This window comes from Sphingobium terrigena, assembly GCF_003591655.1.
GTDB classification, from domain to species: Bacteria; Pseudomonadota; Alphaproteobacteria; order Sphingomonadales; family Sphingomonadaceae; genus Sphingobium; species Sphingobium terrigena.
The window spans coordinates 1-56,394 of the sequence record NZ_QVRA01000013.1 but is presented as its reverse complement, the minus strand read 5'-3'; the positions used below and the strand labels follow the sequence as shown (position 1 = coordinate 56,394).

At 64.1% G+C, this 56,394-nt stretch carries 54 protein-coding genes and 2 pseudogenes (1 of these 56 only partly in view); 28 read left to right on the top strand and 28 right to left on the bottom strand.

The features are described 5' to 3' along the window. Positions 1-1,570, bottom strand: partial view of a molybdopterin oxidoreductase family protein gene (locus D0Z70_RS14825; protein ID WP_119747778.1) — the 5' portion only. The gene continues 47 nt to the left of window position 1, outside the view; the window shows 1,570 of its 1,617 coding nt (coding positions 1-1,570); it begins with the start codon at positions 1,568-1,570; its stop codon lies beyond the left edge, outside the window. 107 nt (positions 1,571-1,677) lie between these two features. On the opposite strand from D0Z70_RS14825, the gene modA reads away from it, so the two are divergent. Continuing rightward, a complete protein-coding gene (gene modA, locus D0Z70_RS14820) occupies positions 1,678-2,445 on the top strand; it encodes a molybdate ABC transporter substrate-binding protein (RefSeq protein WP_119747776.1) in 768 nt (255 codons plus the stop codon). A 2-nt stretch (positions 2,446-2,447) separates the two neighbouring features. Here the strand turns inward: modA and D0Z70_RS14815 are convergent, their stop codons facing one another. The 7 genes from D0Z70_RS14815 to thiS form a co-directional block, all read right to left on the bottom strand. After that, positions 2,448-3,728: a capsule biosynthesis protein gene (locus D0Z70_RS14815; RefSeq protein WP_119747774.1), complete on the bottom strand. Its 1,281-nt coding sequence runs from the start codon at positions 3,726-3,728 to the stop codon at positions 2,448-2,450. Further along, on the bottom strand, positions 3,721-5,235 hold the full coding sequence (locus D0Z70_RS14810) for a capsular polysaccharide export protein, LipB/KpsS family (protein ID WP_119747772.1): 1,515 nt from the start codon (positions 5,233-5,235) through the stop codon (positions 3,721-3,723). The genes D0Z70_RS14815 and D0Z70_RS14810 overlap by 8 nt, the downstream gene beginning before the upstream one ends. Positions 5,236-5,272: 37 nt before the next feature. Beyond that, on the bottom strand, positions 5,273-6,568 hold the full coding sequence (locus tag D0Z70_RS14805) for a glycosyltransferase family 4 protein (RefSeq protein ID WP_119747770.1): 1,296 nt from the start codon (positions 6,566-6,568) through the stop codon (positions 5,273-5,275). A gap of 54 nt (positions 6,569-6,622) precedes the next feature. Further along, positions 6,623-7,063, bottom strand: coding sequence for an HIT family protein (locus tag D0Z70_RS14800; protein WP_119747768.1), 441 nt, complete (start codon positions 7,061-7,063; stop codon positions 6,623-6,625). A 7-nt stretch (positions 7,064-7,070) separates the two neighbouring features. Beyond that, the gene (locus D0Z70_RS14795) at positions 7,071-7,730 is read right to left on the bottom strand and encodes a CoA transferase subunit B (RefSeq protein ID WP_239018936.1); all 660 of its coding nucleotides are present in this window, start codon (positions 7,728-7,730) and stop codon (positions 7,071-7,073) included. Then, entirely contained in the window at positions 7,730-8,440 is a 711-nt protein-coding gene (locus D0Z70_RS14790) for a CoA transferase subunit A (RefSeq protein WP_119747766.1), read from the bottom strand. Before D0Z70_RS14790 ends, D0Z70_RS14795 begins: the two co-directional genes overlap by 1 nt. A 176-nt stretch (positions 8,441-8,616) precedes the next feature. After that, on the bottom strand, positions 8,617-9,618 hold the full coding sequence (gene thiS / locus D0Z70_RS14785; RefSeq protein ID WP_119747764.1) for a sulfur carrier protein ThiS: 1,002 nt from the start codon (positions 9,616-9,618) through the stop codon (positions 8,617-8,619). Positions 9,619-9,742: 124 nt separating this feature from the next. Here thiS and aroQ point away from each other — a divergent pair, with 124 nt between their 5' ends. The 5 genes from aroQ to D0Z70_RS14760 all read left to right on the top strand — a co-directional run bounded on the left by aroQ (position 9,743) and on the right by D0Z70_RS14760 (position 13,294). Further along, a complete protein-coding gene (gene aroQ / locus D0Z70_RS14780) occupies positions 9,743-10,183 on the top strand; it encodes a type II 3-dehydroquinate dehydratase (protein ID WP_119747762.1) in 441 nt (146 codons plus the stop codon). Between the two features lie 107 nt (positions 10,184-10,290). After that, positions 10,291-10,767, top strand: coding sequence for an acetyl-CoA carboxylase biotin carboxyl carrier protein (gene accB / locus D0Z70_RS14775; protein ID WP_119747760.1), 477 nt, complete (start codon positions 10,291-10,293; stop codon positions 10,765-10,767). A 13-nt stretch (positions 10,768-10,780) separates the two neighbouring features. Beyond that, positions 10,781-12,133, top strand: coding sequence for an acetyl-CoA carboxylase biotin carboxylase subunit (gene accC, locus D0Z70_RS14770; RefSeq protein ID WP_119747758.1), 1,353 nt, complete (start codon positions 10,781-10,783; stop codon positions 12,131-12,133). Further along, entirely contained in the window at positions 12,130-12,474 is a 345-nt protein-coding gene (arsC, locus tag D0Z70_RS14765) for an arsenate reductase (glutaredoxin) (protein WP_119747756.1), read from the top strand. The genes accC and arsC overlap by 4 nt, the downstream gene beginning before the upstream one ends. A 70-nt stretch (positions 12,475-12,544) precedes the next feature. Beyond that, positions 12,545-13,294: a ParA family protein gene (locus D0Z70_RS14760; protein WP_119747754.1), complete on the top strand. Its 750-nt coding sequence runs from the start codon at positions 12,545-12,547 to the stop codon at positions 13,292-13,294. Here the strand turns inward: D0Z70_RS14760 and D0Z70_RS14755 are convergent. Beyond that, positions 13,291-15,591, bottom strand: a complete 2,301-nt coding sequence (locus D0Z70_RS14755) for an EAL domain-containing protein (RefSeq protein WP_182913977.1) — start codon at positions 15,589-15,591, stop codon at positions 13,291-13,293. The genes D0Z70_RS14760 and D0Z70_RS14755 overlap by 4 nt on opposite strands. A gap of 128 nt (positions 15,592-15,719) precedes the next feature. After that, positions 15,720-17,495, bottom strand: a complete 1,776-nt coding sequence (locus D0Z70_RS14750) for a fatty acyl-AMP ligase (RefSeq protein WP_119747750.1) — start codon at positions 17,493-17,495, stop codon at positions 15,720-15,722. 148 nt (positions 17,496-17,643) lie between these two features. Between D0Z70_RS14750 and D0Z70_RS14745 the strand changes: the two genes are divergently transcribed. The 4 genes and pseudogenes from D0Z70_RS14745 to D0Z70_RS25785 form a co-directional block, all read left to right on the top strand. Further along, the gene (locus D0Z70_RS14745) at positions 17,644-18,168 is read left to right on the top strand and encodes a regulatory protein RecX (RefSeq protein WP_119747748.1); all 525 of its coding nucleotides are present in this window, start codon (positions 17,644-17,646) and stop codon (positions 18,166-18,168) included. Positions 18,169-18,215: 47 nt separating this feature from the next. Continuing rightward, the gene (locus tag D0Z70_RS14740) at positions 18,216-18,746 is read left to right on the top strand and encodes a DUF192 domain-containing protein (RefSeq protein WP_119747746.1); all 531 of its coding nucleotides are present in this window, start codon (positions 18,216-18,218) and stop codon (positions 18,744-18,746) included. A gap of 51 nt (positions 18,747-18,797) precedes the next feature. Continuing rightward, complete coding sequence (locus D0Z70_RS14735; protein WP_119747744.1) at positions 18,798-19,196, top strand: NADH:ubiquinone oxidoreductase subunit NDUFA12; 399 nt, start codon at positions 18,798-18,800, stop codon at positions 19,194-19,196. After that, positions 19,175-19,600, top strand: a pseudogene (locus tag D0Z70_RS25785) (DUF2155 domain-containing protein); the annotation flags it as partial. The gene D0Z70_RS14735 and the pseudogene D0Z70_RS25785, both read left to right, overlap by 22 nt. A gap of 35 nt (positions 19,601-19,635) precedes the next feature. Here the strand turns inward: D0Z70_RS25785 and aat are convergent. After that, positions 19,636-20,385 carry a leucyl/phenylalanyl-tRNA--protein transferase gene (aat, locus tag D0Z70_RS25395; protein ID WP_119747742.1) on the bottom strand — a complete coding sequence of 250 codons (750 nt, stop codon included), beginning with the start codon at positions 20,383-20,385 and terminating at the stop codon, positions 19,636-19,638. A gap of 103 nt (positions 20,386-20,488) precedes the next feature. Here aat and D0Z70_RS14720 point away from each other — a divergent pair, with 103 nt between their 5' ends. Beyond that, positions 20,489-21,586, top strand: a complete 1,098-nt coding sequence (locus tag D0Z70_RS14720) for a potassium channel family protein (protein ID WP_119747740.1) — start codon at positions 20,489-20,491, stop codon at positions 21,584-21,586. Between the two features lie 47 nt (positions 21,587-21,633). Continuing rightward, positions 21,634-22,863, top strand: a complete 1,230-nt coding sequence (locus tag D0Z70_RS14715; protein WP_119747738.1) for a dipeptidase — start codon at positions 21,634-21,636, stop codon at positions 22,861-22,863. Between the two features lie 65 nt (positions 22,864-22,928). Here the strand turns inward: D0Z70_RS14715 and D0Z70_RS14710 are convergent, their stop codons facing one another. From D0Z70_RS14710 to cysD, 3 genes and pseudogenes are all read right to left on the bottom strand, one after another. Next, a complete protein-coding gene (locus D0Z70_RS14710; protein WP_119747736.1) occupies positions 22,929-23,723 on the bottom strand; it encodes a 3'(2'),5'-bisphosphate nucleotidase CysQ in 795 nt (264 codons plus the stop codon). Further along, entirely contained in the window at positions 23,720-25,633 is a 1,914-nt protein-coding gene (cysN, locus tag D0Z70_RS14705; RefSeq protein ID WP_119747734.1) for a sulfate adenylyltransferase subunit CysN, read from the bottom strand. The genes D0Z70_RS14710 and cysN overlap by 4 nt, the downstream gene beginning before the upstream one ends. Positions 25,634-25,755: 122 nt before the next feature. Next, positions 25,756-26,688: pseudogene (gene cysD / locus D0Z70_RS14700) on the bottom strand (sulfate adenylyltransferase subunit CysD); the annotation flags it as partial. A 66-nt stretch (positions 26,689-26,754) separates the two neighbouring features. Here cysD and D0Z70_RS14695 point away from each other — a divergent pair. Then, positions 26,755-27,843, top strand: a complete 1,089-nt coding sequence (locus D0Z70_RS14695) for a helix-turn-helix transcriptional regulator (RefSeq protein ID WP_119747730.1) — start codon at positions 26,755-26,757, stop codon at positions 27,841-27,843. 31 nt (positions 27,844-27,874) lie between these two features. Here D0Z70_RS14695 and D0Z70_RS14690 read toward each other — a convergent pair whose 3' ends face one another. Both D0Z70_RS14690 and D0Z70_RS14685 read right to left on the bottom strand, forming a co-directional pair. Next, positions 27,875-28,906 (bottom strand): S66 peptidase family protein, encoded by a 1,032-nt coding sequence (locus tag D0Z70_RS14690; protein WP_119747728.1) that lies wholly within the window; start codon positions 28,904-28,906, stop codon positions 27,875-27,877. Between the two features lie 2 nt (positions 28,907-28,908). Next, the gene (locus D0Z70_RS14685) at positions 28,909-29,352 is read right to left on the bottom strand and encodes a cupin domain-containing protein (RefSeq protein ID WP_119747726.1); all 444 of its coding nucleotides are present in this window, start codon (positions 29,350-29,352) and stop codon (positions 28,909-28,911) included. A gap of 53 nt (positions 29,353-29,405) precedes the next feature. On the opposite strand from D0Z70_RS14685, the gene dapE reads away from it, so the two are divergent. Further along, entirely contained in the window at positions 29,406-30,545 is a 1,140-nt protein-coding gene (gene dapE, locus D0Z70_RS14680) for a succinyl-diaminopimelate desuccinylase (RefSeq protein WP_119747724.1), read from the top strand. A gap of 7 nt (positions 30,546-30,552) precedes the next feature. On the opposite strand, the gene D0Z70_RS14675 is transcribed toward dapE, so the two are convergent. The 4 genes from D0Z70_RS14675 to D0Z70_RS14660 all read right to left on the bottom strand — a co-directional run bounded on the left by D0Z70_RS14675 (position 30,553) and on the right by D0Z70_RS14660 (position 34,798). Next, positions 30,553-32,238: a putative bifunctional diguanylate cyclase/phosphodiesterase gene (locus D0Z70_RS14675; RefSeq protein ID WP_119747722.1), complete on the bottom strand. Its 1,686-nt coding sequence runs from the start codon at positions 32,236-32,238 to the stop codon at positions 30,553-30,555. Positions 32,239-32,338: 100 nt separating this feature from the next. Beyond that, a complete protein-coding gene (locus D0Z70_RS14670) occupies positions 32,339-32,872 on the bottom strand; it encodes a Smr/MutS family protein (protein WP_119747720.1) in 534 nt (177 codons plus the stop codon). An 11-nt stretch (positions 32,873-32,883) separates the two neighbouring features. Continuing rightward, a complete protein-coding gene (mltA, locus tag D0Z70_RS14665; RefSeq protein WP_119747718.1) occupies positions 32,884-34,137 on the bottom strand; it encodes a murein transglycosylase A in 1,254 nt (417 codons plus the stop codon). A 7-nt stretch (positions 34,138-34,144) separates the two neighbouring features. Then, complete coding sequence (locus D0Z70_RS14660; protein ID WP_119747716.1) at positions 34,145-34,798, bottom strand: Tim44/TimA family putative adaptor protein; 654 nt, start codon at positions 34,796-34,798, stop codon at positions 34,145-34,147. 182 nt (positions 34,799-34,980) lie between these two features. On the opposite strand from D0Z70_RS14660, the gene secB reads away from it, so the two are divergent. The 5 genes from secB to D0Z70_RS14635 all read left to right on the top strand — a co-directional run bounded on the left by secB (position 34,981) and on the right by D0Z70_RS14635 (position 40,496). Beyond that, positions 34,981-35,487, top strand: coding sequence for a protein-export chaperone SecB (gene secB / locus D0Z70_RS14655; RefSeq protein WP_119747714.1), 507 nt, complete (start codon positions 34,981-34,983; stop codon positions 35,485-35,487). Between the two features lie 154 nt (positions 35,488-35,641). Further along, positions 35,642-37,228 carry a murein biosynthesis integral membrane protein MurJ gene (gene murJ / locus D0Z70_RS14650; RefSeq protein WP_119747712.1) on the top strand — a complete coding sequence of 529 codons (1,587 nt, stop codon included), beginning with the start codon at positions 35,642-35,644 and terminating at the stop codon, positions 37,226-37,228. Positions 37,229-37,235: 7 nt separating this feature from the next. Next, positions 37,236-38,240 (top strand): tryptophan--tRNA ligase, encoded by a 1,005-nt coding sequence (gene trpS / locus D0Z70_RS14645; RefSeq protein WP_119747710.1) that lies wholly within the window; start codon positions 37,236-37,238, stop codon positions 38,238-38,240. A 154-nt stretch (positions 38,241-38,394) separates the two neighbouring features. Beyond that, on the top strand, positions 38,395-39,057 hold the full coding sequence (locus D0Z70_RS14640) for a DUF4136 domain-containing protein (RefSeq protein WP_119747708.1): 663 nt from the start codon (positions 38,395-38,397) through the stop codon (positions 39,055-39,057). A 209-nt stretch (positions 39,058-39,266) separates the two neighbouring features. Further along, positions 39,267-40,496: a dicarboxylate/amino acid:cation symporter gene (locus D0Z70_RS14635; RefSeq protein ID WP_119747706.1), complete on the top strand. Its 1,230-nt coding sequence runs from the start codon at positions 39,267-39,269 to the stop codon at positions 40,494-40,496. A gap of 214 nt (positions 40,497-40,710) precedes the next feature. Here D0Z70_RS14635 and D0Z70_RS14630 read toward each other — a convergent pair whose 3' ends face one another. From D0Z70_RS14630 to mutM, 4 genes are all read right to left on the bottom strand, one after another. Further along, on the bottom strand, positions 40,711-41,292 hold the full coding sequence (locus tag D0Z70_RS14630) for a peptidylprolyl isomerase (RefSeq protein WP_119747704.1): 582 nt from the start codon (positions 41,290-41,292) through the stop codon (positions 40,711-40,713). A 44-nt stretch (positions 41,293-41,336) separates the two neighbouring features. Beyond that, positions 41,337-42,737: a chromosomal replication initiator protein DnaA gene (gene dnaA, locus D0Z70_RS14625; protein WP_119747702.1), complete on the bottom strand. Its 1,401-nt coding sequence runs from the start codon at positions 42,735-42,737 to the stop codon at positions 41,337-41,339. Positions 42,738-43,169: 432 nt separating this feature from the next. Continuing rightward, positions 43,170-43,433, bottom strand: a complete 264-nt coding sequence (rpsT, locus tag D0Z70_RS14620; protein WP_006955720.1) for a 30S ribosomal protein S20 — start codon at positions 43,431-43,433, stop codon at positions 43,170-43,172. A 118-nt stretch (positions 43,434-43,551) separates the two neighbouring features. Continuing rightward, positions 43,552-44,364, bottom strand: a complete 813-nt coding sequence (gene mutM / locus D0Z70_RS14615; RefSeq protein WP_119747700.1) for a bifunctional DNA-formamidopyrimidine glycosylase/DNA-(apurinic or apyrimidinic site) lyase — start codon at positions 44,362-44,364, stop codon at positions 43,552-43,554. Between the two features lie 82 nt (positions 44,365-44,446). Between mutM and D0Z70_RS14610 the strand changes: the two genes are divergently transcribed. The 7 genes from D0Z70_RS14610 (at position 44,447) to D0Z70_RS14580 (ending at position 50,039) form a co-directional block, all read left to right on the top strand. Further along, positions 44,447-45,178, top strand: a complete 732-nt coding sequence (locus D0Z70_RS14610; RefSeq protein WP_119747698.1) for a class I SAM-dependent methyltransferase — start codon at positions 44,447-44,449, stop codon at positions 45,176-45,178. A 7-nt stretch (positions 45,179-45,185) separates the two neighbouring features. Continuing rightward, complete coding sequence (gene ubiB, locus D0Z70_RS14605) at positions 45,186-46,727, top strand: 2-polyprenylphenol 6-hydroxylase (protein WP_119747696.1); 1,542 nt, start codon at positions 45,186-45,188, stop codon at positions 46,725-46,727. 76 nt (positions 46,728-46,803) lie between these two features. Continuing rightward, positions 46,804-48,081, top strand: a complete 1,278-nt coding sequence (locus D0Z70_RS14600; RefSeq protein ID WP_119747694.1) for a bifunctional phosphopantothenoylcysteine decarboxylase/phosphopantothenate synthase — start codon at positions 46,804-46,806, stop codon at positions 48,079-48,081. Continuing rightward, positions 48,056-48,511, top strand: a complete 456-nt coding sequence (dut, locus tag D0Z70_RS14595) for a dUTP diphosphatase (RefSeq protein WP_119747692.1) — start codon at positions 48,056-48,058, stop codon at positions 48,509-48,511. The genes D0Z70_RS14600 and dut overlap by 26 nt, the downstream gene beginning before the upstream one ends. 6 nt (positions 48,512-48,517) lie before the next feature. Then, a complete protein-coding gene (locus D0Z70_RS14590; protein ID WP_119747690.1) occupies positions 48,518-48,922 on the top strand; it encodes a hypothetical protein in 405 nt (134 codons plus the stop codon). After that, a complete protein-coding gene (locus D0Z70_RS14585; protein ID WP_119747688.1) occupies positions 48,919-49,686 on the top strand; it encodes a HesA/MoeB/ThiF family protein in 768 nt (255 codons plus the stop codon). Before D0Z70_RS14590 ends, D0Z70_RS14585 begins: the two co-directional genes overlap by 4 nt. Then, the gene (locus tag D0Z70_RS14580) at positions 49,674-50,039 is read left to right on the top strand and encodes a DsrE family protein (protein WP_119747687.1); all 366 of its coding nucleotides are present in this window, start codon (positions 49,674-49,676) and stop codon (positions 50,037-50,039) included. The genes D0Z70_RS14585 and D0Z70_RS14580 overlap by 13 nt, the downstream gene beginning before the upstream one ends. 3 nt (positions 50,040-50,042) lie before the next feature. Here the strand turns inward: D0Z70_RS14580 and D0Z70_RS14575 are convergent, their stop codons facing one another. The 3 genes from D0Z70_RS14575 to D0Z70_RS14565 are packed head-to-tail and all read right to left on the bottom strand — an operon-like array spanning position 50,043 to position 52,706. Beyond that, a complete protein-coding gene (locus D0Z70_RS14575; RefSeq protein WP_119747685.1) occupies positions 50,043-51,119 on the bottom strand; it encodes a M48 family metallopeptidase in 1,077 nt (358 codons plus the stop codon). Positions 51,120-51,124: 5 nt separating this feature from the next. Continuing rightward, on the bottom strand, positions 51,125-52,210 hold the full coding sequence (locus D0Z70_RS14570) for a YjgN family protein (protein ID WP_119747683.1): 1,086 nt from the start codon (positions 52,208-52,210) through the stop codon (positions 51,125-51,127). Between the two features lie 58 nt (positions 52,211-52,268). After that, positions 52,269-52,706: an ExbD/TolR family protein gene (locus tag D0Z70_RS14565; protein ID WP_119747681.1), complete on the bottom strand. Its 438-nt coding sequence runs from the start codon at positions 52,704-52,706 to the stop codon at positions 52,269-52,271. A 166-nt stretch (positions 52,707-52,872) separates the two neighbouring features. Between D0Z70_RS14565 and thrS the strand changes: the two genes are divergently transcribed. Both thrS and infC read left to right on the top strand, forming a co-directional pair. Then, on the top strand, positions 52,873-54,861 hold the full coding sequence (gene thrS / locus D0Z70_RS14560) for a threonine--tRNA ligase (protein WP_119747679.1): 1,989 nt from the start codon (positions 52,873-52,875) through the stop codon (positions 54,859-54,861). 129 nt (positions 54,862-54,990) lie between these two features. Continuing rightward, on the top strand, positions 54,991-55,524 hold the full coding sequence (gene infC / locus D0Z70_RS14555; protein ID WP_006955743.1) for a translation initiation factor IF-3: 534 nt from the start codon (positions 54,991-54,993) through the stop codon (positions 55,522-55,524). A gap of 160 nt (positions 55,525-55,684) precedes the next feature. Here infC and D0Z70_RS24945 read toward each other — a convergent pair. After that, positions 55,685-56,394 (bottom strand): hypothetical protein (locus tag D0Z70_RS24945; RefSeq protein WP_182913975.1); only part of this gene is annotated, 710 nt, incomplete at its 5' end.

Genomic DNA, 56,394 nt, shown 5'->3' with positions numbered 1-56,394 from the left:
CGAACGGCACCTCGCCCCAGCGCCACGGCGTCAGCTCGTCATAGGCCGGGTTGGAAATCGGCGCGTGCCGCCGCAGGTTGAGCAAGCGCTCGCCCGCATTGCCATAGGCGGTCAGCCGCGCATGTTCGCGGTAAATGTCGGCGGGTCGCTCATAATGGAAGGCATCGCTCCAGCCCATCGCCTGCGCCACTTTGGTCAGCATCCACCAGTCCGGCCGCGCCTCTCCGGCCAAGGGAAACAGCCGCCGCTGGCGACTGACCAGCCGGTCCATGCCGGTCAGCGTCCCGTCCTTTTCGACCCAGGCGGCAGAGGGCAGCAGGACCGACCAGCCATCGCCCTGCTCCGCCAGCCTGTCCGTCGACCGGATCGCCAGCGGGACCAGGCCTCGCGCCTCGCCCAACCACGCCTCAGCCGCCGGGTCCACGCCGATACTCCACAGCGCCTTGACCTGCCCGTCGCGCATCGCCTGCAGCAGCGCCTCCCCCTCCAGCCCCGGCCCGTCCGCCAGCAACCGCGCGCCCCAGAAGCGGGCGATGCTGGCGCGGGCTTCAGCCGCGAAATCGCGATGGGCGGCCAGACTGTCCGCCACACAACCGGTTTCGCGCGCGCCCATGCCATTGGCCGCGCCAGTCATGGCAAAGGGCGTCGCGCCGGGTCGACCGATCCGTCCGCTGGCGAGATGGAGGTTGATGACCGCAGCGGCCAGATCGGGCCTATCGTCACCACCAAACAGCGTGACGACCCGATCGGTCGCCGCCCATTCCTCGTAAAAGGCCCGGATCGCCGTCGGCGTCAGCCCGGTCGCGCGGGCGATCGACCAGATATCATGCCCCGGTCGCAACCCGTCCCAGAAGCCGTCCGGCACCACGACGCGCCGCGCCAGAAAATCCGCGTCATACCGCCCTTTGTCATGACCATGCAACAGTGCGCCAGCCAGCAAGGACGCAGCACTGCCGGGATTCACGTTCAAACGCAGATCCGCCTCGATCGCACCCCCCTTGCCTGCCAGCAGGACCAGCCGCACACCCGCCTGCCGCGCCGCCTGCACCCGTTCCAGCAAGACCGGATGCGCCATGATGCCATCGCCCACCAGCAGGATCATCGCCGCGCGATCAATATCCTCGTAAGCGGCGGGCATCACATCTTCGCCAAACGCCCTCCGTTGCGCGGCACCGGTCCCGTCGCGCCATGGCGTATGGATATGGGCCGACCCGAAAAAGCCCTTCATCAGCTTGTTGGCGGCATAATAATCCTCGGTCAGCAGGCCGCCACCGACATGCAGCGCGATGCTGCCCGGACCATGGCGGGTCAGGGTGGCCGTCAGCCGCCGCGCGACCTGCGCGATCGCCCGATCCCAGCCAACGGGCCGCCCATCGACCAGCGGCTGGAGCAACCGCCCTTCGAGCGTCATCGCGGCATCGCCCAGCGCCTGCCCCCGATCGCACAGCAGCCCGCCATTGGCCGGGTGCAGCCTGTCGCCCTCTATGATGACGCGACGATCAGTGTCAGTGATCGCGCGGATACCGCAGCCGACGCCGCACTGGCCGCACTGGCTTCTGACGATCGCCATGTCAGCGCGGGTTCCTGATCATGCGACCTCCTCTAGCCGATTGATCCGCGCGACAAAAGCATGGTGCGACGCTTGCATCGCCAATAGGCCGGAGGCAGACAGACGGCATGATCCAACGCTTGCTTTGCGCCATCGCGCTGCTCCTGCTTCTGATCCCCATGGCACAGGCCGCACCGGGTGATCGCGGCCCGCTGGTGCTGGCAGCAGCCAGTATGCAGGAAGCGATGACCGCCGCGGCCGACGCCTGGACCAGGCAAGGCCATGCCCGCCCCGTCCTGTCCTTCGCCGGTTCCTCGGCCCTGGCGCGGCAAATCCGGGCGGGGGCGCCCGCTGACCTGTTCCTGTCCGCGGACGAGGACTGGATGCGCGATGTCGAGCAGGCCGGTTTCGTCCTGCGCGGCACCCGCACCAATATGGTCGGCAACCGGCTGGTGCTGGTGACGCCAAAGGCCAGGCCAGTGCGCCTGCGGATCGGCCGCGCCATGCCGATCGCGCGGGCGCTGGGCAACGGGCGGCTGGCCATGGCCGATCCTGACAGCGTTCCTGCGGGCAAATATGGCAAGGCGGCGCTCACCAGCCTCGGCGTATGGCCCAGCGTCTCTGGCAAAATCGCACGCGGCGACAATGTCCGCGCGGCGCTTGCGCTGGTGGAACGGGGCGAGGTGCCGCTGGGGATCATCTATGCCACCGACGCGCGGGTCGCCAGCGGCGTTGCGATCGTCGGCGCTTTCCCGGCGCGCAGCCATCCGCCGATCCGCTACCCGATCGCGCGCCTGACCAGCAGCAGCCACAAGGACGCCGAAGCGTTCCGCCGCTTTCTGCTCTCGCCATCGGGCAAGGTCATCTTCACCCGCTACGGCTTTACTGCCCCTTGAGGTCAGGGCGCGGTGTTCGATGCGATGAAATCGCTGACCTTGGGCGTGACCAGTTTCAGATGTTGGCGGGCTATTTGCGCCGCCGGCGCTAGTCGATCCGCCGCATTGTCGACCAGCATCTGCAAGCCTTCATCGCTCAACAGGCCACCGCGAATGAGGCAGCGATCGGCCAATACCTGGCGGAACGCAGAATAGAGCGCCATGTCGGGCGGGGCGGGATCAGACCAAAAATCGTCCAGACCCTTCACGCTGACCATGCCGGGCACCTTGTACACTGCATGACCAAGGACCACGACCGGCTTGCCGCTGTTAAGCGCCAGCGTGCCGACCGTGCTGTTGACAGTGACAACGCCAACCGCCTTTTGCACGACTTCGGCGATGTCCCAGTCCGACAGATAATGAATGCGATCCGCCACGCCATAATCGGTCGCCAGCCGCCGGATCAGCCGATCCCAGGCGACCAGGCCGGAATCGAGCGGATGTTGCTTGATGACCAGCAGCACGTCGGCGGGGGCATGATGGGCAAAGCTTTTGATGACGAAACGCAACGCCGCGCGCATGTCCCCAAAGGGCGAGTGGATGCGCAGCTGATAATCGGAATTGAGCTGCAACGGCAGGGTGAAATAGCGCTTCCCTTCCACCTTGGCCCAGGCTTGCGCAGACTGCTGCATATCGCGGCGACGCATCATCAGTTTGCGCGCCCAGGACAGCGATTCCATCAGGAAACTGTGCGGCCTATGGGTGCGGTAAAAGGGGAACAGGGGCCGCAACACGGCCGCGGCAAGGCCGGTGCGCATGGTATTGCGGGCGCGGGTGCTGAAATTGGACGGGATCGTCGGCTGATTCTCGTCGAGCGCGGGCAGGCCCAGCGCCTGGTCGCGATACCATTGCGGGTCGAGTGGCAGGGTGGAATTGCCGTTCACGCCATCGGCCTGAAGTGTCAGGAAATCGGGGCGGATATAGCCTTCCTCCACCACATGGACGCGCAGGTCGCGCAAGCGCGCCATGCCATGCGCGCGCGCATGATAGGGACGGCAATCACCATAGAGGATCAGGTCAGTGACGCCATGGGTAACGATGAAATCGTCAAAGAAGAGCGGCCAGTTGCGGAAGGTGCCGCGATAATCAGTCGCATCTTCGGGCCAGTCGACCTTGTCGCCGCCATTGATGTTGATTCGCAGCGCAGCATGACCCCGCGCCCGCAAAGCCTCGGCCAGCATCGCAAAATAGGGACCATGCGGCCCTTGCAGGAACAGAAACGTCTTTGATGGGCCGTCAGCCATGTAGAAACTCAGCGAACAAGGTCATAAATCGGCGAAACTTCCCCTGTAGCGCCCGCAACGCGATGAGCCAGGTCATCGGCGGCGTCGATCCATCCGCCATGCGGTCCACCATGATTTCCGGACCGCACGGCAACTGCGTTACCGGATCGAGATAGCGAGGATAGAGAATGAGCGCCGCCGCGACAAGCTGATCCACGCTGAGTTGACGCCCGCGCCGTGCGCTGGGCTTGGCCAGATCGCGTGTCAGCCCCCAGCCCGCGTAGAAGGGCATACCGTGGACCGTAACGGAACGGCCGCGCATCAGCGCCTCGAAACCGGTCAGGGAAGAAAGGACATGCAATTCATCAATTGCCTGCACCAGCTCCATCAAGGGCGCGCCGGTGTCGATCGCGTCGGCATGGGCCAGGACGGTCGCGTCAGGCAAATGCCCCTTGCGATGCCCCGCCTGCACGTCGGGATGGGGGCGATAGATAATCCACGCATCCGGTTCGGCCCGGCGCACCCGCATCAGAAAATCGAGATTGCCATCGACCCCAGCCCCGCCCAGCCGCACCGACAGATCGTCATCGACCTGGCCGATCGCCAATACCGTGCGCTTGCCCACCGGCAGGTCGATCATCCGCCCCGCTTCCGGCCCATATTTGGTCACACCGGTCGCGCAGACTTTTTCCCGCAAGCGACGGGCGCGATCGACCAGCGCAGGCGGAAAGTCGTGCGTCGCCAACAGCGTTTCCAGATCATTGGACGCGCGCGCATTATAATAAATGCCGGTGCGATCGACCACGACCGATCCGGGCGGGTGCAGCCCCGCCCCCAGTCCGCGCGATCGCAAAAAGCCGTCCTCCACCCGCGCCAGCGCGACGCCCTGATCCATCGCATCCTGCGGCAATGTGACGGGAACACGCGATGGCCAGACCGCCAGCGCGCCCTTTTCCCGCCGGGCGCGACGCAAGCCCCGGTCGGCGGACAGGAAGGGCGGAGAAGCCATGCCATCCCACAGGAAATGGCGGATCGCGTCGCGCTTCCAGAAGGCCATGCCGCTGGCCGCCACGATCCCGCGATTGCCATCGATATGCCGTCGCCAGTCGGCCAGCTGCGTCACCGCCTGCATCGCATCGACCGGCTGGCCGGTGAAACAGTCGCGGTATCGGGCGGCTGCGATTCGCGCCTTGAGGGAAACGCGCAACTGCGCCGGGTCGATGACCGCATCATCAGGACCGATCACCGGGACGCCAAGCAGGCCTGCGATCAGCGCGATCTCATCATCAGCCTGCGCGCGTATCGACTCCGCTTGCGTAACCAGCGCCCAGGGATCGCGCTCAACGCCCACTCCATCAGATAACGCGCCCCAGAATGTGCCGCCGACCCGCGCCGCTATGATCGCGTCCAGTACATCGTCACCGACCGGCACAGCAGCGTCACCCGCGTCGCGCATCAGGCTGACGGCTGCGAGCGAGGGGGCAATGCCGGGAAAGGGCGGGGACCGCAGGAAGGGCGTGGACATCATGATCGCGGCAAAGTCATGGGCTTACGCCAGTGCAAGGTCAAGAAACAGACGCTGTCACATCTTCAAGCAAGTCGGTCACAATGTCGAAATAGTCGCGCCAGGTCGGCGCGCGCCAGACCGACAGCCGGGCGATCTGCGCCGCACGATTAGGCGAATCCGGCTGACTATAGCTGCGAATCGTCTTCATCCAGCCCAGCCCGTCGAGCGGATCGAGATAATCGGGGGCATCGCCGCCCACTTCGCGATGGGCCATGATGTCGCTGCATATCACCGGGACGCCTGCGGCCAGCGCTTCAATCACCGGCATCCCGAACCCTTCGGCAAAGGAAGGCATCAGCATCGCACGCGCATTGGCGACCAGTGCCTGCATCCGCGTGTCAGACACTTCACCCGCCTCGATCACATGGCCGCTCAGCGCTTCGGCGCGATCGAGCAGGTCGACGACATTCTCATTTTCCCAACCGCGCCGGCCAATCAGCACCAGCACCGGCGCGGCATCGCCCAATTGCTCGACCAGCCTTCGCCAGATGGTCAGCAGCAGCAGGTGATTCTTGCGCGGTTCGATGGTCGAAATATAGACGAAATAGGGCCGGTCGGGCAGCACTTCGCCCCGGCCGCCAAATATGTCGGGGGCGTCTGCGCCGAAATGCGCGACGCGGACGGCGCGCCCCGCCAGCCCGCTCGCCATATGTGGTTCCAGCGCATCGATCGTCGCCTGGCTGTTGCCGATGATGCCGCTGGCGAAGCGGTCGATCGTTTGCACCCGCCGCCGATGTTCGTCCGCGCCCTGCGGCCTGGCATATTCGGGGTGGCTGAGCGGGATCACATCATGCACCAGCGTCACGAATTTCGCGCCCTCGGCGCGCAGGATCGCCCCGACCTGATCGGCATCGTCCAGATGGTGCGGCGACACCTGCAAATAGAGGCGCGGCCCGGTCGCGCGTGGCACCGGGCGGGGGCGCAGGGCGAACATGTGCCGCACCGTCGCGGCCCGGCCCTCACGCGCGTCGGCCACCCCGGCATTGCGCCATTTGGCGGCGGTAAAGGCCAGAAACTGGCGCACGGCAGCGCTATTCAAGCGACCATAATAGCCGCCCGCCGGGTGGACTGCGGCAAAGGACAACCGATCGGGAATTCGCTCCAGCAATTCGCGGGCATAGACATATTCCACCCGGTCGATGCCGGTCGGCGCGGGGTGGAAGGAACGCGACAGCAAGCGCGACAAGTCGAGGATGACCTCGCTCTCACCGCGCTGTCCCTGAAACAGCGGACTGGGCCGCTTTGTCCGGAGCGCCAGCCGCGCACCGGGCACATTGAAGGGACGCAGGCCCATATCAGCGTCCGCCGGCAAAAAGGGGGGCACGCGCCATAAAGCGATGAGGGCGCATCAGAGGTGCGCGCGAATCTCTTGCGCCAGCGCTTTGAGCGCGTCGGCGTCGGCAAACCCGCCCTGCCCATGCGCGGCAAAGCCAGTCGCCTGCCCCGCCCAGCGCGGCACAATATGGACGTGGAGGTGGAACACGGTCTGCCCCGCGGCCGCGCCGTTGAACTGGGCGATATGCAGGCCGTCGGGGTTCAACGCCGCACGGATGGCAGTCGCGACCTTGCGGGTCGTCGCCATCACCTGCGCCAGCGCATCCTCCTCAATCTCCAATATGTTCCGCGCCTTCGACCATTTGGAAATGACCAGCGCATGACCCTTTGACTGGGGCTGGATATCCAGGAAGCAGAGGGTATCGGCATCCTCATAGAGGGTGACCGAAGGGATCTTGCCCGCAAGGATGAGGGCAAAGACATTGCCCTCATCATAAATACCGTCGAGGCTCATGACGCTGTCAGACCAGATAATGGGCGGTGGTCTTGGCGGCGATGTCCTCCGCCGTCACGCCGGGCGCCATTTCAACCAGCTTGAACGGGCTGTCATGGTCGGGGCGCTGGAACACGCACAGGTCGGTGATGATCATGTCGACCACATTCTTGCCGGTCAGCGGCAGGGTGCAGGACGGGATGAATTTGGGATCGCCATTTTTCGACGTATGTTCCATCACGACGATGATCTTCTTGACGCCCGCGACCAGATCCATCGCGCCGCCCATGCCCTTGATCATCTTGCCGGGGATCATCCAGTTGGCGATGTCGCCATTTTCGGCAATCTCCATCGCGCCCAGGACGGTGAGGTCGATATGCCCGCCGCGGATCATGGCAAAGCTGTCGGCCGAGCTGAAATAGGCGGTCTGCGGCAATTCGCTGATCGTCTGCTTGCCCGCATTGATCAGGTCTGCATCCTCTTCGCCCTCGTAGGGGAAAGGGCCGATGCCCAGCATCCCGTTTTCCGACTGGAGCGTCACTTCAACCCCAGCCGGGATATGGTTCGCCACCAAAGTCGGGATACCGATGCCAAGGTTGACGTAGAAACCGTCTTGCAGCTCCTTGGCCGCGCGAGCAGCCATTTCATCACGGGTCCAGCCCTTGGCGATGCCATCATGCGACGTCATTATGCGGCTTCCTTCTGACGAACAGTGCGGAATTCGATCTTCTTGTCATAGGGCGCGCCAATGATCATGCGCTTCACATAGATACCGGGCAGGTGGATCGCATCCGGGTCCAGGCTACCGGTCGGCACCACCTCCTCGACTTCGGCGACGCAGATTTTGGCAGCGGTCGCCATCGGCTGGTTGAAGTTGCGCGCGGTCTTGCGGAAGATCAGGTTGCCGCTCTCGTCCGCCTTCCAGCCTTTGATGACGGCCACATCGGCAAAGATGCCGCGTTCGAGGATATAGTCCTGCCCGTCGAAAGTCTTGACTTCCTTGCCTTCGGCCACGGCAGTCCCAACGCCGGTCTTGGTATAGAAGCCAGGGATGCCCGCCCCGCCAGCGCGGCAGCGTTCTGCCAGCGTCCCCTGCGGACAGAATTCCACCTCCAGCTCGCCCGCCAGATATTGGCGTTCAAATTCCTTATTCTCGCCGACATAGGAGGAGATCATCTTCTTGACCTGCCGGGTGCGGAGCAGCTTGCCCAGCCCCTCGCCGTCGATACCGGCATTGTTGGACGCGATGGTCAGATCCTTGACGCCCGAATCGCGGATCGCGTCGATCAGTCGTTCGGGAATGCCGCACAGGCCAAAGCCACCCGCGCATAAATGCATACCGTCAAAGAGGAGGCCTTCCAGCGCGGACGCGGCATCGGGGTAGAGCTTGTTCACCATCGCTATTCTCCTCCTCAACTTGCCTCAGCCCATAGGCGACAAGATGGGCAATGGTCAATTTGCTGCATGGGCGAAAAGCCACCCTCCGTTCGTTTCGAGCCTGGTCGAGAAACACGGACACCATGCTATCGGCTTCTCAACTTCGCTCGAAGCGCCCGGGGGTAGGTCAAGCCGTGTCAAATAAGGCCTGCCAGCGGACTGGACGGATCGGCGTACATACGCTTGCCCATGCGCCCGGCACGATAGGCCATGCGGCCCGCTTCCACACCCGCCTTCATCGCGGCGGCCATCAGCACCGGGTCTTTCGCTTCGGCGATCGCGGTGTTCATCAGCACGCCGGTACAGCCCAGTTCCATCGCCTGTGCCGCTTCGGACGCAGTGCCGACACCGGCATCCACCAGCACCGGCAATTTGGTGCCTTCGACGATCAGGCGGATGGTGACGCGGTTCTGGATGCCGAGGCCGGATCCGATCGGCGCGCCCAGCGGCATGATCGCCACTGCGCCGACATCCTCCAGCCGCTTGGCCGCAATCGGATCATCGACGCAATAGACCATCGGCTTGAAGCCTTCCTTGGCCAAAATCTCGGTCGCGCGGAGCGTTTCGACCATATCGGGATAGAGGGTCCGCGCTTCGCCGAGCACCTCCAGCTTGACCAGCTCCCAACCGCCCGCCTCGCGCGCCAGCCGCAGCGTGCGGATCGCATCCTCGCCGGTGAAGCAGCCCGCCGTATTGGGCAGATAGGTGATGACCTTGGGGTCGATAAAGTCGGTCAGCATCGGTGCCTTGGGGTCCGACACATTGACGCGGCGCACTGCGACGGTGACGATCTCCGCCCCCGACGCCGCCACCGCCGCCGCATTCTGCTCGAAACTCTTATATTTGCCGGTGCCCACGATCAGGCGCGAGCGGAACGTCTTGCCTGCGACGGACCAGCTGTCGTCGGCCACCGAGGCGACATCGCCACCACCAACAAAATGCACGATTTCCAGCTCGTCGCCATCCTCGACCATGACCTGCGCCAGTGTCGAACGCGGCACGACCTCCAGATTGCGCTCCACCGCCACCTTTTCCGGCACAAAGCCCAGTTCGCTTGCCAATTGGGCCAGTGTCAGCCCGTCGCGCACGCGGCGATGTTCGCCATTGATATGGATGGAAATGGTGCCGTCGACGCTCACGATATGCGGTCCCGTTCATGCAAGATGGAAACGTGTCTCGACTTGGCGCGACACGAAAGGCTAAAGATCGTCGCCGCATATAGGGGCGCTTGTCCCCTGCTCGCAACAACCAAGGGGGATCGCCGTGGCGGAAACGCGCAAAATCTATGTGCTCAACGGTCCCAACCTCAACATGCTGGGGACGCGCGAGCCTGAAATTTACGGCTATGACACGCTGGACGATATTGCCGAGCGGATGGAGGATGCAGCGACCCGCGCCCATGTCGCGATCGATTTTCGCCAGTCCAACCATGAAGGCCATCTGATCGACTGGTTGCAGGAAGCCAATCAGGAGGCTGCCCATGCCGTCATCCTCAACCCCGGCGGGCTGACCCATACGTCGGTCGCGCTGCACGATGCGATCAAGGGCATTACCGTGCCGGTGATCGAGGTTCATCTGTCCAACCCGCACAAGCGTGAGCCATTCCGCCACAAAAGTTATGTCGGCATGGCCGCCAGGGGGACGATCGCAGGCTTTGGGCCGATGTCCTATATGCTCGCGCTGGAAGCTGCGCTGGAACTCTAGCGGCCATTGCGCTGCTTCGGACGAACGCTACAAAGTTGCGCTCTGGCGCAAATCGGCATAGGCGCTGGCCGCAATTATCAAGTCTAGATGCGAAACAAGGGTCAACCATGAACGACAAGCAGGAAAAGGGCGCAATGCAGGTGGATGTCGCGCTGGTGCGTGAACTGGCCGCGCTGCTCGACGATACCCACCTGACCGAGATCGAGGTCGAAGATGGCGATCGCAAGATTCGCGTCGCCCGCAAGGCTGGCGGCGGCGCGCCCATTTATGCGCCATCCTACGCCCCTGCTCCCGCCGCCCCTGTTGCGGCTCCGGTGGCCGCGCCCGCCGCCGAACCGGCAGCCCCTTCGGGCACGATGGTCCGTTCGCCGATCGTCGGCACTGCCTATCTGTCGGCCGAGCCGGGCGCAGCGCCCTTCGCCCGTATCGGCGCGCAGGTCGCCGCTGGCGAGACGGTCCTGATCATCGAGGCGATGAAGGTCATGAACGCGATTGCCGCGCCGACGTCGGGCACGGTCAAGGCCGTGCTGGTCGACAATGGCCAGCCGGTCGAGTTCGACCAGCCGCTGATCGTCATTGAATAAGGCCGCGACACCCATGGCCATTGAAAAGCTGCTGATCGCCAACCGCGGCGAAATCGCGCTGCGCATCCACCGCGCCTGCCATGAAATGGGCATCAAGACGGTCGCGGTCCATTCCACCGCCGACGCTGACGCCATGCATGTGCGGCTCGCCGACGAGGCGATCTGCATCGGGCCGCCCGCCGCCAAGGACAGCTATCTGAACGTTGCCGCGATCATCTCTGCCGCCGAAATCAGCGGCGCCGACGCGATCCATCCGGGCTATGGTTTCTTAAGCGAAAACGCCAAATTCGCCGAAATCGTCGAAGCCCATGGCATCGCCTTCGTCGGCCCCAAGCCAGAACATATCCGCACCATGGGCGACAAGATCGAGGCCAAGCGGACCGCTGGCGCGCTCGGCCTGCCGCTCGTTCCCGGTTCCGACGGCGCGATCAGCGATCTGGAAGAAGCCAAGGCGATAGCGGAAAAGGCCGGCTATCCGGTCATCATCAAGGCCGCGTCCGGCGGCGGCGGTCGCGGCATGAAGGTCTGCACCTCGCCTGATGATCTGGAAACGCTGATGCAGCAGGCCGGGTCGGAAGCGAAGGCGGCCTTTGGCGACGCGACCGTCTATCTCGAAAAATATCTCGGCAATCCGCGCCATATCGAAATCCAGGTCTTTGGCGACGGCAAGGGCAATGCCATCCATCTGGGCGAACGCGACTGTTCGCTCCAGCGCCGCCATCAGAAGGTACTGGAAGAGGCTCCCTCTCCAATCCTTGGCCAGGCCGACCGCGACCGGATCGGCGGCATCTGCGCCAAAGCCATGGCCGATATGGGCTATCGCGGCGCGGGGACGATCGAGTTCCTCTGGGAAGATGGCGAATTCTACTTCATCGAGATGAATACCCGGCTTCAGGTCGAACATCCGGTGACCGAAATGATCACCGGGGTCGATCTGGTCCGCGAGCAGATCCGTATCGCCGAAGGCAAGCCTCTGTCGGTCGCGCAGGAGGATCTGCGCTTCACCGGTCACGCCATCGAATGCCGCATCAATGCCGAAGACCCGCGCACCTTCGCGCCATCGCCCGGCACCGTGACCCGCTATCATGTCCCCGGCGGGATGCATGTCCGCGTCGATAGCGGCCTGTATCAGGGCTATAAGGTGCCGCCCTATTATGACAGCATGATCGGCAAGCTGATCGTCTATGGCCGCACCCGCGAAGGCTGCATCATGCGCCTGAAACGCGCCTTGCAGGAATATGTGATCGAAGGGATGAAAACCACGATCCCCCTGCATCAGGCGCTGCTGGAGGACCCGGAGTTCCTGAACGGCGACTATTCGATCAAGTGGCTGGAAGAGTGGTTGGCACGGGACGGACAGGGATGAAGGCCACCATCTGGCATAATCCCCGCTGCTCCAAGTCGCGCGCGGCGCTGGCGATCCTTCAGGAAACGCCCGGTGTCGACGTGAGCGTGGTGGAATATCTCAAGACGCCCCCCAGCCGCGCCGAGATTGCCGCCGTGCTGGCGAAGGCCGGGTTGACGCCTCGCGACGCGCTGCGCAAGGGCGAGAGCGTGGTGAGGGAGATCGGCCTCGACACCAGCGATGACGCCGCGATTCTCGATGCCATGGCTGCGCACCCGATCCTGATCGAGCGCGCCATCGTCATCACCGACAAGGGCGCAGTCATTGCCCGGCCCCCTGAAAAGGCGCGCGACGTCCTGTAGCGTCACAACTGCGTAACATTGGCATGATTGAGGACTTGCTTTGGCGGGCGGAAGCCGTAGCTTTCACCCCATGGCAAAGGAACCGGCATTGGCGACCATCGCCGTTTACAGCCTCAAGGGCGGGGTCGGCAAAACCACCTTCGCGATCAACCTCGCCTGGGCGTCGGCGAGCATCTCGAAACGGCGAACCTTGTTGTGGGATCTGGACCCGCAGGCGGCATCCAGCTGGCTGATTTCCACCGACAGCAAGAGCCGTGATGCGGCACAGGCCATCTTCAGCAAGGATGTCGAGGTCCGCAAGCTGATCCAGCCGTCGACCGTGCCGGGGCTGGACCTGATCGCCGCGGACACATCATTGCGCAGCCTGGACCATCTGTTCCGCGAGATGGACAAGAAGAAGCGGCTGTCCAAGCTGATCGAAAGCCTGGGCAAGGATTATGACCGCATCATCCTCGATTGCCCGCCGGGCCTCACCGAAACCAGCGAGCAGGTGCTGCGCGCCGCCGACCTGATCGTCATTCCCGTGATCCCGTCCCCTCTGTCGCAAAGGGCGATGGGCGAAGTGGCGCGCTATCTGGTGCAGCGTGGCGGTAGCCATGCGCCGATCCTGCCGGTCTATTCGATGGTCGATCGCCGCCGGACGCTGCATCGCAAGGCGCTGGACGAACAGCCCGGCTGGCCCGCCATCCCGATGGCCAGCACGATCGAGCAGATGACGGTACGTCGCAAGCCGCTCGGTGCCTTTGCCCCGGCCTCGCCGCCAGCCAAGGATTTTGCCGCGCTGTGGACCATGGTGGAACGACAATTACTGGGTAATTAGGCGCGCGCCCGTTCCTGTTGCGGCGGGAACAGGCCGATCGCGTCCTGCGCGGCCATGGGGCGGCCGAAATAATAGCCCTGCACCTTCTTGCAGCCCAGCCGCCGCACCATTTCCAGTTCCACCTCGGTCTCCACCCCTTCGGCGGTGGTCGCCATGCCCAGACTGTCGGCCAGCGTGACGACAGCGCGGATGATCGCCAGGCTTTCGGGCGTGTTTTTCGATGCGCCGACCACGAAGCTGCGGTCAATCTTGATCGTGTTGAAACGGGTGCGGCTAAGATAGCCAAGCGAGGAATAGCCGGTGCCGAAATCGTCGAGCGACAGCTGGATGCCAAGGCCAAGCAATTGATCGAGCACCCTGAGCGCGCCCGCATCCTCGTTCATGAACACGCTTTCGGTGACTTCCAGCTCCAGCCGCCGCGCTTCCAGTCCGCTTTGTGCCAGTGCCGATATGACCGCCGGCACGAAGCTGGGGTGAGCCAATTGCTCAGCCGATACGTTGACAGCGATCCTGACATCGTCAGGCCAGCGCACGGCTTCCATGCAGGCCGTGCGCAGCACCCATTCGCCGATCGGCGCGATCAGCCGCGCCTCTTCGGCGACCGGCACGAATTTGACCGGCGAAATCGGTCCCATTTCCGGGTGGGTCCAGCGCACCAGCGCCTCGAACCCCATCACCGTGCCGCTGATCGCATCGACCACCGGCTGGTAGAGGACATGAAGCTGGTCCTTGGCCAGCGCCTCGCGCAACGCCAGTTCGAGCAGCCGCCTTTCTTCCGCCTTGGCGTGGAGTTGCGGTTCATAGGCAAAGTGCAACCCACCGCCCTCTCCCTTGGCACGATAGAGGGCCAGATCCGCGCTGCGGACCAGCGCCTCTGAATCGCGCCCGTCGGTGGGGGACAGCGCCGAGCCGACCGACGCGCCGACATAAAGTGTATGCTGATCGACCTGATAAGGGGCCGACAGTGCGCCAATGATGGCCGAGGAAAGCTGCCCGATGCGGTTGCTGTCGGCGACGGTCGGGATGACGACGCCAAATTCGTCGCCGCCGATGCGCCCGCAAAATTCCTGGCCCGAACAGATTTGCCGCAGGCGGCGCGCGACCTGGCTGAGCAGCTTGTCGCCGGTCTGATGCCCCAGCGTGTCATTGATCGCCTTGAACCGGTCGAGGTCGATCATCAGGAAGCCGCAGCCCGGCGTCCGTCCGCCGGTCGCCGCCATCGCCTGATCCAGCACTTCGCGCAGGTGGCTGCGGTTGGGCAGGCCGGTCAGCGGATCGAAGCGGGCAAGCATGGCGATCTTGTCCGCTGATTCACGTTGCGCCGTAACATCCGATGCGACGCCGCGAAAGCCAAGGAACAGGCCATTCTCGTCGTAGCGGGGCGATGCGGACAATTCCCACCAGCGGGTCTGGCCTTGCACCTCGACCGGCAGGATCAGGTTGCTGAAACTTTCGCGCCGCTTGAGATGGTCGGCCAAACTGTGCAACCCGGCGGCAAAGCGACCGCTTTCCCAGCCGCTACCCGCCAATATCTGGACCAGCGGCGCCCCTTCCAGCTGCGTCGGCTCTAACCCCATGGTTTCAGCAAAACGCTTGGACACGCCGCTGATGCGGCGGAGCGGATCGGTTTGCCACAACCAGTCGGACCCACCGCCCTCATATTCGCGTAGCAGCAGGCTGACGACTTCGCTCTTTTCCTCCAGCTGCACGGTGGTGCTATGCTGGCGCGCAAAGGTGCGGGCATAGATGACGCAGCCGACCAGCAGCGATAGCGCATAGCTGGTCGCCAGCGCGCGCAGCGGCAACTGGCCGCCGTCATCGAACATGGCGAACAGCCCGGCGATGCAGGGCAAAAGGAAGGCCGCAGCGGACAGCGGCGTCGCAGCATAGCTGATCGCGCCGCAGACCATGATGCAACTGATCAATGTCCAGAGCGCAACCAGTTCCTCGGTCTCGCCCGATTGCGAAACCAGAACCATACAGACCGCCCACACAATGCCCTGCAACAGCGCGCCAAAGCCGTGCCGACGCAGATCGCGGGTCGTGAGGCCCATATTGTTGGCGTTGCGGCGGTCGCGGTCCATCAAGACGCTGACCAGGGTGCAACCGATCAGCGCCACGCTCCACAGTCCCAGCATGACCGGCGAACAGCAATGGGAAAAAACCTGCCACAGGAACAACAGGCCGCACAGGTTCATGACCTGCCGCAACAACGCGACGCTGTCGGCGGAGCGTAATTGCGCTTCCAGCACCCGCGTTCCGGCATCGTCATCGGCCACGCAGCATAGGCCCATCATGGCGCGCAGTGATGCGCGCGTCTGACGGTCCGGTTCGGCGATATGTTCCAGCTTGCTACCCACATTTCCGCGATAGCAGTCATGGGTTATGATTTGGTAACCCTGACGGTCACCAAACGATCGGCCTGTCAGGCCGCGATGTCGTAGGGGCGGATCTCACCGGTCAGATAGAGATTGCGCGCTTTGGACCGGCTCAATTTGCCGGAGCTGGTGCGCGGCAGGGTGCGCGGCGGCACCAGTTCGACGACGCAATTCATGCCGGTGATCGCGCGGACCCGCTCACGAATCTGATCGCGCAGGCGGGAGCGTTCGTCATTGTCGGATGTGCGGCAATGGACCAGCACGGCGGGCGCTTCTTCCCCGCCCGGCGTGGTGATGGCGAAGGCGGCAATGTCGCCCTGCTTGAAGCCGGGCAGTTGTTCCACCGCCCATTCAATATCTTGCGGCCAGTGATTCTTGCCGTTGATGATGATCATGTCCTTGGCGCGGCCGACAATGTAGAGATAGCCGTCGCTGAGATACCCCATATCGCCGGTGTCGAGCCAGACGCCGCCAGATGCATCGGGGGCCATGCAGGCATCGGTCGCCGCCTGATCACGGAAATAGCCGACCATCAACGATGGCCCGGTGGTCCAGACCTTGCCGATCTGCCGCTCGTTCAGCGGGCCGCCATCCTCGTCACGGATTTCCACGGTCATGCCGCGCGCGGGCTTGCCGCAATTGACGATCGAGCGGAAACGCTGCGGGCGGCCTTCGGTCGCGTCTCCGCCCGACAGGTCCGTTTCCTCGACCAGTTCGACGATGATCCCCTCGCCCGGCGGCATGATGGTGACAGCCAAAGTCGCTTCGGCCAGACCATAGCTCGGCAGGAAGGCATTGGGCGAGAAACCGGCGTCGGCAAAGGCATCGACGAAGCTTTGCATCACGTCGGGGCGAATCATGTCCGCGCCATTGCCCGCCAGTCTCCACCGGGACAGGTCGAACCGGTCCTGCGCCTTGGTCTGGCTGGACATGCGACGGGCGCAAATGTCGTAGCCGAAGGTCGGCGAATAGCTGATCGAGGTGCCTTCGTTCCGGCTGATGAGGTCCAGCCAGGCCAGCGGACGGCGGGCAAAATCCTCGGTTTTCATATAGTCCGTCGACACCTGATTGGCGACGACCGACAGGAAGCAGCCGACCAGCCCCATGTCATGATACCAGGGCAGCCAGCTGATGCAGCGATCGCTGTCCTGCACTTCCATGCCATGGCTGTGCGCGGCCAGATTGCTGAGCAGCGCATGATGGGTCACGGCGACGCCATGGGGAAAGCGGGTCGATCCGCTGCTATATTGCAGATAGGCGATGTCCTGCGTCTGCGCCTGCGGCAGGTCGGCCGGGATCACGTCGCGGGCGATGAAATCCTCGAACGCGATGCTCTCGACATTCTTCTGGCGACCGGATTCGCCAGCCATTTCAGCCAGTTCCCTGGGGAAGAGGAACAGCATAGGGTCGCAGCTGGAAAGCTGGACGTTGAGCTGATCGATATAGCTTTCCTTGCCGCCAAAGCTGGTCGGCAACGGCAGCGGCACCGGCCAGGCACCGGCATAGATGATGCCGAAGAAAAGCTGGGCAAAATCCACGCCGGTTTCCGCGACCAGCGCGACCCGGTCCTGCGGCTTGACGCCATGGGCGATCAACCGATGGGCGCAGGCAATGGCGTCGGCGCGCAGCGCACTGAACGGATAGGGCCGCGCCAGATTGCCACGGGCATCGTGGAAATTGAGGCCACGAACGCCCTGCGCCGCATAGTCGAGCGCTTCACCCAGCGTCTCGAAGTCCGAGAAGCGGCGCGGCAGATCATCAGTGGTCGGCGTCGGTGCCATCATCTCTTGCGAACCCGTCATATTGGTTTCACCCAATGTCATAAATTATGTGATCGGCGCGCCGCTATCATCTTTGACTGCGACATGCACCGGATATTGCATTCCAGTCCGCCCTTGTAGCGCATAAGGCACGGTGAAATTCCGGCCCGACTGTGGCATAAACATGGCGGCTGGCGCATGATGGCACAGCATGACCAGCAAACGCCCCCGCCCGCCGCTTGACGAGGACAGCCTGCGCGAAGCCGCGCTGCGTTATGTCAGCCGGTTCGCGACCAGCCGGGGCAAGTTGCTCGCCTATCTGCAACACAAGGTCAAGGAACGCGGCTGGGGCGGGGAACAGCCCGCTGACCTGCCCGCTCTGGTCGAACGGCTGGCGGCGCTCAGCTATGTCGATGACAGCCAATATGCGGTGATGAAGAGCGCGGCGCTGGGCCGCCGGGGCTATGGCGCGCGCCGGATCAACGAAAGCCTGCGCGCGGCGGGCATTGCCCCGGCCGACCGGACGGATGCCGATGCGCAGGTGGACGCCGAAACCTGGATCGCGGCGGAACGCTATGCCCGGCGCAAACGGGTCGGCCCCTATGCCAGCGCGGTGCCGGACCCCAAACAGCGGGAAAAAGCCATCGCCGCCTTCCTGCGCGCCGGCCATAGCTATGCGATCGCACGGCGCTGGGTCGATGCCGCGCCGGGCGAAGTGCCGGAGGCCGAGGAATGAGGGTTAATCCCCTCCCCTCGGAACGCGAATCGCATTAGGCAGGCGGGATGACGCGCTTTCCTGCCCTGATCGCCTTGGCTTCGCTCGCCGCCTGTTCGGCTGATCCGCAAGCCACCAATAACAGCGCCGCCGTAGCGCAGGCACCTGCAGCACTGCTGCCGCTGGTGATCCAGAGTAGCAAGGGCGCGCAGCGCTTCACGGTCGAAGTCGCCGCTACCCCGCAGCAGCAGGAAACAGGCCTCATGTTCCGCAAGTCATTGGCGGACAATGGCGGAATGCTCTTTCCGATGGACCCGCCGCGCACGGCCAGTTTCTGGATGAAGAATACGCTGATCCCGCTCGACATGCTGTTCATCCGCACCGACGGGACGATCGCCTTTATCGGCGCCAACACCGTCCCCTATTCGCGCGAGCCGGTGTCGGCGGGTGTCCCTGTCGCCGCCGTGCTGGAACTGCGCGGCGGGCGCGCGGCGGAACTGGGGATCAGGGAGGGCGACCGTGTGCAATGGGGCGGTTGCGCCGTGCCGACGGAAAAGGTGACAACCGATCTCAATTTCTGTCCGGGTCCGGTCCAGTAGCGCCATATCCACCTTGCCAATCCCCCGTCGCAGCGGCTAAGCGCGTGGGCCATGGGAATCCTCGGCAAGATCTTCACCTGGTGGGATGGCGCGACCATCGGCACCTCGCTGTTCACCGCTCGCAAGGGCCAGAAGATCGGCGAGGATATCCAGGGCAATGTCTATTATGAAGGCGGCAGCGACGTGCATGGCGTGCCGCGCCGCTGGGTGATCTATAACGGCGCGAACGACGCCAGCCGGGTGCCGGCCGAATGGCATGGCTGGCTGCATCATTCGATCGAAGGGACGCCCGAAAGCTTCCTGCCGCCGCCGCGCATCTGGGAACGGGAATTCACCCCCAACGCCACCGGCACCGCGCTTGCCTATCGCCCGTCCGGCGCGATGGAAAAGGGCGGCCTGCGTCAGAAGGCGACCGGCGATTATGAGGCATGGAGCCCCGACGCATCATGATCCGCCGTCCGGCGGGGGCTTGCCTGTCGATCATGCTTGGCGCGCCGCTGCTGGCGCTGACCGCCTGTGGCGACAATGACGTGCCTGCCGCCAACCAGACCGGCCCGGTCCGGGTGCAGGGGACGCCGATCCGTTCGGGCGACGCCGCCACCCTGCCCGGCACGCCGATGGCAGAGCGCATAGCGGTGATCGGCCTGCTCAACAAGCGCAACGGCCTGACCCGCGACCTGACGATGAAGCCGGGCGAAGCGATGCGCGTGGGCGACGCAATCGTGCGCTTGCAAGCCTGCGAAACCAGCGCGCCATGGGAAAATGTGCAGGAAACCGGCGCCTTCGTGCAGCTGGACGTGCGCAGCAGCGCGGATGGCAAATGGCGGCGCAATTTTTCCGGTTGGCTGTTCCGCGAACGGCCCGACCGCAATGTCGTGCAGCACCCGGTCTATGACGTGTGGGTCAGAAGCTGCGCAATGGCATGGCCCGAAAGCGGCCCCGATTCGGTCAAGATCGGTGGCAAGGGCGAACCGGTCGCTGCCTCCCCGGCCAACGGCGCGAACGCCAGCTCCGCCGCGACGCCAGCCCCCGCCGACAGCACGCCCGCCCCCGCACCCAGCGGCACGCCCTCGACCGCTGCCCCCAGCAACTGAAGATAGTCGCGCTGGGCGATCTCCACCGCACCGAGCGAGTGGAGATGGTCGGTCATGAACTGGCAGTCGAGCAAGGTGAAGCCGCCAAAGCGCAGCCGCGCCACCAGCCAGGCCAGCGCCACCTTCGACGCATCGGTGCGCCGAGACACCATGGATTCGCCAAAGAAGGCGCGGCCGAGCGACACGCCATAGAGGCCGCCGACCAGTTCCTCCCCTTCCCAAACTTCGATCGAATGGGCAAAGCCAAGGGCGTGCAACTGGCGGTAGGATTGTTCGATCGGGCCGTTGATCCAGGTCGATGGCCGATCCGGCGCGGCCTGCGCGCACAGCGCCACGATCCCGGCGAAATCGCGGTTGGCGGTGACGCGAAAACGGTCCCGGCGCAGCGTTCTCGACAGTGAGTGCGACATATGGAAGCCGTTGAGCGGCAGGATCGCCCGGCGCTTGGGTTCGACCCAATAGACCTCCTCCGCCTCCCGATCGTCGGACATGGGAAACACGCCGATGGCATAGGCTTGCAGCAGGAGCAGCGGGTCGATCGTCATCACGCTACGCTCTAGCGTGAAGCATCCCGCCGGTCATCAGCGGACTCGACAGCGACGCGCAAAAGCGCCACCACTATGCGGGCTTCGGGGGGAAGCAGGGACCATGGCACAGGACCGGACGGGCAGCGACGCCGCCAGCCTCTTTGCCTCGCCAGCACGGCTGCTGGTGGGGACGCTGATCTTTGTCGGCATCGTCTTTGTCGCAGCAGTATCGGCCTATGTCGCGGCAGGCTGGCCGATCGCGGACGCCGCCTATATGGTAACTTTAACCATATTTTCAGTGGGTTATGGAGAAGTCCGGCCCATCGCCACGCCCTATTTGCGCGCCGTCACAATCGCCACGATGGTGCTGGGCTGCACCGGCATGATCGTGCTGACCGGCGCGCTGGTGCAGATGTTCGCGGCCATTCAATTGCGCCGATTGCTGGGACTGGATCGTATGCAGACTTTGATCGAACGGCTGAGCGGCCATGTGGTGATTTGCGGCTTCGGCCGGATCGGTGTGCAACTGGCCAAGGAACTGCACGCGGCGGGCACGCCCTTTGTCATATTGGAACGCGACGGCGGCAAGATCGCCGAGGCGCAGGCGCTGGGCTATCTGTGCCATCGCGGCGAGGCGACCGAGGAAAGCGCGCTGCGCACCGTCCGCATCGACCGAGCGAAAATATTGGCGACGGTCCTGCCCGACGATGCCGCCAATGTGTTCATCACCCTGTCGGCCCGCAACATGAATCCGGGCCTGGAGATCATCGCGCGCGGCGAGGCACCGACCACGGAAAGCAAATTGCTGCACGCGGGTGCGGACAAGGTGGTGCTGCCCACCCATATCGGTGCGGAGCGGATTGCCGAGATGATCCTCTATCCCTCCACCGCCGGGTTCGTCGCCAATTCCGCCGAGATGGGCCAGATGAAGCGCGGCCTGCACGAATTCGGGCTGGAACTGGAAATGGTGGTCGTGCCGGACAAGGGCGCGATGACCGGCGTGACCGTGGGAGAGGCCGAGCGGCGTGGCCGGGGCGCTTTCTTCGTCGTCCAGATCGACCATGCCAATGGCAAGAGCATCCAGCACCCCGGTGAGGAAGTGCGGCTGGAGGCGCAGGATCAGGTGCTGCTGGTAGTGCGCGGCAGCCGCGTGTCTGCGGGCGCGATCTTCACCGCCCCGGCGCAGCGCCAGCGCACCGGGCGCACCTTCTTCGGCTAACGCGCCGGCGATTGACTTGAGGATGCGTGCGCCTACCCTCTCGCCCCATGAAAAGCCTTCGTCTCGCGGCATTGCCGCTGCTGCTCGCCGCCCTGCCCATACAGGCCGCGCCCGACCCCTATGCTGCGCGGATCGCCAAGGTGCTGAAAGCCACGCCGCTGATCGACGGGCATAATGACTGGCCCGAAGCGCTGGCGGAGAAGGCGAAAGATGCGCGCTGGACGATGGATCTGACCCAGCTGGACCCCAAACAATATCATACCGATATCAAGCGGTTGAAGGCAGGCGGCGTTGGCGGGCAATTCTGGTCGGTCTGGGTGTCGGCGGACCTGCCGCAGGACCGCCAAGTCAAGGACACGCTGGACCAGATCGGCATGGTCCATGCCCTTGCCGAACGCTATCCGCGCGATTTCACGCTGGTCACGACCGCGGCGCAGCTGCGGGCGGCGCACAAGGCTGGACAGATTGGATCGCTGATCGGGGTCGAGGGGGGCGGGCAGATCGACGGCAGCCTCGCCGTCCTGCACGCTTACCGGCAACTGGGCGCGGCCTATCTGACGCTGACCCACAGCCGCACGATCGACTGGGCCGACAGCGCGACCGACAATCCCAAGCATGACGGGCTGACCCCCTTTGGCGAGGATGTGATGCGCGAACTCAATCGCCTCGGAATGTTGGTGGATCTCAGCCATGTCAGCGAGGCGACGATGCTGGACGCGCTGCGCGTGACGAAGGTGCCGGTGATCTTCTCCCACTCCAACGCCCGCGCCTTGTGCGACACGCCGCGCAACGTGTCGGATGCGGTGCTGCGCCAGGTGGCGGCCAATGGCGGCGTGGTGATGGTCAATTTTGCCGCCCAATATGTGTCCGAAGCCCGCCGTGTCTGGGGCGCTGACCGCAGCGCCGAAATCGCCCGCTATAATGCGCCGCCCTTTGGCGGGCTGTATATCGGCAACCCGGACGGTGCAGCAAAAGCGCTGGCGGCATGGGAGGCGGCGCACCCGGAGCCGGTTGCGACGATCGGACAGGTGGCCGACCATATCGAGCATATCGCCAGACTGGCGGGCCATGACCATGTCGGCATCGGCAGCGATTTCGACGGGGTCGGCGATTTGCCCGAAGGGCTGAGCGGGGTGGAGACTTACCCGGCGTTGCTGGCGGAGCTAATGCAGCGGGGGTGGAGCGACGCGGATGTCGCCAAGCTGGTCGGCGGCAATGTGCTGCGAGTGATGGAGATGGCGGAGAAGGTGAGTAGCTCCCTTACCCCTCTCCCTTGAGGGAGAGGGCTGCGGAGACTTGGCTGCTTGCAGCCTTAGTCGCAGCTGGGTGAGGGTGAACAACCTCACGACAGCGCGCCGCATCCGCGTCCATCCCCCTCATCCAACTTCGCCGCCTGCACCTGTGCCACCAGCGCCAGCACCTGTTCCGCATGGTCCTTACGGCAGATCAGCAGGTCAGGCATATAGACGTCGCGCTGGTTGTAGATGAGCGGGCTGCCGTCGATGCGGGAGCAATGGAGGCCGTGGGCCTGGGCGACGGCGACCGGGGCCATGCTGTCCCATTCATATTGACCGCCAGAATGGAGGTAGATGTCCGCCTGCCCCAGGATGATCGCCATGGCCTTCGCCCCGGCGCTGCCCATCGGCACCAGCTGCGCGCCCAGTTTCTCGGCCACCGCCACCGCTTCGGCAGCGGGGCGGGTGCGGCTGACGACCATGCGCAGTTGATCGGGTGCGGGCGGCACCATGCGCGGCTGGTCGGTGCGGATGACGACGCCGCCATCCAGCCCCGGCAGCGCCACCGCGCCGATCGCCGCCTGCCCGTCGATCGCCAGGCCCACATGGACTGCCCAGTCGGCGCGCGCCTCACCATATTCACGGGTGCCGTCGACCGGATCGACGATCCAGACCCGCGACTGGCTCAGCCGGTCCTCATTATCCTTTTCCTCTTCGGACAAAAGGCCATCCTCCGGCCGCACCTCGCGCAGGGCGTGGCACAGGAACTGGTTGGCGGTCTGGTCGCCCGCCTTGCCCAGCGCCTTGGGACTGAACAGCCCCGATTCCCGCACGTCGAGCAGGATTTTTCCCGCAACCTCTGCCAGATGGGCCGCCAGCGCGGCGTCGGTCAGGCCGCTCATGGGATCAGCCTCGCGACGATGGCATCGGCGGCTTCTTCCGCCGTCATTGCCACGGTGTCGACACGGATTTCCGGGTCGAGCGGGGCTTCATAGGGGCTGTCGATGCCGGTGAAGTTTTTGAGCTGCCCCGACCGTGCCTTCTTGTAGAGACCCTTGACGTCGCGCGCTTCGGCATCGGCCAGTGGCGTGTCGATATGCACCTCGATAAACTCACCCGGCTGCATCATCTGCCGCACCATGTCGCGTTCCGACCGGAAGGGCGAGATGAAGGCGGTGATGACGATCAGCCCCGCATCGGTCATCAGCTTGGCGACTTCGCCCACGCGGCGGATATTTTCCACCCGGTCGGCATCGGTGAAGCCCAGATCCTTGTTCAGGCCATGGCGGACATTGTCGCCGTCGAGCAGGAATGTGTGACGGTTCATCCGCGCCAGCTTCTTTTCGACCAGATTGGCGATGGTCGATTTGCCCGCCCCTGAAAGCCCGGTGAACCACAGCACGGCTGGTTTCTGGTTCTTCAAGGCAGCATGGAAATCGCGGCTGACATCGGTGGCCTGCCAATGGACATTCTGCGCCCGGCGGAGCGAGAAGTGCAGCATCCCGGCCGCGACCGTGGCGTTGCTGATCTTGTCGATCAGGATGAAGCCGCCCAGCGTCCGGTTGTCGGCATAAGCTTCAAACACGATCTGCTTGTCGGTGGACAGGTTGGCGACGCCGATGGCGTTCAGATCCAGCGTTTTCGCCGCCAGATGTTCCATCGTGTTGACGTTGACCTGATATTTGGGCTGCTGGACGGTCGCGGTGACCATCTGCGTGCCGATCTTGAGCCAGTAGGAGCGGCCCGGCAGCATCTCCTCGTCCGCCATCCACACGATGGTCGCCTCGAACTGGTCGGCGGCCTGGGGCGGATTGTCGGCAAGCGCGATGACGTCGCCACGCGAACAGTCGATTTCATCGGTAAAGCAGAGCGTGACTGACTGGCCAGCGACGGCCTGATCCAGATCGCCATCCATGGTGACGATGCGCGACACAGTGCTGGTCTTGCCCGATGGCAGAACGCGGATGGCGTCGCCCGGCTTGACCGTGCCGGTCGCGATCAGGCCCGAAAAGCCCCGGAAGTCCAGGTTCGGGCGGTTGACCCATTGTACCGGCATACGGAAGGGCTTGTCGGCATCGACCGCGCTGTTGACCTCGACCGTTTCGAGATGCTCGATCAGCGCCGGGCCGGTGTACCAGGGGGTGTTTTCCGACGGCCCGGTGATATTGTCGCCCTTGAAGCCGGAAATCGGCATCGGCGTGAAGGCGGTGATGCCGATGCTGGCGGCGAACTCGGTATAGTCCGCGACGATCTTGTCGAAGATCGCCTGATCGTAACCGACCAGATCCATCTTGTTGACGGCCAGCACGATGTTGCGGATGCCGATCAGGTGGGCGAGATAGGAGTGACGGCGGGTCTGCGTCAGGATGCCCTTGCGCGCGTCGATCAGGATGACGGCGAGGTCCGCGGTGGACGCGCCGGTCACCATGTTGCGGGTATATTGTTCGTGACCGGGCGTGTCGGCGACGATGAACTTGCGCTTTTCGGTGGCGAAGAAGCGATAGGCGACGTCGATGGTGATGCCCTGCTCCCGCTCGGCAGCGAGACCATCGACGAGCAGCGCGAAGTCAATCTCCTGCCCCTGCGTGCCGACCCGCTTGCTGTCGGCCTCCAGCGCGGCAAGCTGATCCTCGAAGATCATCTTGCTGTCGTAGAGCAGGCGGCCGATCAGCGTCGATTTGCCGTCATCCACCGACCCGCAGGTGATGAAGCGCAGCATCGTCTTGTGCTGATGCACGTCCAGATAGGCGTCGATATCCTCGGCAATGAGGGAATCGGTCTTGTAGATGGGGTCTGTGAGGGTGTCGGTCATATCGCTACCTCGTCATCCCAGCGAAGGCTGGGATCTCGTTGATCTTGGGGAGAGTCAGGCGGCCTGGGACCCCGGCCAGCGCCGGGGTTGACGCTTCGGAACGCTACGCATTCCGTGGCGCGTCAAAAATACCCTTCCTGCTTCTTCTTCTCCATGCCCGCGCCGCCGGCATCCTTGTCGATTGCGCGCCCTTGCCGTTCCGACGTGGTGGTCAGCAGCATTTCCTGAATGACCTCAGGCAGGGTCGCCGCCTCGCTCTCCACCGCACCGGTCAGCGGATAACAGCCCAACGTGCGGAAGCGGATCGAGCGTTCGACCGGCACTTCGCCCGGTTCGAGCGGGAAGCGGTCGTCATCGACCATCAGCAACATGCCGTCGCGCTCCACCGTCGGGCGCTTGGCCGAGAAATAGAGCGGGACGATCGGAATGTCGTTCAGGTGGATATACTGCCAGATGTCCAGCTCGGTCCAGTTACTGATCGGGAAGATGCGAATGCTCTCGCCCTTGGCCTTGCGGGCATTGTAGAGGTTCCACAGTTCCGGCCGCTGGTTCTTGGGGTCCCAGCCGTGGGAGGCGGTGCGGAAGGAAAAGATGCGCTCCTTGGCGCGGCTCTTTTCCTCGTCGCGGCGCGCGCCGCCAAAGGCTGCGTCGAAACCATAGAGGTTGAGCGCCTGCTTTAGCCCTTCGGTTTTCCACATGTCGGTGTGCAGCGCGCCATGGTCGAACGGGTTGATGCCCCGGTCCTTGGCTTCCTGATTCTGATAAACCAGCAGCTCCATGCCGCTTTCCTGCGCCATCCGGTCGCGCAGCTTGTACATGTCCTGGAATTTCCAGGTGGTGTCGACATGCAGCAGCGGAAAGGGCGGCGGCGAGGGATAGAAGGCCTTGCGCGCCAGATGCAGCATCACCGCTGAATCCTTGCCGACGGAATAGAGCATCACCGGCTTTTCTGCCTCCGACACCACTTCCCGCAGGATGTGGATGCTCTCGGCTTCGAGTCGCTCCAGATGGGTCAGGGTTTTTGCGTCTGTCATGCGATCCTCGCCTTGCTTGTGCGGATGCTATGGCAGGTTAGGCGAAACGCTGGACCTCCCATATGGGAGGATGTATGAGCATCGCTCATGCGATTGGATGATGGCGGATTATTGGCAGCACTGCATGAGGGGATGTTCCAGCAACCGCTCTGGCATGATTTTCTCGAAAAGCTGCGGCTGCGCACCGGGGCGGTCTACACCACGCTGGTATTTCGCCCGGTGGATGAGGATGCCATCGTCGAGTTGCACGCCGGGCCACCGCCGCCGACCGATCTGCACAATCTGTTCGTGGAAAAATATGGGCGCGACCCTTTCCCCTATCGCCATATGCGCGAAGGGCGGGTCTATGCGCTGGCCGAACTGCTGGAACAGAATGATCCCGTCCATAGCGGCTTCCACCGCGAAGTGATGATCCCGCAGGGCATGACCGACATGCGCTCCATCCGCGTCACTGAACCGAGCGGCGTGGACGGCTGGCTGGCCTGCGCTGGCGGGCGGTCGATCGGCTCGGCGGTCAGCGCGTTGCTGACCGCGCTGGCACCGCATCTGCGCATCGCGTTACGATCCTTTGTGGCGCTGGAGCGGGAGAAATTGCGATCGACGCTGACGTCCGAAGCGTTCGGGCGGCTCAATTTCGGCTGGCTGACGCTCGACGCGCGCTGCCACATCATCGACATGACCGCCCATGTCGAACAGCTGTTCCAGCGCACCAGCGTGTTGCGGCGCGGGCGTTATGACCGGCTGACCCCGGCATCGCCGCTGATCGACCGCGAACTGACCGCGCTGGTCCGACAGATGGCCGACGATCCCGACAGCCGCCCGCGCGCGATCAACCTGAGCCGTGATCCATGGATGGACATGCTGGTCGCGCCGATCCGGGGGCGGCCGGTGTCGGCGGGATCGACCCCGGTGGCGATCGCGTACCTCAGCGGCGATCGCTGGTCGCAGGCGGACCGTTGCGAGCAATTGGTCGAGCTGTTCGGCCTGTTGCCGAGCGAGGCGCGCCTTGCCTGGGCGATCGCGCAGGGCATCCCGATCAGCGAGGCGGCAGCGAACCTGGGCATCACCGTAGAAACCGCACGCAATTACAGCAAGAAAATCTACGCCAAGACCGGCGCGCGGGGTCAGGCGGAACTGGTGCGGATCGTGCTCACCAGCGTGCTGGCGATTGCATGATCTGCAAAATCCTCCCCCGGCGGGGGAGGATTTATGCAACACCCACCTCCAGCAACCGGATCGTCCCCGCGCCCGCATCAATTTCCGCCTGCACACCCACCGGCAGGCTAAACTGGTTGGCGACATGGCCGAACAGCGCGCCCTGAAAGGCTGGCACGCCCAGCGGTTCCAGATGCTGTTGCAGCACTTCCGACAGAGTGAAGCCGCCATAGGAGGGACCAGCGGCGCTACAGCCGCTGCATTGGCCGAACACCACGCCCGCCAGCTTCCCCAGCACGCCGCCCAGCGCCAACTGGGTCAGCATCCGGTCGATGCGATAGGGGGCTTCGTCAATATCCTCGATAAACAGGATCGCGCCGGTGAAATCGGGCAACCAGCCCGTCCCCATCAGCGCCGCCAGCACGGTGAGGTTGCCGCCGAGAAGCCGCCCGCGCGCCACGCCGGGGCGGAAGGTGCGGATGCGGCCCGTGCGCTGGACCAGCCGGTCCTCCATGCCCGGCGGATTGGCGAAGGTCGGGGTTTCGCCATCGAACGCCACAGCGCGAAAGGCATCCCAGGACAGCTTGCCCCAACTGCTCGCGGCATTGGGTCCGTGGATGGTGGTGAAGCCCGCCTTCGCCGCGAAGGCGAGATGCAGCGCGGTCACATCGGAAAAGCCGACCAGCAGCTTGGGGTTCGCCCGGATCATCGCGAAATCCAGATAGGGCAGCAGGCGCGCACAGCCCCAGCCGCCGCGCACCGCAAACACGGCCCTGACCGTGGGATCGGCATACATCGCATTGATATCCGCCGCCCGGTCCGCATCCTTGCCCGCCAGATAGCCATGGCGCTGCGCCAGATGCGGCGCGTCCCTGGGCTTCAGCCCCATGGCGAGGATCGTTTCGCGCACCAGATCGAGATCGAACCCGTCATCGGTAAAACCCGCCGGTTCGATCAGCCCGACCGTATCACCGGGGCGCAGACGCGGCGGCTTGACCAGCGCTGGCGGCGCAACCGGGGGTGCCTTGGCCGCCACCAGCATCACGCCCATGCCGCCCAGCAATGCGCGGCGATCCATGGCCATCGTCAAAAGCTGCTCCTGTCATTGCGCCGATAGCCGCCACCCGTCCACAACAGGTCTATGTCGGGATAATGGCAATCCCCCGTTGGCGGACGACCGAAAGCCAGAAACACGCAATCGCCATCGCTTTCGTTCAGCAGATGATGGCCGTTCGCTTCCCCTTTGGGAAAGGCCGCCATATCGCCTGCGCGCATGAGCGTGCGGCCGTCATCCTCGACCAGCACCGCCTCCCCCGCCAGCATGACGACAAATTCATCCTCATCCTCATGCCAGTGCCGCTGGGCGGATGCGCCGCCGGGTTTCAGCACGACATGGCTGACGCCAAAGTCGGTCAGGCCATGGGCTGGTCCCAGTCGCCGCACCCATCGCGCCGCCACGGCCGCGTCATGGGGCGCGGGATAGCCGGTGTTGTTGGTCTGCGCGATATGCTCTAGCGCGATCCGGGGCATGACCTGTCCTCCTGCTGCTGGCCAAGCGGTCCTCCATTCGCTAACGCCGGGGCATGACCATGACCAGAGCCAATGATGATGTGGTGGCGCTCGCCCAGCGCCTGCTCGCCTGCCCGTCCGTAACCCCCGCGACCGGCGCGGTGTTCGCCGCGCTGGAGGATATGCTGCTGCCCTTGGGCTTTAGCGTGGACCGGTTCGTGGTCGGCGAAGCACCCGACGGGCCGGTCGAAAATCTGCTCGCATGGCGCACCACTGGCGCGGGGCCGCATTTCGCCTTTGCCGGGCATCTGGACGTGGTGCCGCCCGGTCCCGGCTGGACCAGCGATCCGTTCGTGCCGGAGGTGCGGGGCGACCTGCTATACGGGCGCGGCGCGGTGGACATGAAGGGATCGATCGCCGCCTTCGTCGCGGCGCTGGCCACCCTGCCCGACGACCTGCCCGGCACGATCAGCCTGATCATCACCGGGGATGAGGAAGGCCCGGCGGTCTATGGCACGCTGGCGCTGATGGAGCGGATGGCGGCGCGCGAATTGCGTCCGGACCTGTGCGTCGTCGGCGAACCGACATCGTCCGCGCGGCTGGGCGATGTGGTGAAGATCGGGCGGCGCGGGTCGGTCAATATGTGGATCAACGTCGCAGGCACACAGGGCCATGTCGCCTACCCGCATCTGGCCGACAATCCCGTGCCCCGTCTGGTCCGCATCCTCGCCGCGATCGACGCGCTGGTGCTGGACGAAGGGACCGCCTGGTTCCAGCCCAGCAATATCGAGATAACCGACATGGAGGTCGGCAACCCGACCACCAATGTCATTCCAGGCGCAGCCAGCGCACGCATCTCGATCCGCTTCAACGACCAGCATAGCGGTGCGTCGCTGGTCGAACGCATCAGCGCGATCGCCGCGACCGAAGGTGGCACGGTGATGGCGAAGATCAGCGGCGAACCCTTCCTGACTGCGCCCGGTACATTGTCCAGCTTGGTGTCGGGTGCGATTCGGGAAGTCACGGGCGTGGACGCGGAGCTGTCCACCACCGGCGGCACGTCAGACGCGCGCTTCCTCTCGCGCCTGTGTCCGGTGGTCGAGTTCGGCCTGAACAACGCGACCATGCACAAGCTGGACGAGGCGGTCGCGGTACAGGATCTGCGCGATCTGGTGGAGATTTACCGGCTGGTCGTGGAACGGGCGTTGGGCTGAGGGGAAGCTATCCCGCTCCCCGCTCCAGCGCGGCGGGCTGGGCCGTATAACGGCTCAGATAATCCTCTTCGCCCGTCGGCATCGCCAGATGATAGCCCTGGAACAGGGTGCAGCCGATGACGCGCAGCATGTCCATCTGCGCCTGGTTCTCAATGCCTTCGACCACCACTTCCATCCCCAGCCCCTGAATAAGGCCGACGACGGCGGAGCAGATGGTGCGCGCTTCGGCGGATGTCGCGATGTCGCGGACCAGGCTGCGGTCGATCTTGACCCGATCGACCGGCAATTCCTTCAGCCGCGACAGGTTGGAATAGCCGGTGCCGAAATCGTCGATGGCGATACGCACGCCATCGCGGCGCAGCGCAGCGAGTTGGTCCAGCACGCGCGGCTCCATCTCCATCGCCAGCGATTCGGTGATTTCCAGCTCCAGCATCCCTGCCGGCACCTGATGCGTGGCGATGGCGTGGCGCAGGCGCAGGAAGAAATCGGCCTGCCCCAGTTCGCGGGTGGAGATATTGACGGCGATTCGCTGATGGATGCCCGCGCGGGACCAGCGCGCGGCGGTTTCGCACACTCGGCTCATCACCCAGTCGCCCAGCGCGACGATTGCCCCGCTTTCCTCCGCCACGGGCACGAAGGCGCCGGGCATGACGATATTGCGTTCGGGATGCGCCCAGCGCACCAGTGCTTCGGCGGTGACCGTGCGCCCGGTCAGGACGTCGATCTGCGGCTGGAACTCCAGCAGAAATTCGTCGCGCTCCAGCGCCAGCAGCAGGTCGCGCTCCAGATCGGCGCGGTCGGACGCCTCCAGCGCCAGCGCGTCGCTATACATTTCCGCGCGGCCCCGCCCTTCATGCTTGGCATGATACATGGCGATGTCGGCGGCGCGCAGCAGGGTCGACAGCGTATCGCCATGGTCGGGATAGCAGGCGATGCCGATCGATGCGCCGAGATCGACATGCTGGCTGCCCAGATCGAACCGCTCACCCAGCGCAAACTGGATGGCGCGGGCGATCCGCGCGGCGGCATTGTGGCCCGATAAGGTAGGGAAGAACATCGTGAATTCGTCACCGGCGAGGCGACCGATGACCGCATCACCCATTCCCGCGCCGATCTGCGCCATCACCACTTCGCGCAGGCGGCCCGCGACGCGCGCGAGCAACTGGTCGCCTGCGGCATGGCCCAGCGTGTCGTTGACGCTTTTGAACCCGTCGAGATCGATAAAGAACAGGGCGGCCATGCCCCCCTCTTCGCGCTCGGCAAGCTGGCGCTCGACCTGGCGGCAGAAGCTGGTGCGGTTGGCAAGGCCTGTGACCTGGTCGAACAGGGCAAGCGCCTGGACATGGTCGAGATTGGTACGGACCTGGCTGAACAGGCTTTCCAGCGCGACTGACAGATCGGGCAGTTCCAGCCCGATTTCGGACGGCACGCGCGACTGGAGATCGCCATGGGCGGCAGCGAGCAGGCGTTCGGTAGCAGCGTCAATAGCCGTGGCGGTGGTGGCGATGGTACGGCTCGCGGAAGCCCAACTCATCGTGCCGCAAAGAATGGCGATGATCAGCGCGCGGCCGATCTGGACAATATCGTCCTGCGCGCCCGGCGTATAACCCAGCACCAACGACAGGATGAACACCAGCGCACCCGCAGCGCAGGCAAAGGCAGCAGCGCGGCTTTTCAACGTAACGCCGTGCATCTGCCTCCTTACCCCCGCAAGCGACCCCGAAAGAGGATCATGATCCGCCGGATATGAAGGACAGTGGTTAAGAAAAGATCAGCGAAAGCCGCGAAAATCGTTATTTTTTCCGGCGTAAAACAAGATAGAGCGCGCCATCGCCGCCATGGCGCGGATGGGCGACCCGGACGCTGGCGATGCGGTCGGCATAGGGGCTGGTTTCCAGCCAATGGCCGATTTCCCCGCGTATCGCGCCGCGCCGTGATGCCCCGTCCGCCGCGTTTTTGGGCGGCTTGCCGGTCACGACGAGGAGGACGCGGGCGTCGCGCGCCAACCCCGACGCAATCGCCTGATTGAGCCGCACATGCGCCGCCGACAGGCTGTGGCCGTGCAGGTCGATGCTCATGTCCGGGCTGATCGTGCCGCCGCGAATCCGCTTCTCCCAGCCGCTATCCAGCACCGCTGCGGGCGTGCGGACGGGTACGGGGGCCGGTGTCGGTCGCGGGGGTGGCGTTAACCCTGTTTTGGCGGCGACAGCCACCGGCTGGGTCGGGAGCGCTGGCATCACCCGGCCATGCGGGCGGATCGGCCGGACCGATCGGGTCAGCGCAGTCCAGAGCGCGGTTTCATCGGGGGACAGGTGCCGCCGCGCCATCGAACGGCCGGTCAGGGTCGGACGAGGCGCGCCGCCGAGCCGATCGGCAGCAACACCAGCGCGCTGCCGCGTGCCGACATGCCGCCGGCAATGCCCCGCGCCCGCGCGCCCGCGCCCCAGAAACTGTCGAAGCGGTTGGCGCCCTTGATCGCGCCGCCCGTATCCTGCGCGATCCACACGCCATTGGGTTCGGCGCGGTCGAGCGAGAGCAGCACCGGCGCGCCCAGCGGCACGAATTTGGGGTCGGCGGCAACCGTGCCCTCCGCCGTCACCGGCACGCCCAGTGCGCCGATCGGCCCAGCACCAGTCAGTTCGCGGAAAAAGACGAAGCTCTTATTTTCGTTCATGATTGCCGCGCCCTCGACCGGGTTGGCGCGCAGATATTGCATGATGTCCTGCATCGACCCGGCCTGGATCAGACCGCGATCCTTCATCAGCTTGCCGATACCGCTATAGTCGCGGCCATTCTGCCCGTCATAGCCGATCCGCATGACGCTGCCATCGGGCAGGTTGAGCCGCCCGCTGCCCTGCACCTGCAGGAAGAAAAATTCGACCGGATCAGCGGCCCAGGCCAGTTCCAGCCCGCGCCCGGCCAATGCGCCCGCCACGATCTGCGCGCGTTCGTCATAGGGGATGAATTTGGTGCCGGACACCTTGCCACGGATCGTGCGGCCTTTGAGACTCTCGCTGAACTGGCCGAGATCGACGTCGATCAGGTCGGTGGGGCGGCGATAGATCGGCACCTCATAGCCGGGCTGGCGGGTGCGCGATCCGGCAATTTCCGGTTCATAATAGCCCGTGACAAAGGCCGCGCCGGTGCCGACCTGCACTGCTTCAAAATAGCGGGAGAAAAACTCGCTTGCACTGGCTTCGGGCCAGCTGGAGGCCGCCGCGCAGGCGTTGTTCCAGTCGGACCCCTTGGTCAGGCCACTCTGGTCGGTGCGGCGCATCAGCGTGGGGCAGGAAATGCGGAACGCCGTCAACGCCAGCCGCGACCGTTCGCCCGACGGGATCAGGCTGGCAATATCGGGACCGCGCGTGACGCCAAGGCCTGCTGCCGTGCTGCTGTCCAGCGCCGGGTCAGCAGGCATTTCGACCGGCAGCGTCGGGCGCGGTGTGGCGGGGGTCGGGCGCGTCGCCTCGCCCGATGGCACCGGGCGTGACGGGGCGGCGGGTCCGCTGGCCGATGGCGGGATCATCCCGCCTGCGCAAGCGGACAGCGCCAGCGCTGCGATCAGCGCGCCTGCCGAATGCCGGAAACTCATGCCGCGATCACGCTTCGTCGGTTTCGCTAAGCTTCCAGTTGGGGTCGGCGCTGCGAATATCGCGGGTGAAGGTCCAGATGTCGTTGGTGCCAACCGCATCGGTCATCGACCCGGCGACGACATTGCCGTCCTTGTCGCGGGTGACAGCGGCAATATCCGCCTCAAACCGCAGCGCGACCTGTGCGATGCGGCCATCGACCGACGCCTCGACAATCTGCGCCTTTTCGATGCGGACCAGCCGGTTGTCGAGGACATGCCCCTCCGCCTCACGGGCGGCAATCGCCTCTTCAAACGATGCGCGCACATCCTCGTCACATAGCCAGGCCAGTTCATCGCGATCGCCGCGCCAGAAGGCTTCCAGCACCATGCGATAGGCGCTCTTTGCGCCATCGACAAATTGCGGCACGTCGAAGCTGCGGTCGGCGGCGATCAGCGCGCGAACGCCCATTTCAGCCCCCGGTGCGATCAGTCCATCGGCCAGACGCACCGAATCGCCCGCCATTTCAGTGGCGGGGCGCGGTTGCAGGACCGTCACCTTGGCGCGGTCCTCCGCCGGGCGCAGCGCAGGCTCCTGTTCGTGCCCGGTACGCTTGCCGAGAACGGAATAGAGCCGCAGCGCCAGAAAACCGGCGATCATGGCGAGGATGACAATCACATACACGGAAGGCTATACCCTTTGTGTGGGGACAATGTTCCGACCAACATAGGCATGTTTGCACGTAACTTCAAATAGGGGGTTGCACGGCGTGGCATTGCCCTGCCCTTCCGCCCCTGCTAAGCGCGCGGGTCATCGCAAAGGGGGGCTTGCCGCCCGCCGGACAACAGGGAAAGCCAGGACAGACGATGGCCGACGAAGTCGACACCAACTACACCGTGAACACCCAGGTCAACGGCGCCGACACCGCGCCGCAGATCGCGCTGATCAGCCAATATGTGAAGGACCTGTCGTTCGAGAATCCGAATGCACCGGCCTGCTACCAGTGGCCCGACCAGCCGCAGATCGACGTCCAGTTCAACATCGGCGCCGACAAGGTCGGCGAAGAAGTGCTGGAAGTCTCGCTCAAGATCGAAGTGAAGGCCGTCGCGCCGCAGGGCACCGCCTTTGCCGTCGAACTGCTCTATGCCGCCTTGTTCGGGATGCGCAACGTGCCGGAGGATCAGATCCAGCCCTTCATGCTGGCCGAAGCCCCGCGCCTCATCTTCCCCTTCGCCCGCCGCGTGCTGGCCGATGCGATCCGCGACGGCGGCTTCCCACCGCTGCTGCTCGACCCGATCGACTTTGGCGCGCTGTATCTGCAACAGGCGCAGCAGATGGAAACGACCGCTGGCGAGCCTGCCGGTCACGCCTGAGCGTCATGACACCTCATCCGTTCGCCCTGAGCTTGTCGAAGGGTTGGAACGAGGCACGTGACTCGTTCCAAGCTGAGCGAAGTCGAAGCCCCTTCTCTACGTTCAGGGGAGGGCTTCGACTTCGCTCAGCCCGAACGGGATTGGGGATATTTTCATGGGCCTGCTGAGAGCCACCTCCACCATCGGCGGACTGACGCTGGTCAGCCGGATATTGGGGATGGTGCGCGACATGCTGGTGGCGCGCTTTCTGGGCGCGGGGTTGGCGTCCGACGCCTTTCTGATCGCCTGGCGCCTGCCCAACCTGTTCCGCGCCCTCTTTGCCGAGGGTGCCTTTGCCGCCGTGTTCGTGCCGATGTTCAACCGGACGATGGCGGAAGGGGACAAGGCCGTTCCGGGCAGCGGCAAGGCGGTCGCGGTCGCCTTTGCCGGGCAGATCTTGTCTGTGCTATTTCCGGTGCTGGTTCTTTTTTCCCTGCTCATGATGGCGCTGGCCGCGCCGGTGGTCTGGGCGATGACCGGGGGCTTCCCCGATGGCGGCCCGGCCAAGTTCGACCTGGCCGTCACGCTGACCCGTATCACCTTTCCCTATCTGGCGCTGATCAGCCTTGTGTCGCTGCTGGGCGGCATCTTGAATTCGCTCGATCGCTTCTGGGTCAATGCCGCCGCCCCGGTGTTGCTGAACCTCTGCATGATCGGTGCGGTGCTCTTTTTTCGCGGCGCGACCCCGGTTGAGACCGCGCATGCGCAGGCGGTTGCGGTCACGGTATCGGGGCTGTTGCAACTGCTCTGGCTGATCTGGGCCTGCCGCCGCGCGGGCGTGGTGCTGCGGCTCCAGCGGCCGCGCCTCTCGCCACAAGTGCGCCGGTTGCTGGCACTGATCGGCCCGGCGGCGCTGGGCGCGGGGGCGATCCAGTTCAACCTCCTGATCTCCACCAGCCTTGCTGCCCGCTTCCTGCCGCAAGGGGCGGTCAGCTATCTTTATTATGCCGATCGGCTGAACCAGTTGCCGCTGGGCCTGATCGGCATTGGCGTTGGCACCGCCATCCTGCCCGCCCTCTCCCGCCAGATCGGGTCGGGCAATGAGCAAGCCGCCAGCCATACCCAGAATAGGGCGATGGAGCTGGCGCTGTTTCTGGCCCTGCCCGCCGCCGTCGCGCTATGCCTGTCGGCAACGCCACTGATCCGCGGGCTGCTCCAGCATGGTGCCTTTACCGCGACCGACACGATCGGTGCAGCAGGTGCACTCGCTGCTTTTGCGCTGGGCGTGCCCGCCTATGTCCTGATCAAGGTGCTGACACCCGGCTTCTATGCGCGGCAGGACACGAAAACGCCGGTGCGGGTCGCGGTATTCTCCATGCTGTTCAATCTGGTCGGCAACCTCACCCTCATCTGGCCCTTCGGCCATGTCGGCGTCGCGATCTCCACCGCGATCGCCGCCTGGGTCAATGTGCTGATCCTCTACTGGCTGCTCCATCGCCGCGACCAGTTGCGGATGGACGCGCGGTTCCGGGGCAAGGCGCTGCGCATCATCCTGGCCAGCGCGATCATGGGCGGGGCGCTGCTGCTGCTCAATCCGCTGGTCGATCCCTATATGGCGGGCAGCGTGACCCAGCGCGTCATCGCGCTTGGCCTGTTGTGCGGCATTGGCGGTCTGGTCTATGGGGCGGCGGCCCTGATCGTCCGGGCCTATAGTATCAGCGAATTGCGTGCTGCCCTGCGCCGTGCGCCCAAAGCGAGTTAATCGATCCATGCGCGTCCTTTCCGGCATCCAGCCCACCGGCAATCTGCACCTTGGCAATTATCTTGGCGCGATCCGCAACTGGGTGAAGATGCAGGACGAGATGACGGGCGATGCGCAATGCTTCTTCTTCCTCGCCGACATGCACTCCATCACCGTGCATGAAGGGCGCGAACAGCGCATCCGCAACGTGCGCGACATGGCCGCCGCGCTGGTCGCCGCCGGGATCGATCCCGACCGCTCGGTCCTGTTCAATCAGGCGCGCGTCCCCGCCCATGCGGAGCTCTGCTGGTTATTGAACGGCACCGCGCGGATCGGCTGGCTCAACCGCATGACCCAGTTCAAGGACAAGGCGGGCAAGGATCGCGAAGGCGCGTCGGTCGGCCTGTTCGTCTATCCAGTGCTGCAAGCCGCCGACATATTGCTCTATCAGGCGACCCATGTGCCGGTGGGCGAGGACCAGAAGCAACATCTGGAACTGTGCCGCGACATCGCGACCAAGTTCAACACGGATTTCGGCGCAGACGTCTTCACCCTGCCCGCGCCGATCATCCCCAAGGAAAGCGCGCGCATCATGTCGCTGCGCGACGGGACGGCGAAAATGTCCAAGTCCGATCCGTCCGACCTCAGCCGCATCAACCTGACCGACGATGACGATGCGATCATGGCCAAGGTGAAGAAGGCCAAGAGCGATCAGGACATGCTGCCTGAGACAGCCGAAGGGCTGGCTGGCCGTCCGGAAGCCGCCAATCTGGTCGGCATATTGGCGACGATGACCGGCCGCACCACCGACGCGGTCTGCGCCGAATTTGCCGGCAAGGGCTTTGGCGCGTTCAAGCCTGTGCTGGGCGAGGTGCTGGTCGAAACGCTGCGCCCGATTCGCGAGCGTTTCCTGCAATTGCGGACCGACGACGCGATGCTGGACGCGATATTGGACAAGGGCGCGGCCAGGGCGGCGGCGGCGGCGGAACCCACGTTGCGCGCGGCCTATGATGCGATGGGGCTGATGCGTTGACGGGTTTGCCCGCGTGGCAACGTCCCTGACCTGACAGAACATGCTTTGCGCCCGTTCGGTTACTTCGTGCGTTCAAATGATGTTCAGTTGCGTTTTGCTATCGCACGGCGCACATAGTTCATTAGGCTCCATGCCTGGTACAGGACGCAGAAAAATGACCCGTTTCAAGAAGTTCGGCATGTTCGCGGCCCCCGCTCTGGCGCTGGCGGCGCTTTCTGGCTGCGCCACCCCGTTCAAGGCTGATGTGGCGCGCTTTCAGCAGCTCCCGGCCCCGGCTGGCCAGAGCTTCACGATCGTCGCGGATAATCCGCAACTGGCTGGCGGCCTTGAATTTTCCCATTATGCCGCATTGGTCGGTCAACGGCTGAGCCAGACCGGCTATGTCGCGGCCAGCGATCCGGCCAGCGCTGACCTGATCGTCCGCGTCGCCTATGATGTCGATAATGGCCGGGAGAAGATACGCTCGACCGGCTTTGGCGGCGGCTGGGGTGCTGACCCCTTCATGTATGGCGGCGGCTGGGGGATGCGCGGCCGCTGGGGCCGTCCATGGGGCTATGGCTTTTATGATCCCTGGCTGTTCGGCGGTGGCGGCTTCAACGATGTGTCGAGCTACACCGTCTATACCAGCGACCTCAGCATGAAGATCGATCGCGCCGCCGACAATCGCCGCCTGTTCGAGGGCAAGGCGAGTGCACGCTCGCTGTCCAACAAGCTGACCTATCTGGTTCCCAATCTGATCGACGCGATGTTCACCAACTTCCCCGGCCAGAATGGCGAGGATGTGAAGATCACTCTGCCGCCCGAAAAAAAGGGCTGAGGCAGGCACAAGTTACGGGGCGGCTCCCAGCCTGACCCGATTGGCTCGGCGATCTTATGTGGTCGCCGGGCCTTCTTTTTTTGGGTGAGATGCTGCTTATTTCTCCCCCCACCGGGGAGAAGGCGCGGGTGCGCATTTTTTCCTGTCCTCCTCGCCACAACAGCCGTTAGCCTGTCCCCGCGCATCATTGCGTGGGGGAAGCTAAGCCTATGTCCTTGACCGTCCGCATCCTGATCGCGTTGCTGCTGGGCTTGAGTTGCGGCATTGCGCTGACCGAATGGGGCGGGGCTTGCGAGGGGGATGTCGTCGCGTTGGCGCAGCCGCTGGGGTCGGCCTGGCTCAATGGCCTTCAGATGCCGCTCATCCCGCTGATCTTCGCGCTGCTGGTGACCGGTATTGCGCAGGCCGCCACGACCGCGCGGACCAGCGGCATGGCCGGGCGGGCGATTGCGCTGTTCGCCATATTGCTGACGGCGTCGGCCACGGTTGCCGCGCTGGTCGGACCGCTGATGCTGCATCTGTGGCCGGTGCCGCCCGGCGCGGTCGGCGCGCTGACCGGGGCGGAGGGCATATCGGAGGTGCCGGATGTGCGCCCGTCGGCGCAATGGCTGCTGGGCTTTATCCCGACCAATCCGATCCGGTCGGCAGCTGATGGCCAGGTGGTCGCGGTGGTGCTGTTCGCATTGATCTTCGGCTTTGCCGTCACCCGCATTGCCGACGCCCGCCGCGCGCAGCTGACGGGCCTGTTCGAGGCGCTGGCCGATGCGCTGCTGGTGGTCGTCGGTTGGGTGCTGTGGCTGGCACCCGTCGGCGTGTTCGCGCTGGCGCTGGTCGCGGGCGCAAGGTCGGGCCTCGCGACCGCAGGCGCGCTGCTCCATTATATCGGTTTCATCGTGCTGATCTGCGTCATCGTCACGCTGCTGGTCTATCCGCTGGCGGTGCTGCTGGGGCGGATCGCGCCGGGGCGATTCGCCCGCGCCGTCCTGCCCGCGCAAGCCATCGCCTTCTCGACCCAAAGCTCGATCGCGTCGCTCCCCGCGATGATCCAGGCGAGCGACGGGCCGCTGGCAGTGCGCGAAACCAGCCGCTCGATCGTCCTGCCGCTGGCCATCTCGCTGTTCCGCATCACCAGCCCGCCCGCCAATCTGGGGGTCGCCCTCTATGTCGCCGCGATGAACGGCGTGGCGCTGGGGCCGACACAGCTGGTGATGGGCGTATTGGTCGCCGCGATCGTCAGCCTCGCGGCGGTCGGCCTGCCCAGCCAGATCACCTTCTTCACCACCACCGGTCCCATCTGCCTCGCCATAGGCGTGCCGGTCGAGGCGCTGCCGCTGCTGCTGGCGGTCGAGACAGTGCCCGACATTTTCCGCACCGTCGGCAATGTGACGGCGGATATGGCGGTGGCGCGGATCGTAGATCAGCAGGGTGGGAGTGCTTAGGATTGGGATGGATCGTCGAATTTCCAGTCCAGACCATCCGGGAAGGTTGTGCAGAGTTGGCGCGCAAAATTGGCGGGAAAGGCTGTTTTTGGGCCGTTATTCTGGTGCCAGGACTGATCTTTCTAGCCGTGCTGGCGCAAGCGTGGCTTGCCCAAAGACCCTAATGGAACAACGGCCTGATGGATCCCCGCCTTCGCGGGGATGACGGGTTTTGTTAAGGTACCCGCCGTGCCGTGAGAATTTTCACGGGGGCTTCGAGCATCTGGCCCTTCATCACCCCCTCGCCCGCCGTCGCGGATTTGGGCGCGGCGAGGATGGCTTTCACCACATCCAGCCCCTCGACCACATGGGCGAATACGGCAAAGCCCTGATTGTCGCCCGCCGCCTCCGGGTGCGCATCCATGGCGGGCATCTTGCCCAGCACGATGAAGAAATCGGCGGTCGCGCTGCCCGGCGCATAGCGGGCCATCGACAGCGCCCCATCATCATGGGTCAGGCCCGTCTGGGTCGTGGGTTCATGCTTGATCGGCGGCAGCAGCCGCTTGGGATCATTTTGCGCCCCGCCCTGGACAAAGCCATAATCCGCCGCGCCGACGCCGCGATAGAAGTTGGTGCCGTCGAGGCGTTTCTGATCGACATAGGCCAGGAAATTAGCCGCGGTAACCGGTGCCTTGTCGGCATGGACCGACACCACGACCCGCCCCGCCGCCGTGTCGAGCGCCACGCGCACATCGCCTTGCGCCATGGCAGGCAAAGGCAGGAGGAGGGCGATGAGAAGGAGCAGGGCGCGAATCATGCGCCTAGCCTAGCTACTCCCGCGCCGGACGCCAGAGGGGTTTGTCACCCCTCCAGCTGGCGCAGCAGCGCGCGCACGTCGGCGTCGATGTCCGGGTTGCTCTCGCGCAGCCCCTCGATCGTGCGGACGGCGTGGATCACCGTGCTATGGTCGCGCCCGCCAAAGATGCGACCGATTTCGGGCAGGGAGCGCGGTGTCATCTTCTTGGCCAGATACATGGCGACCTGACGCGGCCGGGCGACGGCGCGGGCGCGGCGCTTGGAGCGCATTTCCGAGGCGTCGATCTTGTAATGGGCCGCACAGACCTTCTGGATTTCATCGACGGTGATGCGCCGGGCATTGGCCCGCACCGCGTCCGCGAGCATCCCCTGCGCGAAGTCGAGGTCGATCGCGCGTCCGGTCAACTGGCCATAGGCAACCAGCTTGTTGAACGCCCCCTCCAGCTCGCGGACATTGGAACGGATCGAGCGGGCGAGGAAATCGATCACCGCGTCGGGCACCGGCGGATCGCCCGCGACGGCGCGCTTGGCCTCCAATATGGCGAGGCGCAGGTCGAGGTCGGCGGGCAATATGTCGGCGACCAGCCCGCCAGCAAGCCGCGAGAGGATGCGCGCGTCGATCGATTCGAGCCGCTGTGGCGGACGGTCGGCAGTCACGACGATGCGCGCGCCCGAATCGATGAGGTCGTTGATCGTGTGGAGAAATTCCTCCTGCGTCGATCCCTTGCCCGCGATGAACTGGATATCGTCGATCAGCAGCAGGCGCGCGGCGCGCAGCCGCGCCTTGAACGCCATGGTTTCATTCGCGCGCATCGCGTTCACAAATTCCATCATGAAGCGTTCGGCCGACATGTAGAGCACAGGCGCTGCGGGCGCATGATCGGAAAAGGCGCGGGCAATGGCATGAAGCAGGTGAGTCTTGCCCTGGCCAGTGCCGCCATGAATGAACAGCGGGCTGAACCGGGGTTCCGCCTCCCCCGCCATCGCCAGCGCCGCCGAGCAGGCGAGGCGGTTGCTGTCACCGGTGACAAAATCGGCAAAGCCATGACGCGGCTGGAAATTGGAGGCGACCGGCTGCGGCGCGGGCGCGGCGACCGGTTCGACAGGGACGACTTCGAGCAGGCGCGGTCCGGTCGCATCGGCCGCGCGATGCAGACGGACGTCGCGCACGCCGACATTGGCCGCGCGCCACGCCATGCGCAGCCGATCGCCAAATTGGCCCGACACGAAATTGGCGCTGAAATCCGTAGCGACGAGCAGGTCGAGCGTCTGCGATTCCGGGCAATAGTCGCCCAGCCGCACGGGCTTCAACCACTGGTCGAACATGCGCGAGCCAATGTCGCGGCGCAGCCCGGCGCGGATCGCGGCCCAGGCGGCCTCAAGGCTGGAATCAGCCTGGCTCCCCTCTCCGTCCTGCCAAGCTGTCACTAACGCATGATCCTTCATAGACTTCGCCGACCCTACCCGCTGCCCCCCGGTTATGGGCAGGAAAAAATACGCACGACACCCGATCGGAAAAGCCCCCGCTTTACCGAGTATGATGCGTCAACCAGTCACATGACGACCGCCCACAGGTGATTCGATGGCGGCCGGATTTCAAAAATAGACAGGGGTGCAGGGTTGGATCAAGGGCGCGGGCATTCAAAAAAATGAAATAAAGCCGTTGACTCGGCAAACCCACGGAAAATGAAGGACAATGAAATTATCATTGTTTTTCAGATATTTATGAGATTATTACTATGCTGCAGCGCGTCGAATCGCGGGAAATGCGCGTGTCTGCAATATGACTGGCCTGTGACTGGCGCCGACGGAACGACAAAAAGCCCGCCCCGGCGATCGGGGCGGGCCTTGTCTGTGCCGATACTGACCCGGAAGGGTTCAGGCGAGCGCGCTGACAGCCTTGGTCAGGCGGCCAAACTTGCGCGCAGCGGTATTCTTGTGCAGCACGCCACGGGCGACACCACGCGCCAGCTCCGGCTGCACGGTCTGCAGCGCGGTAGCAGCCGCTTCCTTGTCACCGGTGGCAAGCGCGGCTTCCACCTTCTTCACCAGGGTGCGGATCCGGCTGATGCGGGCGCCATTGATGGCAGCGCGACGTTCGTTGCGGCGGATGCGCTTCTTGGCTTGCGGCGTATTGGCCATTTAGAGTCCTCGGTTCTCGTCAATATATGAAAAGAGACCAGTCGGACTCGCCAACCCGCCTCGTGAAGGTGCGCGCCTTACAGCGGTTCATTCCGGTCGTCAACCGGTCGGCAGCATCCTACTTCTGGCATTTCGGGCAGAAAAAGGTCGATCGACCGCCATCCACCCGGCGCTGCACCGTGCCGCCGCACGGGCATATCTCTCCTTCGCGGCCATAGACACGCCATTGTTTGGAAAAATAGCCCAATTCCCCATCGGGCCGCGCATAATCGCGCAGCGTCGAGCCGCCCGCAACGATGGCGGCGGCCAGCACCTCCCGAATCGCATCGACCAGCAGGGTCAGGCGCGGGCGGCTGATCTTGCCCGCCGCGCGGGTCGGCGCGATGCCCGCCATGTTGAGCGCCTCGCACACATAGATATTGCCCAGTCCCGCGACGATTCGCTGGTCGAGCAGCGCCGCCTTGATCGACGTCGCCTTGCCCTCCAGCGCGCGCGCCAGCGCCGTCGCATCGAAATCCGGTCCCAGCGGCTCCGGCCCCATCCGGGTGAAGGGGCTATAGGCTTCCCACGCATCGCTGCGCACCAGATCGACCGAACCGAAGCGGCGCGGATCGTTGAGCGCCAGCAACCGCCCCGCCCCAGTTTCCAGGATCAGATGGTCGTGGGTGCCGATTTCGGTCGGGTCCACCCGCCAGCGCCCCGACATGCCCAGATGAAATATCATCATGTCGCCCCGGTCGGTGGCGATCAACCCATATTTGGCGCGGCGCGTGAGCGCGGTGACGGTCGCCCCCGTCAGCCGCTGGCGCAGATCGACGGGAATGGGAAAGCGCAGGTCGGCGCGGCGCGGCTCGACACGGGCAAGAACCGCGCCCTCCAGCACGGATCGCAGCCCCGCCACGGTGGTTTCGACTTCAGGAAGTTCTGGCATAAGGACCATCTAGGCAAAGGCGCGACCAATTCCCAGCTTCTTGGCTGGAACGACGCGCAATCTCTGTCTAGAGGATCATCCCATGAGCGAAACAGCATCCTTTGGCTATCGGGACGTCGATGCCGCCGAAAAACAGGGCATGGTCCGTGAGGTCTTTTCCAACGTCGCGGCCAAATATGACCTGATGAACGACGCCATGTCGATGGGCGCGCACCGGCTGTGGAAGGACCAGTTCGTTGCCCGCGTGAAACCGCGGCCCGGCGAGGCAATTCTGGACATGGCGGGCGGCACCGGCGACATCGCCTTTCGGATGCACAAACATGGCGCCCATGTGACCGTGTCGGACATCAACCCGCAAATGCTGGGCGTGGGCATGGAGCGGGCGAAGAAGAAGGGGCTGGAAGGCCTGCTCTGGTCGGAACAAAATGCCGAAGAGTTGACCTTTTCCGACCGCAGCTTCGACGCCTACACGATCGCCTTCGGCATCCGCAACGTCACCCATATCGACAAGGCATTGGCGGAAGCGCACCGGGTGCTGAAATTTGGTGGGCGCTTCTTCTGCCTGGAGTTTTCGACCACGACATGGCCGGGCTTTTCGGACGTTTATGACGTCTATTCGCACAAGCTGGTCCCGCAACTGGGCAAGCTGTTCGCCAATGATGCCGACAGCTACCGCTATCTGATCGAATCGATCCGCCGCTTCCCGCCCATGCCCAAATTCGAGGGTATGATCCGCGACGCCGGATTCGTGAACACGAAAGTCGAACCGATATTGGGCGGGCTAGTGGCGATCCATTCGGGCTGGAAGATTTGATTCCCGCATGACCGCGCACATCACCCATATCTGGCGGCTCCTCAAATGGGGTCGCACGCTGGCGCGTCATGGCGCGTTGCGCGGGATCGAGCGTGATCCGATGACGCCTGTGCCGGTGCGGCGGCTGGTGCGGCTGGCGCGACTGGGCGCGCGGGTTCCCAAGCAGCCCCGCTATGCCGATGCGTTCCAGTCGATCGGCCCGGCCGCGATCAAGCTGGGCCAGACGCTGGCGACCCGGCCCGATCTGGTGGGGGAGGTTGCCGCGCTCGACCTGCTGCGCCTGCAGGACGCCCTGCCGCCTGTTCCCTTCGCTACGATCCGGGCGGAGATAGAGGCGAGCTTCGGCAAGCCGCTGGAGCAGATTTACGCCCGTTTCGACGAAGTGCCGGTCGGCGCGGCCTCCATCGCGCAGGTCCATCGTGCGCTCACCACCGACGGGCGCGATGTCGCCGTCAAAGTGATCCGCCCCGGCGTGACCGAGCAGTTCAACCGCGATATCCAGACCTATGAATGGGCCGCCGCCCATGTCGAGCAATTGGGCGGCGAAATCGCCCGACTGCGCCCGCGCATGGTCATCGCCAATATGAAGCGCTGGACCGCGCGCGAGCTGGATCTGCGACGCGAGGCGGCGTCCGCGTCGGAACTGGCCGAAGCGATGGTCGCAGAACCGGGCTATCGTGTCCCCGCGATCGACTGGGACCGCACGACCGGCAAGGTCATGACGATGGCCTGGATCGACGGCATCAAGATCAGCGACCGCGAAGCGCTGATCGCGGCGGGGCATGACCTGCCCGCCATCGCCGCGCGCCTCGTCAACGCCTTCCTGCGCCAGGCGATCGCCGAGGGATTTTTCCATGCCGACATGCATCAGGGCAATTTGTTCGTCTGCCCCGATGGCGATATCGTCGCGATCGATTTCGGCATCATGGGGCGGATCGACCGGCGCGCGCGCATGTGGCTGGCGGAGATTCTCTACGGCCTGATCACCGGCAACTACAAGCGCGTCGCGGAAATCCATTTCGAGGCGCAATATGTGCCCGCCCATCATAATGTCGCCGAATTCGCAACCGCCTTGCGCGCGGTGGGCGAACCGATGCGCGGCAAGCCGGTGCGCGAATTGTCGGTCGGCGGGATGCTGGACGGCCTGTTCGCCATCACCCGCGATTTCGACATGCAGACCCAGCCGCACCTTCTGCTGCTGCAAAAGACGATGGTGATGGTCGAGGGCGTGGCGACCTCGCTCGACCCCGACATCAACCTGTGGGAAACCAGCGGCCCCTATGTGAAGGGCTGGCTGCGTGACGAGCTGGGACCGGAGGCCAAGGCCGCCAACACGCTGATCGAAAATTGGCGGACGTTGCAGCGACTGCCGGCACTGGTCCGCCGGATCGAGGATGCCTTCCCGGAGAAGGGCGGTGCGCCACCGCCACCGCCGCTGAGCGAGGTGAAGCTGATCCGCGTCGGCGGGGGCTGGCGTTATGCTCTGGTGGCGGTGATGGCAGCGGCGGCTGGCGTTGGAGCGACATTGCTATTATCTTCATCGCTATGACCCGCGAAGAAGCCATTGCCCGGATCGAGATGCGGTCGGCGGCCCTCTGTCTCTCGAAACGGACGCGGATTGCTTCATGACCCCACGCATCCTCCTCATCATCTCCGGCGGCATCGCCGCCTATAAATCGCTCGAACTCGTCCGCCTGCTGCGCAAGCGCGGGATGACGGTGCGGGCGGTGCTGACGGAGTCGGCGCAGCAATTTGTGACGCCGCTGAGCCTTGGCGTGCTGACCGAGAACCCAGTGTTTACCGACCTGTTCAACCTGAAGGACGAGCAGGAAATCGGCCATATTCAATTGAGCCGTCAGGCCGATCTGGTCGTGGTCGCGCCCGCGACGGCCAATATTCTCGCCAAGATGGCGAACGGCATTGCCGATGATCTGGCGACCACCCTGTTGCTGGCGACCGACAAGCCGGTGCTGGCGGTGCCTGCGATGAATGTGCGGATGTGGCATCACAGGGCGACCCAGCGCAATCTGGAGCGGCTCCACGCCGATGGCGTCCACATCATGACGCCCGACGATGGCGAGATGGCGTGTGGCGAATTTGGCACCGGGCGGCTGCCGGACCCTGAGCGGATCGCCGCGGAGGTGGAGCGGCTGCTGGCCTTGCCCAAGCAGGACGATCCGCTGGCGGGGCAGCCGGATTTTGCTGTGGGTGTGCAGCGTTTCTCGACTTCGCTCGAAACGAACGGCGTTCGTCTGGCCGGGCGCCACATCCTCATCACCGCCGGCCCCACCCATGAGCCGATCGACCCGGTACGCTACATCGCCAATCGGTCGTCGGGAAAGCAGGGCTTTGCCATCGCCGCCGCCGCCGCGCGGGCGGGTGCGCGCGTGACTTTGGTGGCTGGCCCGGTGCATCTGCCAACCCCCGAAGGCGTGACCCGCGTCGACGTGCAGACTGCGCGCGAGATGCTGAGCGCGGTCGAAAGCGCGCTGCCCGCCGACGCCGCGATCATGGTCGCCGCCGTCGCCGACTGGCGCACCGCGGACGCCGCCGACCAGAAGCTGAAAAAAGACGGCTCCGGCCAGCCTGCCCCGTTAACGCTGGTCGAAAACCCCGACATTCTTGCAACACTGGGCCATCATGCGCAGCGCCCCGCCCTGCTCATCGGCTTTGCTGCCGAAACCCAGAATATCGCCGGTCATGCGCAGGCCAAGCTGGCGCGCAAGGGGGCGGACTGGATCGTCGCCAACGACGTGTCGGGCGATGTGATGGGCGGGGACGCCAACGCCGTGCAGATCGTCACCGCCTCCGGCATCGAAGCCTGGCCTGCCCTGCCCAAGGGCCAGGTCGCAGACAAACTTATCGCAAAGGTCGCCGATGCCCTCTCCCCTCGCTCCGATTGATATTCAACTCAAGCGCCTGCCCCATGGCACAGGCCTGCCCGTCCCTGCCTATGCCACCGCCCATGCGGCGGGCATGGACGTGGTATCGGCGGAGGAATTGCTGCTGCCACCGGGCGGGCGGCACGCCGTCGCCACCGGCTTTGCGATGGCGATACCGGAGGGCTATGAGGTGCAGGTACGGCCCCGGTCGGGCCTCGCGCTCAAACATGGCATCAGCCTGCCCAACACGCCCGGCACGATCGACGCCGATTATCGCGGCGAACTGAAGATCATCCTGATCAACCTGGGCGACGCCCCCTTCCCGATCCAGCGCGGCGACCGCATCGCCCAGCTGGTGGTCGCCCCGGTGCAGCTTGCCAGCTTCACAGAGGTCGATATGCTGGACGATACCGCGCGGGGACAGGGCGGCTTTGGTTCGACAGGAGTGTGACACGCGATGACGATGCTGCTTTCGCTGATGCTGGCTGCGACCCCGGTGCCCGGTGCCATGCCACCCATGCCACAGGATCTGTCGACCGTACCCGTCATCAACGGCTGGCTGGGTCGCAAGATTTCGCCGCGTTGGTCGGAAGATGTCGCCAAACTCTATCGCCGTGGCGAATGCAGGGGCGCGGTGCCTTATGAAGGATCGAACCTGCTGGAAATCGACATGCTGTTCCTGCTGGCAGGTGACGGCACAGTCCTGAAGGTCGCGCCGGTCAATATGGCCTGTCCCGGCGTCGAGAAATTCGTAAGCGGCCGCATATTGGGTACCCTGCGCAGCAGCTTCCCCAAAAGCGGCGCGGCCGAACCGCGCTGGATGCGATCGCAAGTCCGCTTCCTCTGGTCCGACGCGCCATGACGCTGAGCGATGATCAGCTGGAGCGCTATGCCCGCCATATCGTGCTCAAGGAAATTGGCGGCGCGGGACAGGCGCGGCTCTTGTCGGCCGATGTCGCAGTGATCGGCGCGGGCGGCATTGGCAGCCCGGCGATCCTCTATCTCGCCGCCGCCGGTGTCGGCACCATCCGGGTGATCGACGATGACGCGGTGGCGCTCTCCAACCTGCAACGGCAGGTCCTGTTCGGCACGGCGGACGTCGGCGCGCCCAAGGCGGAAGTCGCGATGGCGGCGGTCGCGCGGCTGAACCCGGACGTCAAACTGATCCCGATCAACGCGCGGATCGGTGCGGACAATGCCGCACTGATGCTGCGCGATGCGGATGTCGTGCTGGATGGCAGTGACAGTTTCACCACCCGGCTGGCGGTAGCGGACGCGGCGCAACCGCTGCGCATTCCGCTCGTGTCAGCGGCGGTCGGCCCGTTCGAGGGGCAGATCGCCACCTATCGCGGCTGGGAAGCGGACAAGCCCTGCTATCGCTGCCTGGTCGGCGCGCCCGAAGATGCGCCGGAACGCAATTGCGCCGAAACCGGCGTTATCGGCGCGCTGACCGGCGCGATCGGCAGTCTGGCTGCGCTGGAGGTAATTCGCGCGCTGGTGCCGTTCGGGGCGGACATGGCCGGGCGGTTGCTGATCGCCGATCTTCTGTCCATGCGTTTCCGCACGCTGGATGTCCCCAAAGACCCCGCCTGCCCGGCCTGCGCCGTGCAACTATGCGTCCCTTAAGGATTATCGTCACCACCGCTGACGCCGAACGGCTGCGCGGCGCGCTGGTGCTGGCCAGTACTCAGGCCGCGCTGGGCGGGGCCGCGGCGCTGTTCCTGCAACTCGACGCCGTCGCCCTGCTCCGCTCACCAATCGCCGCGCCACAGGACATGGCGCACCGCGCGGCGGGATTGCCCGACCTCGCCACCCTGCTGACGGAAGCACAGGCGCTGGGCGTCACCATCAGCGCTTGCCAGAGCGGGCTAGCGCTGTGCGCTATGACGGCGGATGCGCTGCCGCCGGGCGTCGATGTCGGCGGACCTGTGGGCTTTATGCAGGCGACCAGCGATGATGCGCGGCTGCTGTTCGGCTAACGATCAAAAGTCCCGGCCCCAGGCCTTGGCGACATCAGGGTCCGCTGCGCAGGATGCCCGCAGCGCGCGCCACTGCGCCGCATCGAGCGCCGGGCGATAGCGCGCGCCCGGTTCGATGGCAGCGGCAAAACGCTTGCGCCGTTCGCTCGACAGCGGGTGCGAGGATAGCCAAGTCATGGCCTGCCCTTCGCGTGTCGCTTCGCCTTTCCCGCCCATGCGCGTGAAGAAATCGGCGGTGCGTGCAGGGGAAATGGCCGCCTGCCGCATCTGCTCGATCGCAACCCCGTCGGCCGCCGCTTCGGCATCGCGGCCATAGCTGAGCGCCAGCACGCTGTTGAGATAGCCTCCGCTGCTCCCGCCAAAGCCGCCCAGCACGACACTCAGCCCCAATTGTCGCACCAGTCCCGCCACGGTATCACGATGCCGGACATGACCCAGCTCATGGCCAAGGATGCCAGCCACCTCATCGGGCGACCCGGCCTGCTGCACCAGTCCGTCGAACAGGATGATCCGCCCGCCCGGCAGGGTGACGGCATTGACCAGCGGAATGTTGGCGATGGCGACGTCGCGCGCTTCCCCCTTGGGATCGACCTGCGCCACCAGCGCCCGCAACGCGGCGTCGCCCGCCTGTGTATGGCAGAAGCGTCCGCCAAAATCGCCGACCATCGCGTCGCCCATCCGGTTTTCCCAGCTTTGCGGGATCAGCGGCGCAATGACAGCGGGCGCCTCCGCCGCGCCCCAGACGACGAGCGCAGCAATGACGGTAAAGACGCCAGCCGCCGGCCAGAAGCCGAAACGGTCGATCCATCGGCCATAGCGTTCGACTCTGGGAAGATGCGCGGCAATCTCAGCCGGTGCCTGACCGGCAAAACCCATGCGCCAGCCGGGCATGGCGCGATGGCCAAAGGCCGACCGTCCTTTCTCCGCACCGATGACGGTCAGGTCAGCCCAATCGACCGGCGCACCGGTCCAGCCGCTATCCGCCTCCTGCAAATGAAAGCCTGTCATGTGGGACTGGAGCAGCACTTCGCGCCGGACGGCGCTCACGCCATCATAGTGCCACAGCCGAAAATCGGACATGGCGATCAGAACGCTCCTACGTCGAAGGCATCAAGCAGGCCTTCGCCATGACGATCGGTCCTGGTCTGCGACTGCATCAGCTGATCGGTATAAATTTCGCCAGCCGCGCCCATGTGGGTGATGAAGAATTTCCAATGGCGATATTCCAGAAAGATCGCCCCGATCCCCAACGTGCCCACCACCAGCGCGACGTCCACGAAGAATAGCGCAAGCCAATCGTCGGTGCTCGCCTCGAACGAGAATTTCAGGCCGCCGAGCGTCAGATTGTCGATCGCCTCGCGCAGGAAGGCGGCGTAATACGCCAGCGCGATCAAACCCAGCAAAACATAGACCCCCACGGAGATGACCAGAAAGGCAATGATGCGCAGGATCGGCGGGAAGTTGGACGTTACCCAGACACCGCCCAGATATCCGCCAAAGGTTCCAGCTGTCGCCACGGCCAGCAGCACGAACAGGATCGGTGCCAGATAGAAGAGCAGAAAGCGCTTCATGAGCGGCCGGGCGCGGCCGTGGGCGACGAAAGGTTCCGACCCGAAGCTCATCCGGTTCATGCGGCGATTCCACAAGGTCATCATCGACCAGGGAATCAGCAAACCAAACGGCAGATAGGCGACCAGCGTGCGCCACATATATTGCAGGCCATAACCAAAACCGCGATCGTCGCTGCCGCCTCTGATGCCATGCCACCAGGTCCGGCTTAGTCGGTACCGCAGCGCGCGGAAGCGGGCGACGCCGGTAAAGTAGAAGATCGTGAATCCCGCGACCATCGTGAGGATGCCAGCCAAAGCTGTATGTCCTTGCAACAACAATGCCTGCGCGCCGAACTGAAGGAACAGAAAGGGCAGGCCGATCAGCAGCACCACCATCAGGAAACCAAAGAACAGTTCCTTCCCCGTCCCTGTCCATTCCAGCCAATCGTCGATGAAGCGCGTATTCGCCCACAAATAGCGCCGGGTCCGCGCCGTCGCCCAGAAACGATAGACGCCCAGCGTCACGATCGTCAGGAACAAGTTGGTAAAAGCAATCGGCGCATAACTGCGCCAATTGCCTTCGAACGCGAAACTGGCTTGCGCGTCCACATTTTCCGTCATCTATTCCCCCCGACAAGCCCCGGAGGCCACAAGACATGGACGAAAGCGACGGGTCAAGTCAGAAGTCGCGATAGCGTTCGTTGCCCACAAACCCCAATTTCGTCACGCCCGATCGCCTGATATCGGCCAGCACTTCATCGACCGCCAGATAGCGCGCCGCGGCATCGGGCTGGAACTGCAATTCCGGTTCGACCGGCATCCGCAGTGACGCAGCGAGATATTGGCGCAGCGTCAGCCGGTCGACCGCCGAGCCGTTCCAGCGGATCACGCCATCGGCATCGACACCGACCTTGTTCTTGACCGGATCGGGCATCGGTTGCTGCGGCGTCACGGGGGTCTGGGGCAGGTCGATGCCCACACTATGCGTCTGGATCGGGATGGTGATGATGAACATGATCAGCAGCACCAGCATGACGTCGATCAGCGGCGTCGTGTTCATCTCTCCCATCGGCATGTCGCCCGACGGGATAACGGGTGATGACAGGCGTGAAACCATGAAACCCTCCTGCGATAAAATGTTATGTTAGAACATATCTGATGCGCCTTTTCCTGATCGTCGGCAAGTCCCCTTCTATTGACAGGCAGGGCGGCCCATTTATGGGGAAGGCGCGGCATTTGCGGCCGCGCTAAGCTTCGCCTTTCAAGGAAATCCTGTGTCCGCCATGCTCAAAATCACTCTGCCCGACGGTAACGTGCGCGAAGTCGCGCCCGGCACTACCCCGGCGGATATTGCAGCGGCGATCGGGCCGGGGCTGGCCAAGGCAGCGATTGCAGCGCGGGTCGATGGAGAGTTGCGCGATATCAACCGCCCGCTGGAGCAGGACGCGACGCTGGCTCTGGTCACGGCGAAGGATGAGGCCGACGCGCTGGAACTGGCGCGGCATGACTTCGCGCATATCCTTGCCGAAGCGGTGCAGACCCTGTTCCCCGGCACGCAGATCACCTTTGGCCCGTCCACCGACGACGGCTTCTATTATGATTTCGCGCCCAATCCCGAACGCGGCCCTTTCACGGACGAGGATCTGCCCGCGATCGAGACGAAGATGCGGGAGATCATCGCCGCCAACAAACCGTTGCGCCGCGAAGTCATCGACCGCGACACGCTGATCGCGCAATGGCAGGCGGCGGGCGAGACGTTCAAGGCGCAGTGGGCCGCCGAACTGCCGCAGGGCGAGGAACTGACCGTCTATCATAGCGGTGACGGCTGGTATGACATGTGCCGTGGCCCGCATCTGGCCTCGACCGGGCGGCTCGATCCGTCGGCCTTCAAGCTGACGCGGGTGTCGGGCGCTTACTGGCGCGGCGACCAGAACAACGCGATGCTCAGCCGCATCTACGGCACTGGCTGGCTCAACAAGAAGCAGCTGGCCGAACATCTGACGCGCCTCGAAGAAGCGGCCAAGCGCGACCATCGCAAGCTGGGTGCGGAGATGGACCTGTTCCACTTGCAGGCCGAAGCCCATGGCAGCGTATTCTGGCACCCCAAGGGCTATCTGATCTGGCGTCAGCTGGAGGCCTATATGCGCCGCGCGATCGACGATGCGGGCTATCGCGAGGTCAAGACGCCGCAGGTGATGGACGCGCGCCAGTGGGAAACGTCGGGCCATTGGGGCAAATATCGCGAAAATATGTTCGTCATCCCCGACGAAGTGCCCAACGTGGACGATGAAGGCCCGCTGGTGTCGGACGATGCCGACTGGATGGCATTGAAGCCCATGAACTGCCCGGCGCATGTGCTGATCTTCCGCCAGGGGATCAAAAGCTATCGCGATCTGCCCTTGCGCTTCTACGAAAATGGCTGCTGCCACCGCAACGAGCCGCATGGCGCGCTGCACGGGCTGATGCGGGTGCGGCAATTCACCCAGGATGACGCGCATATCTTCTGCCGCGAGGATCAGATTGTCGAGGAAGTCCGCGCCTTCTGCGCGCTGGCCGACCGCATCTACAAGGATTTCGGCTTCACCTACTCGATCAAGCTCGCCCTGCGCCCCGAAAAGCGTTTCGGCAGCGAGGAGATGTGGGACAAGGCGGAGAATGAACTGCGCGCCGCCGTCGCCGCCGCGGGTCTCAACACGCCGGAGTTTGGCTGGGAAGAATTGCCGGGCGAAGGCGCCTTCTACGCGCCCAAGCTGGAATGGCACCTGACCGACGCGATCGGCCGGACGTGGCAGGTCGGCACGATCCAGTCCGACCGCGTCCTGCCCGAACGACTCGACGCCAGCTATGTCGGCGAAGATGGCGAACGGCATCGCCCCGTCATGCTCCATCGCGCCATTTTCGGCAGCTATGAACGCTTCATCGGCATTTTGATCGAACATTATGCCGGGCGCTTCCCGGCCTGGCTCGCCCCGGTGCAGGCCGTGGTTGCGACCATCGTGTCGGACGCGGACGATTATGCGGGCGAGGTGCTGGCCAAGCTGCGCGCGGCGGGCATCCGCGCCGAAGCGGACCTGCGCAACGAGAAGATCAATTACAAGGTGCGCGAACATAGCCTGGCCAAAGTCCCCAACCTGCTGGTCGTGGGCCGGCGGGAGGCGGAGGAAGGCAAGGTCGCGCTGCGCGTGCTGGGCAGCGACGGCCAGAGCTTCCTTTCGCTCGACGAGGCGATTTCCCGCCTTGCAAATGAAGCCCGCGCACCCGATATGCTGTAGCGGCTGCAATGCCACAGGGTTCGTGATTCCTTGACTGAGGATCACGGACCCCTTTGCGCTTTGCCAAAAAGCCGCTAAGAGCCACTCGTTTTTGCAACGACCATAGGAGATACTGCTATACGTCCCCCAATGATGCGCCGCCCGCTGGCGCCGCCGCCGAAATCCGGCCCTCGCTACAATGAATTCATCACGGTCCCCAAAGTCCGCGTGATTGACGGGGAAGGCGAGAATCTGGGTGTGATGTTTACGCAGGAAGCGATCGAACAGGCGGCCGATGTCGGCCTGGACCTGGTCGAAGTGTCGCCTACCGCGGACCCGCCGGTCTGCAAGTTTCTGGACATCGGCAAATATAAATACGAAGCCCAGAAAAAGGCGAATATCGCCCGCAAGACGCAAAAGACGCAGGAACTCAAAGAGATCAAGATGCGTCCGAACATCGACGATCATGACTATGATACGAAGATGAAGAAGGTGCATGACTTCATCGGCGACGGCGACAAGGTGAAGATCACCCTGCGCTTCCGTGGCCGTGAACTGAGCCACCAGCAACTCGGCATGGCCCTGCTCCAGCGCGTCGCGGAAAATGTCGCCGAAGTCGCCAAGGTCGAAGCCTATCCCCGCATGGAAGGCCGCCAGATGCTGATGGTGCTGGCGCCGAAATAAGCGCGGGTTTCCGGTTTGAGAGATAGAGGGCGGTGCCGGGAGGTGCCGCCTTTTTTGCATTGTGCGGAAAGTAGCGTGGCTGTCTGGATAGGCAACAGCAGGCGAGAGTAGGCGATTTTTGATCGTTGGGTTTCAAGCTTCAGAACACCCAAAGCAAACTTCAATCCTCTCTCCGCAGCATGTTCAATTTAAGGCGTCGATCAATCATTTTATTCATTGCTTTTAAAGAGTTATCATCGCGAGGCAGGTCAACATAAGCTAACAGGTCTTCATGCTTCTCAAAATCGTGTCCTTGAAATATCCAATATAATACATGCCGGGTAAGAATGTCGCGAAGCATCTGACTTTGTTCCATGAAGGCATCTTCATGTCCTCGAGCATGAACATGCTCGTTCCTTAAGCGAGCAATATGACTTAATTGCCACTTTGTGAGTTGGTATTCATCATCAGCAAAAGTTGCCCGATCAATTACCTTCTGATTTGAGCGCTCACGAGCGGATTCTTCGACATAAATCTTCTCAAGTGCAGCCCAAAATCGGAGCAAACGATGGTTGCCATCGCGCGCTTCAAATGCATCCTGTGCAAGCTGCAGGGCAGTCACAAGCATTTGCTTGAGAGGATGATTCCCCAACGCGAAAAGCGCTTTCCTCGTATATTTTGCGATTTTTAGATATTTTTTAAATTCTGGCTGTTGCGCGTTCCAAGCCTTTTCATTGTAGTTCGGATCATACCAAATACGATTCTTGCCGGTCGTGTCCCACGGGGTGGTGTAGGAAGGTTTTCCTGAGAAGGGTGGCCACCGTCGATCTTCTGGTAGGGTTCGGATGCGAACTCGAACCTGGAGAAGAAGACGATGACCGACGACAGAAT

Coding starts and splice junctions, on each gene's coding strand:
- D0Z70_RS14715 (WP_119747738.1), top strand. CDS start 21,634: ATGAAAAGCCTTCGTCTCGCGGCATTGCCGCTGCTGCTCGCCGCCCTG.
- mutM (WP_119747700.1), bottom strand. CDS start 44,364: ATGCCAGAACTTCCTGAAGTCGAAACCACCGTGGCGGGGCTGCGATCC.
- cysN (WP_119747734.1), bottom strand. CDS start 25,633: ATGACCGACACCCTCACAGACCCCATCTACAAGACCGATTCCCTCATT.
- D0Z70_RS14755 (WP_182913977.1), bottom strand. CDS start 15,591: ATGATGGGCCTATGCTGCGTGGCCGATGACGATGCCGGAACGCGGGTG.
- ubiB (WP_119747696.1), top strand. CDS start 45,186: ATGACCGCGCACATCACCCATATCTGGCGGCTCCTCAAATGGGGTCGC.
- rpsT (WP_006955720.1), bottom strand. CDS start 43,433: ATGGCCAATACGCCGCAAGCCAAGAAGCGCATCCGCCGCAACGAACGT.
- trpS (WP_119747710.1), top strand. CDS start 37,236: ATGCGCGTCCTTTCCGGCATCCAGCCCACCGGCAATCTGCACCTTGGC.
- D0Z70_RS14790 (WP_119747766.1), bottom strand. CDS start 8,440: ATGGTGAACAAGCTCTACCCCGATGCCGCGTCCGCGCTGGAAGGCCTC.
- D0Z70_RS14815 (WP_119747774.1), bottom strand. CDS start 3,728: ATGGCTGACGGCCCATCAAAGACGTTTCTGTTCCTGCAAGGGCCGCAT.
- dapE (WP_119747724.1), top strand. CDS start 29,406: ATGACCATGACCAGAGCCAATGATGATGTGGTGGCGCTCGCCCAGCGC.
- D0Z70_RS14565 (WP_119747681.1), bottom strand. CDS start 52,706: ATGGTTTCACGCCTGTCATCACCCGTTATCCCGTCGGGCGACATGCCG.
- mltA (WP_119747718.1), bottom strand. CDS start 34,137: ATGAGTTTCCGGCATTCGGCAGGCGCGCTGATCGCAGCGCTGGCGCTG.
- D0Z70_RS14805 (WP_119747770.1), bottom strand. CDS start 6,568: ATGGGCCTGCGTCCCTTCAATGTGCCCGGTGCGCGGCTGGCGCTCCGG.
- D0Z70_RS14695 (WP_119747730.1), top strand. CDS start 26,755: ATGCGATTGGATGATGGCGGATTATTGGCAGCACTGCATGAGGGGATG.
- dnaA (WP_119747702.1), bottom strand. CDS start 42,737: ATGAAGGATCATGCGTTAGTGACAGCTTGGCAGGACGGAGAGGGGAGC.
- D0Z70_RS14635 (WP_119747706.1), top strand. CDS start 39,267: ATGTCCTTGACCGTCCGCATCCTGATCGCGTTGCTGCTGGGCTTGAGT.
- D0Z70_RS14675 (WP_119747722.1), bottom strand. CDS start 32,238: ATGCACGGCGTTACGTTGAAAAGCCGCGCTGCTGCCTTTGCCTGCGCT.
- modA (WP_119747776.1), top strand. CDS start 1,678: ATGATCCAACGCTTGCTTTGCGCCATCGCGCTGCTCCTGCTTCTGATC.
- D0Z70_RS14685 (WP_119747726.1), bottom strand. CDS start 29,352: ATGCCCCGGATCGCGCTAGAGCATATCGCGCAGACCAACAACACCGGC.
- infC (WP_006955743.1), top strand. CDS start 54,991: ATGATGCGCCGCCCGCTGGCGCCGCCGCCGAAATCCGGCCCTCGCTAC.
- murJ (WP_119747712.1), top strand. CDS start 35,642: ATGGGCCTGCTGAGAGCCACCTCCACCATCGGCGGACTGACGCTGGTC.
- D0Z70_RS14800 (WP_119747768.1), bottom strand. CDS start 7,063: ATGAGCCTCGACGGTATTTATGATGAGGGCAATGTCTTTGCCCTCATC.
- arsC (WP_119747756.1), top strand. CDS start 12,130: ATGAAGGCCACCATCTGGCATAATCCCCGCTGCTCCAAGTCGCGCGCG.
- aat (WP_119747742.1), bottom strand. CDS start 20,385: ATGACGATCGACCCGCTGCTCCTGCTGCAAGCCTATGCCATCGGCGTG.
- D0Z70_RS14740 (WP_119747746.1), top strand. CDS start 18,216: ATGACGCGCTTTCCTGCCCTGATCGCCTTGGCTTCGCTCGCCGCCTGT.
- D0Z70_RS14810 (WP_119747772.1), bottom strand. CDS start 5,235: ATGATGTCCACGCCCTTCCTGCGGTCCCCGCCCTTTCCCGGCATTGCC.
- accC (WP_119747758.1), top strand. CDS start 10,781: ATGGCCATTGAAAAGCTGCTGATCGCCAACCGCGGCGAAATCGCGCTG.
- D0Z70_RS14795 (WP_239018936.1), bottom strand. CDS start 7,730: ATGACGTCGCATGATGGCATCGCCAAGGGCTGGACCCGTGATGAAATG.
- D0Z70_RS14670 (WP_119747720.1), bottom strand. CDS start 32,872: ATGGCGCGGCGGCACCTGTCCCCCGATGAAACCGCGCTCTGGACTGCG.
- thrS (WP_119747679.1), top strand. CDS start 52,873: ATGCTCAAAATCACTCTGCCCGACGGTAACGTGCGCGAAGTCGCGCCC.
- accB (WP_119747760.1), top strand. CDS start 10,291: ATGAACGACAAGCAGGAAAAGGGCGCAATGCAGGTGGATGTCGCGCTG.
- D0Z70_RS14720 (WP_119747740.1), top strand. CDS start 20,489: ATGGCACAGGACCGGACGGGCAGCGACGCCGCCAGCCTCTTTGCCTCG.
- D0Z70_RS14600 (WP_119747694.1), top strand. CDS start 46,804: ATGACCCCACGCATCCTCCTCATCATCTCCGGCGGCATCGCCGCCTAT.
- D0Z70_RS14575 (WP_119747685.1), bottom strand. CDS start 51,119: ATGTCCGATTTTCGGCTGTGGCACTATGATGGCGTGAGCGCCGTCCGG.
- D0Z70_RS14690 (WP_119747728.1), bottom strand. CDS start 28,906: ATGGCCATGGATCGCCGCGCATTGCTGGGCGGCATGGGCGTGATGCTG.
- secB (WP_119747714.1), top strand. CDS start 34,981: ATGGCCGACGAAGTCGACACCAACTACACCGTGAACACCCAGGTCAAC.
- D0Z70_RS14630 (WP_119747704.1), bottom strand. CDS start 41,292: ATGATTCGCGCCCTGCTCCTTCTCATCGCCCTCCTCCTGCCTTTGCCT.
- dut (WP_119747692.1), top strand. CDS start 48,056: ATGCCCTCTCCCCTCGCTCCGATTGATATTCAACTCAAGCGCCTGCCC.
- D0Z70_RS14570 (WP_119747683.1), bottom strand. CDS start 52,210: ATGACGGAAAATGTGGACGCGCAAGCCAGTTTCGCGTTCGAAGGCAAT.
- D0Z70_RS14710 (WP_119747736.1), bottom strand. CDS start 23,723: ATGAGCGGCCTGACCGACGCCGCGCTGGCGGCCCATCTGGCAGAGGTT.
- D0Z70_RS14585 (WP_119747688.1), top strand. CDS start 48,919: ATGACGCTGAGCGATGATCAGCTGGAGCGCTATGCCCGCCATATCGTG.
- D0Z70_RS14750 (WP_119747750.1), bottom strand. CDS start 17,495: ATGACATTGGGTGAAACCAATATGACGGGTTCGCAAGAGATGATGGCA.
- D0Z70_RS14580 (WP_119747687.1), top strand. CDS start 49,674: ATGCGTCCCTTAAGGATTATCGTCACCACCGCTGACGCCGAACGGCTG.
- D0Z70_RS14735 (WP_119747744.1), top strand. CDS start 18,798: ATGGGAATCCTCGGCAAGATCTTCACCTGGTGGGATGGCGCGACCATC.
- D0Z70_RS14640 (WP_119747708.1), top strand. CDS start 38,395: ATGACCCGTTTCAAGAAGTTCGGCATGTTCGCGGCCCCCGCTCTGGCG.
- D0Z70_RS14760 (WP_119747754.1), top strand. CDS start 12,545: ATGGCAAAGGAACCGGCATTGGCGACCATCGCCGTTTACAGCCTCAAG.
- D0Z70_RS14610 (WP_119747698.1), top strand. CDS start 44,447: ATGAGCGAAACAGCATCCTTTGGCTATCGGGACGTCGATGCCGCCGAA.
- D0Z70_RS14590 (WP_119747690.1), top strand. CDS start 48,518: ATGACGATGCTGCTTTCGCTGATGCTGGCTGCGACCCCGGTGCCCGGT.
- D0Z70_RS14745 (WP_119747748.1), top strand. CDS start 17,644: ATGACCAGCAAACGCCCCCGCCCGCCGCTTGACGAGGACAGCCTGCGC.